The sequence below is a fragment of the Waltera sp. genome (genome assembly GCF_046969025.1).
Lineage (GTDB): Bacteria > Bacillota > Clostridia > Lachnospirales > Lachnospiraceae > Acetatifactor > Acetatifactor acetigignens.
The window spans coordinates 1-57,671 of record NZ_JBKVQF010000014.1 but is presented as its reverse complement, the minus strand read 5'-3'; the positions used below and the strand labels follow the sequence as shown (position 1 = coordinate 57,671).

Annotated in this window: 48 protein-coding genes and 2 tRNA genes (1 of these 50 running past the window's edge); 43 read left to right on the top strand and 7 right to left on the bottom strand. The window is 47.0% G+C overall.

Annotation, left to right across the window (positions count from 1 at the left end):
• The 7 genes from ACLTOH_RS09275 to ACLTOH_RS09245 form a co-directional block, all read left to right on the top strand.
• Positions 1-101 carry the end of a GHKL domain-containing protein gene (locus ACLTOH_RS09275; protein WP_227062628.1) on the top strand. Its footprint begins 1,168 nt before the window's first position, so the window shows 101 of its 1,269 coding nt (coding positions 1,169-1,269); its start codon lies off the left edge, out of view; the stop codon is at positions 99-101.
• 134 nt (positions 102-235) lie between these two features.
• Positions 236-3,049, top strand: a complete 2,814-nt coding sequence (locus ACLTOH_RS09270) for a glycoside hydrolase family 3 C-terminal domain-containing protein (protein WP_412223991.1) — start codon at positions 236-238, stop codon at positions 3,047-3,049.
• Positions 3,050-3,335: 286 nt separating this feature from the next.
• Positions 3,336-4,694: an SLC13 family permease gene (locus ACLTOH_RS09265; RefSeq protein WP_412223989.1), complete on the top strand. Its 1,359-nt coding sequence runs from the start codon at positions 3,336-3,338 to the stop codon at positions 4,692-4,694.
• Between the two features lie 67 nt (positions 4,695-4,761).
• Positions 4,762-5,361, top strand: coding sequence for an AAA family ATPase (locus ACLTOH_RS09260; RefSeq protein WP_227733167.1), 600 nt, complete (start codon positions 4,762-4,764; stop codon positions 5,359-5,361).
• Between the two features lie 234 nt (positions 5,362-5,595).
• Entirely contained in the window at positions 5,596-7,149 is a 1,554-nt protein-coding gene (locus ACLTOH_RS09255) for an LCP family protein (RefSeq protein WP_412223987.1), read from the top strand.
• 15 nt (positions 7,150-7,164) lie between these two features.
• Positions 7,165-8,526 (top strand): CapA family protein, encoded by a 1,362-nt coding sequence (locus ACLTOH_RS09250; protein ID WP_412223986.1) that lies wholly within the window; start codon positions 7,165-7,167, stop codon positions 8,524-8,526.
• 38 nt (positions 8,527-8,564) lie between these two features.
• Positions 8,565-9,452: an AraC family transcriptional regulator gene (locus ACLTOH_RS09245; protein ID WP_022313554.1), complete on the top strand. Its 888-nt coding sequence runs from the start codon at positions 8,565-8,567 to the stop codon at positions 9,450-9,452.
• 59 nt (positions 9,453-9,511) lie between these two features.
• On the opposite strand, the gene ACLTOH_RS09240 is transcribed toward ACLTOH_RS09245, so the two are convergent.
• From ACLTOH_RS09240 to ACLTOH_RS09230, 3 genes are all read right to left on the bottom strand, one after another.
• Positions 9,512-11,608, bottom strand: a complete 2,097-nt coding sequence (locus ACLTOH_RS09240) for a methyl-accepting chemotaxis protein (protein ID WP_022313555.1) — start codon at positions 11,606-11,608, stop codon at positions 9,512-9,514.
• Positions 11,605-12,525: an alpha/beta hydrolase gene (locus ACLTOH_RS09235; RefSeq protein WP_412223985.1), complete on the bottom strand. Its 921-nt coding sequence runs from the start codon at positions 12,523-12,525 to the stop codon at positions 11,605-11,607. The genes ACLTOH_RS09240 and ACLTOH_RS09235 overlap by 4 nt, the downstream gene beginning before the upstream one ends.
• Positions 12,526-12,778: 253 nt before the next feature.
• Positions 12,779-13,360, bottom strand: a complete 582-nt coding sequence (locus ACLTOH_RS09230; protein ID WP_227064009.1) for a tyrosine-type recombinase/integrase — start codon at positions 13,358-13,360, stop codon at positions 12,779-12,781.
• A gap of 115 nt (positions 13,361-13,475) precedes the next feature.
• On the opposite strand from ACLTOH_RS09230, the gene ACLTOH_RS09225 reads away from it, so the two are divergent.
• On the top strand, positions 13,476-13,745 hold the full coding sequence (locus ACLTOH_RS09225) for a carbon storage regulator (protein WP_022313558.1): 270 nt from the start codon (positions 13,476-13,478) through the stop codon (positions 13,743-13,745).
• A gap of 180 nt (positions 13,746-13,925) precedes the next feature.
• Positions 13,926-15,356: a flagellin gene (locus tag ACLTOH_RS09220; protein WP_412223984.1), complete on the top strand. Its 1,431-nt coding sequence runs from the start codon at positions 13,926-13,928 to the stop codon at positions 15,354-15,356.
• Positions 15,357-15,595: 239 nt separating this feature from the next.
• On the opposite strand, the gene ACLTOH_RS09215 is transcribed toward ACLTOH_RS09220, so the two are convergent.
• Entirely contained in the window at positions 15,596-16,639 is a 1,044-nt protein-coding gene (locus ACLTOH_RS09215) for a hypothetical protein (RefSeq protein ID WP_227064011.1), read from the bottom strand.
• Positions 16,640-16,944: 305 nt separating this feature from the next.
• Here ACLTOH_RS09215 and ACLTOH_RS09210 point away from each other — a divergent pair, with 305 nt between their 5' ends.
• The 26 genes from ACLTOH_RS09210 to ACLTOH_RS09085 all read left to right on the top strand — a co-directional run bounded on the left by ACLTOH_RS09210 (position 16,945) and on the right by ACLTOH_RS09085 (position 42,761).
• Entirely contained in the window at positions 16,945-18,618 is a 1,674-nt protein-coding gene (locus ACLTOH_RS09210; protein ID WP_412223982.1) for a M3 family oligoendopeptidase, read from the top strand.
• A 76-nt stretch (positions 18,619-18,694) separates the two neighbouring features.
• Positions 18,695-20,335: a peptidylprolyl isomerase gene (locus tag ACLTOH_RS09205; RefSeq protein ID WP_337763437.1), complete on the top strand. Its 1,641-nt coding sequence runs from the start codon at positions 18,695-18,697 to the stop codon at positions 20,333-20,335.
• 182 nt (positions 20,336-20,517) lie between these two features.
• Positions 20,518-21,339, top strand: a complete 822-nt coding sequence (locus tag ACLTOH_RS09200; RefSeq protein WP_412223980.1) for a Cof-type HAD-IIB family hydrolase — start codon at positions 20,518-20,520, stop codon at positions 21,337-21,339.
• Positions 21,340-21,435: 96 nt separating this feature from the next.
• The gene (locus ACLTOH_RS09195) at positions 21,436-22,782 is read left to right on the top strand and encodes a CCA tRNA nucleotidyltransferase (protein WP_412223999.1); all 1,347 of its coding nucleotides are present in this window, start codon (positions 21,436-21,438) and stop codon (positions 22,780-22,782) included.
• 79 nt (positions 22,783-22,861) lie between these two features.
• On the top strand, positions 22,862-23,863 hold the full coding sequence (locus tag ACLTOH_RS09190; RefSeq protein ID WP_337544590.1) for a CotS family spore coat protein: 1,002 nt from the start codon (positions 22,862-22,864) through the stop codon (positions 23,861-23,863).
• Positions 23,864-23,873: 10 nt separating this feature from the next.
• Complete coding sequence (locus tag ACLTOH_RS09185) at positions 23,874-25,319, top strand: PEGA domain-containing protein (RefSeq protein ID WP_337544592.1); 1,446 nt, start codon at positions 23,874-23,876, stop codon at positions 25,317-25,319.
• 75 nt (positions 25,320-25,394) lie between these two features.
• Positions 25,395-25,745, top strand: a complete 351-nt coding sequence (locus ACLTOH_RS09180; RefSeq protein ID WP_255713168.1) for an HU family DNA-binding protein — start codon at positions 25,395-25,397, stop codon at positions 25,743-25,745.
• 86 nt (positions 25,746-25,831) lie between these two features.
• Entirely contained in the window at positions 25,832-26,071 is a 240-nt protein-coding gene (locus ACLTOH_RS09175) for an RNA-binding S4 domain-containing protein (protein WP_022313248.1), read from the top strand.
• Positions 26,072-26,167: 96 nt separating this feature from the next.
• On the top strand, positions 26,168-26,455 hold the full coding sequence (gene yabP / locus ACLTOH_RS09170; protein WP_117465441.1) for a sporulation protein YabP: 288 nt from the start codon (positions 26,168-26,170) through the stop codon (positions 26,453-26,455).
• A complete protein-coding gene (gene yabQ, locus ACLTOH_RS09165; RefSeq protein WP_118503033.1) occupies positions 26,455-26,997 on the top strand; it encodes a spore cortex biosynthesis protein YabQ in 543 nt (180 codons plus the stop codon). The genes yabP and yabQ overlap by 1 nt, the downstream gene beginning before the upstream one ends.
• Positions 26,909-27,166, top strand: coding sequence for a septum formation initiator family protein (locus ACLTOH_RS09160; RefSeq protein WP_227064017.1), 258 nt, complete (start codon positions 26,909-26,911; stop codon positions 27,164-27,166). Before yabQ ends, ACLTOH_RS09160 begins: the two co-directional genes overlap by 89 nt.
• Before the next feature lie 131 nt (positions 27,167-27,297).
• A complete protein-coding gene (locus ACLTOH_RS09155) occupies positions 27,298-28,491 on the top strand; it encodes a SpoIIE family protein phosphatase (protein WP_119624219.1) in 1,194 nt (397 codons plus the stop codon).
• Positions 28,492-28,533: 42 nt separating this feature from the next.
• Positions 28,534-30,027: a tRNA lysidine(34) synthetase TilS gene (gene tilS, locus ACLTOH_RS09150; protein ID WP_412223977.1), complete on the top strand. Its 1,494-nt coding sequence runs from the start codon at positions 28,534-28,536 to the stop codon at positions 30,025-30,027.
• Between the two features lie 20 nt (positions 30,028-30,047).
• The gene (hpt, locus tag ACLTOH_RS09145; protein WP_022313253.1) at positions 30,048-30,572 is read left to right on the top strand and encodes a hypoxanthine phosphoribosyltransferase; all 525 of its coding nucleotides are present in this window, start codon (positions 30,048-30,050) and stop codon (positions 30,570-30,572) included.
• 30 nt (positions 30,573-30,602) lie between these two features.
• Positions 30,603-32,408: an ATP-dependent zinc metalloprotease FtsH gene (gene ftsH / locus ACLTOH_RS09140; protein WP_337769852.1), complete on the top strand. Its 1,806-nt coding sequence runs from the start codon at positions 30,603-30,605 to the stop codon at positions 32,406-32,408.
• Between the two features lie 430 nt (positions 32,409-32,838).
• Positions 32,839-34,941: a glycoside hydrolase family 13 protein gene (locus ACLTOH_RS09135; protein WP_262594825.1), complete on the top strand. Its 2,103-nt coding sequence runs from the start codon at positions 32,839-32,841 to the stop codon at positions 34,939-34,941.
• 187 nt (positions 34,942-35,128) lie between these two features.
• Complete coding sequence (locus tag ACLTOH_RS09130) at positions 35,129-37,018, top strand: glycosyltransferase family 39 protein (protein WP_182430251.1); 1,890 nt, start codon at positions 35,129-35,131, stop codon at positions 37,016-37,018.
• Between the two features lie 209 nt (positions 37,019-37,227).
• A tRNA-Tyr gene (locus ACLTOH_RS09125) sits at positions 37,228-37,309 on the top strand.
• Between the two features lie 32 nt (positions 37,310-37,341).
• Positions 37,342-37,425 (top strand) — tRNA-Leu (locus ACLTOH_RS09120).
• Between the two features lie 130 nt (positions 37,426-37,555).
• Complete coding sequence (locus ACLTOH_RS09115; protein WP_262594823.1) at positions 37,556-37,885, top strand: nucleotidyltransferase family protein; 330 nt, start codon at positions 37,556-37,558, stop codon at positions 37,883-37,885.
• Positions 37,870-38,466, top strand: coding sequence for a hypothetical protein (locus ACLTOH_RS09110; protein ID WP_262594821.1), 597 nt, complete (start codon positions 37,870-37,872; stop codon positions 38,464-38,466). Before ACLTOH_RS09115 ends, ACLTOH_RS09110 begins: the two co-directional genes overlap by 16 nt.
• 129 nt (positions 38,467-38,595) lie before the next feature.
• Entirely contained in the window at positions 38,596-39,216 is a 621-nt protein-coding gene (locus tag ACLTOH_RS09105) for a metallophosphoesterase (RefSeq protein ID WP_337413227.1), read from the top strand.
• Between the two features lie 141 nt (positions 39,217-39,357).
• On the top strand, positions 39,358-39,660 hold the full coding sequence (locus tag ACLTOH_RS09100) for a hypothetical protein (protein ID WP_022312548.1): 303 nt from the start codon (positions 39,358-39,360) through the stop codon (positions 39,658-39,660).
• Positions 39,661-39,752: 92 nt separating this feature from the next.
• On the top strand, positions 39,753-40,613 hold the full coding sequence (locus tag ACLTOH_RS09095; protein ID WP_118537141.1) for a hypothetical protein: 861 nt from the start codon (positions 39,753-39,755) through the stop codon (positions 40,611-40,613).
• Positions 40,614-41,163: 550 nt separating this feature from the next.
• Positions 41,164-42,066 carry a LysR family transcriptional regulator gene (locus ACLTOH_RS09090; RefSeq protein ID WP_118537142.1) on the top strand — a complete coding sequence of 301 codons (903 nt, stop codon included), beginning with the start codon at positions 41,164-41,166 and terminating at the stop codon, positions 42,064-42,066.
• 98 nt (positions 42,067-42,164) lie between these two features.
• On the top strand, positions 42,165-42,761 hold the full coding sequence (locus ACLTOH_RS09085; protein WP_118537143.1) for a TIGR00730 family Rossman fold protein: 597 nt from the start codon (positions 42,165-42,167) through the stop codon (positions 42,759-42,761).
• On the opposite strand, the gene ACLTOH_RS09080 is transcribed toward ACLTOH_RS09085, so the two are convergent.
• On the bottom strand, positions 42,753-43,529 hold the full coding sequence (locus ACLTOH_RS09080) for a sulfite exporter TauE/SafE family protein (protein WP_227064026.1): 777 nt from the start codon (positions 43,527-43,529) through the stop codon (positions 42,753-42,755). The two genes, ACLTOH_RS09085 and ACLTOH_RS09080, sit on opposite strands and share 9 nt — an antisense overlap.
• Positions 43,530-43,964, bottom strand: a complete 435-nt coding sequence (locus ACLTOH_RS09075) for a MarR family winged helix-turn-helix transcriptional regulator (protein ID WP_227064027.1) — start codon at positions 43,962-43,964, stop codon at positions 43,530-43,532. It abuts the gene before it with no gap.
• Positions 43,965-44,337: 373 nt separating this feature from the next.
• Between ACLTOH_RS09075 and ACLTOH_RS09070 the strand changes: the two genes are divergently transcribed.
• Positions 44,338-46,032, top strand: a complete 1,695-nt coding sequence (locus ACLTOH_RS09070) for an EAL domain-containing protein (RefSeq protein ID WP_227064028.1) — start codon at positions 44,338-44,340, stop codon at positions 46,030-46,032.
• 4 nt (positions 46,033-46,036) lie between these two features.
• Here the strand turns inward: ACLTOH_RS09070 and ACLTOH_RS09065 are convergent, their stop codons facing one another.
• On the bottom strand, positions 46,037-48,238 hold the full coding sequence (locus ACLTOH_RS09065) for a helix-turn-helix domain-containing protein (RefSeq protein ID WP_412223973.1): 2,202 nt from the start codon (positions 48,236-48,238) through the stop codon (positions 46,037-46,039).
• 302 nt (positions 48,239-48,540) lie between these two features.
• Here ACLTOH_RS09065 and ACLTOH_RS09060 point away from each other — a divergent pair, with 302 nt between their 5' ends.
• From ACLTOH_RS09060 to ACLTOH_RS09030, 7 genes are all read left to right on the top strand, one after another.
• On the top strand, positions 48,541-50,091 hold the full coding sequence (locus tag ACLTOH_RS09060; RefSeq protein ID WP_412223971.1) for an extracellular solute-binding protein: 1,551 nt from the start codon (positions 48,541-48,543) through the stop codon (positions 50,089-50,091).
• A 27-nt stretch (positions 50,092-50,118) separates the two neighbouring features.
• Positions 50,119-51,456 (top strand): serine hydrolase domain-containing protein, encoded by a 1,338-nt coding sequence (locus tag ACLTOH_RS09055; protein WP_412223969.1) that lies wholly within the window; start codon positions 50,119-50,121, stop codon positions 51,454-51,456.
• A gap of 56 nt (positions 51,457-51,512) precedes the next feature.
• A complete protein-coding gene (locus tag ACLTOH_RS09050) occupies positions 51,513-52,442 on the top strand; it encodes an ABC transporter permease (RefSeq protein ID WP_243037058.1) in 930 nt (309 codons plus the stop codon).
• The gene (locus ACLTOH_RS09045) at positions 52,439-53,278 is read left to right on the top strand and encodes a carbohydrate ABC transporter permease (protein WP_118669162.1); all 840 of its coding nucleotides are present in this window, start codon (positions 52,439-52,441) and stop codon (positions 53,276-53,278) included. Before ACLTOH_RS09050 ends, ACLTOH_RS09045 begins: the two co-directional genes overlap by 4 nt.
• A 176-nt stretch (positions 53,279-53,454) precedes the next feature.
• Positions 53,455-54,591 (top strand): DUF3048 domain-containing protein, encoded by a 1,137-nt coding sequence (locus tag ACLTOH_RS09040; protein ID WP_412223966.1) that lies wholly within the window; start codon positions 53,455-53,457, stop codon positions 54,589-54,591.
• A gap of 284 nt (positions 54,592-54,875) precedes the next feature.
• A complete protein-coding gene (locus ACLTOH_RS09035) occupies positions 54,876-56,258 on the top strand; it encodes an MATE family efflux transporter (RefSeq protein WP_337413242.1) in 1,383 nt (460 codons plus the stop codon).
• 8 nt (positions 56,259-56,266) lie between these two features.
• Positions 56,267-57,466 (top strand): DUF3810 domain-containing protein, encoded by a 1,200-nt coding sequence (locus tag ACLTOH_RS09030; protein ID WP_412223964.1) that lies wholly within the window; start codon positions 56,267-56,269, stop codon positions 57,464-57,466.
• The last annotated feature ends 205 nt before the right edge of the window (positions 57,467-57,671 follow it).

Genomic DNA, 57,671 nt, shown 5'->3' with positions numbered 1-57,671 from the left:
GACTGGGGGCCAGAAGCATCGTATATTATGTAGAAAAGCTGAACGGACAATACCAGTTCTTTATGGAGAACGGGGATTTTGTGGTCATGATCATCTTGTAAAATCAATAAAATGTTTTTAAGGCTCTTTCTGTCAGAGAAAGAGCTTTTCTTGTGGATGTATTGGGAAATTAATGCTATTATTAGGATAAAAGATACAGAAATATAGATATAACAGGAAGGGAGCAAACAGATATATGAAATATACATTGGATTATGAGAAATATGCGGAACTGGCAAGACGTGTGGCGGCGGAGGGAAGCGTACTGCTTCGAAATGAAGACGGTGTGCTGCCTCTGCAAAAAGGGCAGAGGGTGTCGATCTTCGGCAGAACCCAGTTCGAGCATTATAAGAGCGGTACGGGTTCCGGAGGTATGGTCAATGCTCCATATGTGACCAATATTACAGACAGTCTCAAGGAAGACGGCACCGTACAGGTGAATGAGGTACTGGAGGCACAGTACCGGGAATGGCTGAAGGATCATCCTTTTGATATAGGAGAGGGATGGGCTATGGAGCCCTGGAACCAGGAAGAAATGCCCGTCAGCGAAGAACTGGCGAGACAGGCGGCGGAACAGTCGGATCTGGCGCTTGTGGTTCTCGGCCGAACCGCAGGAGAAGACAAGGATAATAGTGCTGCGGAAGGCAGTTATCTGCTGACAGCTGCGGAGGAAGAAATTCTTCGTAATGTCTGCAATGCATTTGCCAGGACGATCGTTGTGCTGAATGTGGGTAATATCATGGATATGAAGTGGGTCGACCGGTATCAGCCACAGGCTGTGCTCTATGTATGGCAGGGCGGCCAGGAGGGCGGCAGAGCTACAGTAGATGTCCTGACAGGAAAAGTGAATCCCGGTGGTAAGCTCAGCGATACTATTGCGGAAGATATTGAGGATTATCCTTCCACGGAGAATTTCGGGGATCCGGTGGAGAATTTTTATACCGAGGACATCTATGTAGGTTATCGCTATTTTGAGACCTTTGCCAGAGACAAGGTAAAATATCCCTTTGGCTTTGGACTGTCCTATACCCGGTTCCAGACAGAAAGCATGGGACTGGCAGTGCAGGGTACCGAGGCAACTGTCATTGAGAAAGTGACAAATGTTGGCGGTATGTCCGGCAGAGAGACCATACAGGTCTATGTGGAGGCTCCTCAGGGAAAGCTGGGAAAGCCGCTGCGTCAGCTGGCAGCTTATGCCAAGACGGAAGAACTGAAGCCCGGAGCAAGTGAAGAACTGATCCTGAAAGCAGAACTGACGGAGCTTGCGTCCTATGATGACAGTGGTGTCACTGGACATAAATCCTGCTATGTATTGGAAGCAGGAGACTATATCTTCTATGTCGGTACCGATGTGCGGAGTGCAAGAGAAGTCGGAAGAGTGACATTAGCGGAGCTGCAGGTCGTACAAACCGTTACGGAAGCACTGGCTCCGGTGCAGGCATTTAAACGCTTACGACCGTTCTTCTTCGGAGAAAACAAGCATGCCATCGCCAACTGGGAGGATGTGCCCTTACGGACCATAGATCTGGCGGAACGTATTTTGCGGGAAAGACCCACCCAGAGCGAATATATGGGAGATCAGGGATGGAAGCTGGCAGATGTCTATGACAAAAAGATTACGTTGGAACAGTTCCTGACACAGCTGTCAGACGAAGATCTGATCTGCATGACCCGCGGAGAAGGCATGTGTTCTCCGAAAGTTACCCCCGGAACGGCAGCAGCTTTCGGCGGTGTGACGGATGGACTGCAGCAATTCGGTATTCCGGTGGCCTGCTGTTCTGATGGTCCTTCCGGCATCCGTATGGACTGCGGTACCATGGCCTATGCACTGCCGAACGGTACGTTGCTGGCATGTACCTTTGATCCGGAGTTGGTGGAAGAACTGTATGAGATGGAGGGCATGGAGCTTCGCAAGAACAAGATCGACAGTCTTTTGGGTCCCGGTATTAATATTCACAGGAATCCGTTGAACGGACGTAATTTTGAGTATTTTTCCGAAGATCCGTACCTCACCGGCACCATGGCGGCAGCACAGCTGAAAGGTATGGGAAAATACGGAGTTACCGGTACCATCAAGCATTTTGCATGTAATAATCAGGAATTCAAACGGCATGATGCCAATGCTATTGTATCCGAGAGGGCGTTGCGGGAGATTTATCTGAAAGGATTTGAGATCGCCGTAAAACAGGGCGGAGCCTACAGCATCATGTCCACCTATGGCCCGGTGAACGGACTGTGGACCGCAGGCAGCTATGATCTTCTGACAACCATTCTCCGTAAGGAATGGGGCTATCAGGGTATTGTCATGACCGACTGGTGGGCAAAGATCAATGAGGAAGGCGAATCCGGTTCCAAGAGTCAGACGGTACCTATGGTCCGGGCGCAGAATGATATTTACATGGTGACCGCAGACGCAGCATCCAATTCTAATAAGGACAACACTGCGGAAGGACTGGCAGACGGCAGGCTGACCAGAGCGCAGCTTATGCGGAATGCTGCAAACATCTGCTGCTTCCTGTTACGTTCCGTTGCCATGGAGAGGCTGCTTGGCAGAGAGGAAGAGGAGTGTACGGAGCTTCACAGTCCGGTAAGCACCGAAGGAGCCGGAGACAGCGGACAGGTGCTGGCCCGGCTGGAACTGCCGGAGCCGAAGACCGGCGAAGAGATTGAACTTCCGCTGGAGAAGCTGTCCACGAAGAAAGGTACCGGTGCGGTATACCAGCTGCGTTTCCCGAAGATCGGACGGTACGAACTGGTATTCCGGATGAGTTCCACGCTGGGTCCGCTGGCACAGTTACCGATTTCCGTATTCTTGAACAACACGTTGCAGCAAACTGTGACGATTAACGGCACGGAGGGCAAAGTGGTGGAACAGTCCGTCACGCTGGCAATCCGGCAAGACGGTGAGAAGTACATGAAATTGTATTTCGGAGAAAGCGGTATTGATATGCACCGGATGTTCTTGCGGTATGTGGGAAAGAACGATATCGAAAGCTTCCGGAATGAATAAATAACAGGATATGAAAAGGCTCTTGAAAGTGAGTACGCATGATACAAACTTTCGGGAGTCTTTTGTATTTTCAGCTGAGAAAACTTTAACGGAATATTTATGCATAGAAGCCAAAAGAAGAATTGACTTATGCCGATATTTCGGATAGAATCAAATCTTAAGCGTTCTAAATCGTGAGGTGCGAAATCCACTTAATTTCTCATAAAAAGGGGAAAATAAAAGGTGAAAGCAAGATTAAAAAACGCTTAACGAGATAAAATGATAAATTTACAAGGAGGCAGGGAAAGTGGTAGCACAAATACTTGCAGTAATCATATTTCTGGCGATGTTTGTACTGATCGTCCTGGAAGTATGGGAGAGACACATTATCACATTAGGCTGCGGCCTGCTGACACTGGTACTGGTATTCGGACTGGGAATGCACAGTATGAGCGCAGTGTTGGAGACTTTGAACTTAGGCAGCTTTTTCACAAGTCATTTCTGGTACACGGCGGGACAGTCCGCAGAGGCTTCCAGTGGTATCAACTGGGAGACCATCGTGTTCGTAGCAGGAATGATGATCATGGTAGAGGGAATGGCCCGGGTGGGATTCTTCCGCTGGCTGTGCATGCGCCTTGCCAAGATGGTCAAGTATAAGGTTGTACCGCTGTTTGTCACCTTTATGGTATTATCCGGTATTCTGGCAATGTTCATTGACAGTATTACCGTAATCCTGTTCCTGGCAGCCGTTACCATTGAATTGTCACAACTGTTGAAATTCAATCCGGTGCCTATGATTCTGGCAGAAGTGTTCTGTGCGAATCTGGGAGGATCCGCTACCATGTGCGGAGATCCCCCCAATATCATCATTGGTACTTCCCTGGGATATTCCTTCACGGATTTCCTGACCAATACCGGTGTGATCGCAGGCGTTTCCCTGGTTGTGGTCGTACTGTATTTCTATCTGGTATTCCACAAGGAACTGCGTGCCAGTGAGGCAGCTGCAGCAGGCAGCAACCAGACCTACCCGGATCCTTCCGAAGCCATTATCGATAAAAAAGGATTTATTATCAGCACTATTATTTTCCTGTGTGCGGTAGTTCTGCTGGTGACCCACGCACAAACCGGTCTGACCGTATCCTGTATTGGTGTATTCATTTCTATCGTGACTTTAATTGCAGCAGGCAAGGACGCACTGAAACTGATCAAACAGATCGATTACAAGACCCTGTTGTTCTTCATCGGACTGTTCATGGTAGTGGGTGGCCTGGAGCAGACCGGCATCCTGAAAGTTATGGCGAATTTCATCGGAGACATCAGCAACGGCAATCTGATGCTGATGATCGCTATTATCCTGTGGATCTCTGCGATTGCCAGTGCCTTCGTGGATAATATTCCTTTTGCCGCTACCATGATCCCTATTATCAGCAGTCTGTCCGCTGCCCAGGGTGTGGACCTGTCCATTCTGGCATGGGCACTGGCTATGGGAACCGATATTGGAGGAAGCGCAACTCCCATCGGAGCTTCTGCCAACGTAGTAGGTATCGCCACCGCAGCGAAAGCCGGTCATATGATTAAGTGGGGAAAATATTGCAAAGTTATGGCACCTGCGACTATAATAGTAGTAGGGATCTCTATGCTGATGATCTATGCAAGATATCTGTAAGATGTATTTGCAGAATACGAGTTTAAAAAATTTTGGAAATACATCTAGCCATAAGGAGGGCAGATCAATGAGTGAACAACTGATTATCTCCGTCAGCCGTGAATACGGCAGCGGCGGACATGAGATCGCACAGAAGCTGGCAGAGTATTACAAACTGCCGATGTACGATCACAACCTGTTAGATGAGGTGGCTGCAAGCATGAATGTAAGCAGCAAGGAGCTGGCTGAGTTCGACGAAAAGAGACGTAATAAATTCCTGTACCGCAGTGTAATGGGAATGAACAGTTCTCCGGCAGACAATGTGGCCAGAATGCAGTTCGATTACATTAAGAAAAAAGCAGAGGCAGGAGAATCCTTCGTGATCGTAGGACGTTGTTCCGAAATCGTGCTGAAGGACAATCCGCACCTGATCTCTATCTTCGTATTGGGAGACAGAGAGGCCAAGATCGAACGTGTTATGCGGATCTATGAGTTGGATGCCCGTCATGCGGAAGAGCGCATGATCGAGAAGGACCGTCGCAGAAAGTCTTACCACAATAGTCATTGTAAGGTAAAATGGGGCGATTCCCGTAATTACGATCTGTCTATCAACAGCAGCAAGCTGGGCGTAGAAGAGACGGTGGAATCTCTGAAAAATTACATAGACGCAAGAGTTGCTCATAAATAGAGCAGACATAAGTCAACAAAAATACAGAGACCATCTGAGGAAAGCATACGAAAGAAAATCGTGTAGCTGCCGCAGATGGTCTTTCTTGTTGTCGTTTCTTAAGAAATACCGGATAACATTTAAACAAATTTTAAGGATTTCTGTCGTGACGAATACAGCAGATTATGGTATTATCCTAGAAGATGAATAGGAATAAAAGCGTGCAAAATCAGGTACGTGGAAGTGAGGTACAGGATGAGCGATAAGGAAAGAGACTCCATTCAGGAGATGGAAGATATACAAAAGGGTCTGGAAGCCTTTTTACAACAGGAGATGCAGGAAATGCAGGCATCCGGGGCGGGAGCCCGCCGCAGTACGGGGCGCCTGGTGGCGAATGCGGGGACACACTCTGCGGAGCGTGAGGCAGCCCGCCCGGCTCCGCAGATGTATGATATGAGGGAAGATGACGAGGAAGAGGAGGAACTGGATGTGATCGGATCCGACAGAAGAGCAGGATCCCGTGAGGACTATGCAGAGGACTGGGATGATCCCACATACCGCAGGAGACAGGCAGCCCGCAGAGAGACGGCACGTAAGACTTCAGAGAGTCGTAACGGTGGCGGCCGTAGCAGTAACGCTGATCACCGCAGACAGGAGACCTCAGGCAGAACCCGCCGCAGCAGACGGGATGACTATGTAGAGGACTATGAGGACGATTATAACGATAGAAAACGCTCCGGAAGAAGATCCGGGAAGCGTGAGGAGATAGACACGAAAGCGGATAAAAGGAACAGAAAAGGAAATAAAAAGGTCGCTAAGGGCGGCAGGAAGAAGAAAAAGTCAGGACTTAAGCGTTTCCTGATCGCAGCGGCGCTGATCCTTGTATTCCTGGCAGCAGGATTGTATGTGCTGGTAGGAAAGGTCTACGGAGAGATGAACTATGAGAAGATCGAGTCGGTAGCGTCCTCTCCCATGAAGGAAGAAGGCGTGACCAATATTCTGCTGATCGGTAACGATTCCCGTGAAAACGGTGAAGACGGCAGATCAGATGCCATGATCCTGCTGTCCATCAGCAACAAGACGAAGAAGATCTACATGACATCCCTGCTCCGTGATATGTATGTGGACATTCCGGGACATAAGGGGAATCGTCTGAATGCGGCATATTCCTATGGCGGCGCAGAACTGCTGATGGAGACTATTGAGCAGAATTTCGATATTCATATCAGCCGCTATGTACTGGTGAACTTTGAAGCATTTGCCAATCTGGTGGATGCAGTGGGCGGTGTGGATCTTGAGCTGACCAGCAAGGAAGTGGAATATGTCAATGGTTATCTGGTGGAATACAACATTCTGCTGGGAAGACCGGAAGGTACCGATTATTTTGAAGATACTTCCGGCGGTATGGTACACCTGAACGGACCGCAGGCACTGGCGTATTGCAGAAACCGTTATATCGGTACGGATTTCGGCAGAACCGAGAGGCAGAGAAAGGTATTGGCAGAGGTGATCCACAAGCTTCCGCAGGGAATGCTGACCAATCCCCAGGAGCTGATCGATGGTCTGATGCCGAATCTGACCACGAATCTGACCCAGACAGAATGCTATCGGCTGAGCCTTATGGCACCTAAGGCCGTGACTTACGATATTATCCAGAACAGCATTCCACTGGAGGGCACCTATAAGGATGCGACCATCCGTAAGATGGCAGTGCTGGAAGTGGATTTCGAAGCCAACAAGAAATTCCTGCAGGAGAATCTGTACGGAGACGGAGACATTATTTCCACATCGGAGGCTTCTGCGGAATGATATTATAATTGACGTATGAGAGTCAATGTGCTTGCAGGATTGACGAACGGCGAATGGGATCATGATAGTTGCGAAGCAACGGTAAGCACCAAAGATGCGGATCATGCTACGATAATGAGGGAGCAGCTTATGGGGTATCGAAAACAAAGGTTTGCAGCACTGTTCTGTGCAGCGGCAGTCATAATGCTTGGCGGATGTGGTGATGATCTGACCCAGCAGGTCTACATTCCGGGAAGGGAAGATCTGGCGCAGCCCATCGGCGGTTACAATGCAACTACGCAGGCTGGGCAGACGGCAGAAGATTCTGCTACGGGGGCACAGACAGGGACGGCTTCCGGTGGAGAGAACGCAACAACATCGGGATCTTGCGATGACTCCGATGGTTTGACGGGTGAACGTTATACGATCACCATCTCCGCAGCAGGGGATGTAACGTTGGGAAATCATCAGGAACAAGACTACAGTGCCTCCTTCCGTCAGGCCTATGATCAGGCGGAGGACGAAGGTTATTTCTTTGAAAATGTGAGAGACATCTTTGCGGCGGACGATATGACCATCGTGAATCTGGAAGGGCCTCTGACTACATCGGAACAGATGCGGGAGGGACAGACCTACTGCATCAAAGGGGATCCAGCCTATGCTCATCTGCTGACGCTGGGGAGCATTGAGGCCGTCAGCTTCGCCAACAATCACCGCCTGGATTATGGCGAACAGGGAAGCCGGGATACTGTGGTGGCATTAGAGCAGGAAGGGATCATTTATGCTTATGATAAAAATGTGGGTATCTATGAGATCCCGGACAGTGCGGCAGCCCACGGCGGAGAGCGGAACCTGAAAATAGGAATAATCTCTGTCAATGAGGTAGAGTGGGGCGCACAGGCGGAAAAGCTGATCCAGAACAATATCGAGACCCTGCGGGAACAGAATGTGGACCTGATCCTGGCCTGTTGTCACTGGGGGATCGAGAAAGATACTTATCCGGAGAATTACCAACAGGTACTTGGCAGAAAATGCATTGACTGGGGTGTGGATCTGGTCATTGGTCATCATCCCCACGTCCTTCAGGGAATCGAAGAATATAAGGGCAGATATATCATCTATAGCCTGGCGAATTTCTGCTTCGGAGCGAACCGGAACCCGGCAGATAAGGATACCATGATCTTCCAGCAGACCTTTACATTCGAAAACGGACAGAAGGTGGAGGACCGGAATGCCAGGATCATTCCCTGCATGGTGAGTTCTGTGTCCACCCGGAATGATTTTAAGCCTACTCCGGCAGCAGGTGAGGATAAGAAGAGAATTTTGCAGCGTATGAATGAATACAGCCGGGATTTCGGTGTCGAATTTGATGAAAACGGCGGGATTCTCGTGAATTAGATGAGAGAGCGGCAACGCAGAAGGGAAACGGTCCGATCATGGAAAAAGCATTTAAACTGGATTTTGTCAATGATAAAACAGGAAGTCTGTATGTGAACTGCTGCGGATGCTCCCAGACGGCACCGCTGCACAGCTTCGGACCGGCCTCCAAGCCACATTACCTGATCCACTATGTCCTGAGTGGTAAGGGACATTTCCGGTTTCACGACAAGGAATACCGGCTGGAGGCGGGCTACGGTTTTTTGATCCAGCCCAATGAACTGGCTTTTTATCAGGCGGATGCGAAGGATCCCTGGAGTTATCTGTGGGTGGGATTTGCCGGAAGCCGGGCAGAAGAATATTTACACAGCATGGGACTATCAGACAGACATCCTATTTTTTCATGTGATAAATCAGAGGAACTGTATTCCATTGTCCGGGATATGATGGAGCATAATACCTTTGGCATTGCGGATGATCTGCGGCGGAACGGACTGCTGGGAGTATTTCTGTCGGTGATCGCCGACAGTGCCGGTGTGGTGGCAAGAGAGGAAGAGGATAAGGGGAACCAGTATGTGAAAAAAGCGGTTTCCTTTATCCAGAGCAACTACTGTAACCCCATCAAGGTCACGGATGTGGCGGACTATGTGTGTATCAACCGCAGCTATTTATATACGCTGTTCCAGAACTATCTGGGGATGTCTCCCCAGCAGTTCCTTACTACCTTCCGTATTACCAAGGCGAGAGAGCTTCTGGACTCCACGAATTATCCTATCGAGAGTATTGCATTGTCCTGCGGATACAGCGATGCCCTGGTATTTACCAAGGCCTTTCACGCTATGAAGGGAATGTCCCCTTCGAAGTACCGCAAGGAAAGCCACAAGGAGAGCACAAAAGAACAGCTCCAGGAGGTCGAGGGCCTGATCGCCCGGCTCCTGAAGCCATAGATGAAACTATAAAACCAAACAAGAAAGGGTGTCGCACAGCGGCACCCTTTTGTATTTGACTATTTCTTACTTTCCAGATTTTTCTCTACATACTCCAGAATATAGAAATTATCCTCCGGCATCTGGCAGCCTACGATGAACAGACCGTTATCATCGGAGCAGCGGATGATACGTCCTTCCAGCACATTGTGATCCGGGAGAGCGAAATCATGGATAGTGACAGTGATCGAGGCATTCTTGCTCTGGGTGAAGATATTGTCTGTCGCCAGGAAAGCAAAGCCGTTGGCACTGATATTATCCATGGTGGCCGCATATTCCGTATCAGAATTTTTGAACTTGATGGTGCAGGCATTGTTCAGATCCATACGGGGGTATTTACGGCGGTTATTGATCCTGGGTCTGGTATTAATGATGATTTTGAAGGCATGAGCACCCTTTTCAGGAGCGGGAGAGATGACTGCCTTGTCCCAACAATACAGGATGTTGCCTGCGGTGATCTGTAAGGTACAGGAAGCGGTATCTGTGAGTGCTAGCTCCTTCTGACAGGATACCAGCAGACCCTCCGGAATCTGTTCGATCAGTTCTCCAAGGTATTCCGTATCTCCCTGGCCGGCTACTTTCAGATCGATCTTCATACCTGGCTGAATATCTTCGATACCCATGAAGCCGCCGATACCCAGATCACACATCATGTTCTCCATGACATCCTCGATGGTGTTGATATTGGAAGCGGTTTCTTCGTATTTACTGAGCATACGCTCACTGGTCTGGCTGGAGTGTGCAATACAGCCGGTGATAGTCTCCACGATGTTGGATACCTGTTCCATATTGGATACCAGCTGGGTATTGGAGCTTTCGACTTCTTTAATTGCGTTATCAACTACCTGAATATGTCTGCCGAGCTGTGCGGAATCAGATGCGATCTGATTTACATTTTCACCGGTATGTGTTACCTTTTCCAGGGTAACCTGAATCAGCTTCAAGGTCTCTTCAATGGAAGCGGTCATCTTAGCGGAAGTAGCATCCAGACGGGACAGAGCTTCTCTGATCTGTCCGGAGGAAGCGTGGGTTTCAGTACTTAAGGTACGGATCTGATCAGCTACCACTGCGAAGCCCTTGCCTGCTTCACCGGCTCTGGCAGCTTCAATGGAAGCGTTTAAGGCCAGCAGGTTCGTCTGATTTGTAATTTTTTCGATGGTACCGGTCTCCTGCTTCACCATGCCAAATTCCTGCTGGAAATTCTGCAGGACATTTTCCAGCTCCGTAGAAAGCTCTGACATCGTGGTGGCAGTGCTTACCAAACTTTGCAGATCTTTTGCACTGACACTGGAATGGGATTCGGTTTTCCCGACCAGAGATACCATTTCGCTGATGAGTGCCACAACATTTTCCACCTGGGCACGGATGTCGGAAGTCATCTGTGTGGAAGAGGTCGTCCGATCCTGCAGCATATGGTTATTATCCGTCAATTCATTCATACCCAGCATGACCATATCGGAACCGTGCTTGTTCTCAGAAGCCAGTTCTCTGACAACGGTAATGCCGTCCAGAATGGTATTGCTGGATGTCTTGACCTGTTCTACGGTGGTCACCACTCTGTGAAGGTCGGCTTTGATACTGTCGGTCATGGCACCGTCGGACTCGTTCAGATGGCGGATGGACATGACATAGCAGATGTAACACAGGATGATACAGGACAGCTGCAGCTGGTAATTCTTCATATCGGAAGCACTGTTAAAGCCCAGCATGTAGCGGTAGACGGCAGCGCCCACAATGATCAGAGAGTTGACGATACCGCAGTTGATCATGAATTTCCGGTTCTTATACAGGACCAGTAAGCTTGTCACCGGAAGGATGTAAGTGAATGCGATGGGTGACGCTGTGGTACAGATTACAAAGGTATAGAAGATGCCGTAACCGATGACCAGATCGTAGCGGTAGAGCTCCGTTGCCCAGCCCTTTACACGTAACAGCACTTCGCCGAAGATCAGAGGCAGCCAGCACAATGCCAGGAAAATAAGGTAAGAAGTGGTGGGATATAATCCCCCGGACGCATCGGAGCCATAGTTGGCACTCAGTAAAACAGCAAAAACGATCCAGATCTTGCGGGCTTTCCGATTAGCTTTTTCTTTGAAAACATTTTCGTCGTATGTCATGATACACATCCTCCTTTACATTCTTCCCCGGTATGTTCAAAAAAGTGAATCAAATGGTGGATCACTTCCCTGCTTTCCGGAAGCTCTGGGTAAAAAGCGCTGAACGCATGGGTCAGGCGGGGATCCTTCGGGTAGTTGATCAGTTTATGGGGCATCTGATGTCTGCGCAGAGCCTTTTCAAAATTCAGAGTATAGCTCTGAAGATTATCGTTGTCACTGGTGATCAGGAGACTGGGTGGCAGGCTGGTCACGATGTCCGGGTGCTCCGGAGATACATAGGGGGCAAAAGCACTTTTTTTATAATGCCGGCCGTAGAGATATCTGGGGAGGAAAAGTCCGATCTGATCCAGGCGGTTCGTATAGAACATACCGCTGACCAGACCAAGTGCCCGGACTGGCAGGTCAGAAGGGGTTACTCCGGCAGCCTGTGCCAGTGCAGTGCTTCGCTGCATGGCGATTCCATAAGTCAGCAGACAGGCACCGCCGCTGTCGCCGCAGGCATATATGTGGGAAATGTCACCGCCGTATTCCGTCAGATGATCCCGGATAAAATCCAGTGCCAGATGCAGGTCTGCCAGTTGGTCATAGAAGAGACAGTCCGGTATCAGCCGGTACTCAATGCTGAATACCAGATACCCCGCCTCACAAAGGGAGGCACAAAAGGGACGGTTGAACTCCTTGTTCCCTATGAGGAGGCCTCCGCCATGTACGTTGACGATGACCGGGAGAATCTCTCCGTCCCGTCCCCTGGGACGGTAGACATCCAGACGACGTGCCGGAACATGCTTCTCGTCATAGAAAATATCCGATTGTAGGAAAACATCTTCCGGAAGAGGATATTCTTTACCCCTGGAAGCGCAGCTTTGTTCGAATGCCGCCCGCTGCTTATAGAACATTTCACATATAAAGCTTTTCATGTGTACTCCTGATTCTGACTGTATATGTTTCAAAAAAGGAAAGTATTTGTCGAAAAATAGCGATATGCAGTCTTTAAAAGAATACCACAGAAATGAAAGGATTAAAATAGAAAAATGCAACATTCTATTATGGAATGTTGCATTTTGTCTTGCACTACATATTTCGGCTGACCATGTGAAAACTTTAGTCTTTTTTATAAAAATCGCTAATACGTTATTTCTATATCATTATAGCAATTATAAAGGCCGCATGTCATAGCTGTATGTCACGAAATACAGCATCTTTGTCATCCTGTTCAATCCCCAGATAATGTTTTGTGATCTGAAAAGAAGAATGATTGTAAATCTCCATCAGCAATGCGGGCGGAGTTCCCATTTTCCATGCATGGTAGCCGAAGGTCTTCCGCAGGGAATGGCACCGGATCACGTCTTCGATCCCTACGGCTTCAGCAGCCTTACGGACAATGCGGTAGGCCTGGTATCGGGAGAGCGGGGAATCAGCTTTTCTGGGACTGGGAAAGAGGTAGTCTGTGTCGGCTATGGAAGGCTGTGTTTTCCGGTAGGACAGTAATGTTTCCTGAAGTTCTCTGTTGATCAGGATTCTGGTTTCTTTTTCCGTTTTTTTCTCCGTGATCAGGAGATGGGTGTAAAAGCGGCTGTGTTCTGTGCAATAGACATCTCCCCAGGTGAGATGAAGGATGTCGTTGATGCGGAGAGCGGTGTTCAGACCGATCAGGATGAGAGTGTAATTCCTGGAGTTGGGCTGCTTGGTAAGGAAGTACTCCTTGAAATCGTGTAGAAGCTGTTTGCTGCGGATAGGTTGTGTCGTGCTCATAATGGCCTCCTTGATAGAATAAATGAATTAGGGAAATGCAACATTCCATAATAGAATGTTGCATCAGTGAGAAACAGCAGGCAAGGAAGGCTGAACAGAGCAAGGAGGTTATTATATGCTGCGTCTGACCGTTAGTCCGGAAGAATACCTGATGATCAATGACAATATCAAGATCGTGTTCCTGGGAGGAACTAAGAATCATCTTCGTATCATGATCGATGCACCGAGAGAGGTGAACATCGTGCGAAGCACGGTGCTGGAGAACCAGATCACAGATCCGGAGGAGAGAGCGAAGCTTCCCAAATATTATGCGGAAGAAGAGCACCCGGAGAAGTACCGCAAGAAGTCAAATGTGATCATCACAAAGGGAAATGCGGACAAATAATTTCATATGGTAATAACCGGAGGAAGAGCGGCTCTGTCAGGGCCCGACAGGGAAGCTCCTACTCCGGTTACTATAAAAACTAACAACAAGTATCTGGGAGAAAAGGATTTCTCAATAACAATACAGATACGCACACTGCCGCAAAAGGAATTGGGCAGTAATACAAGGAGGTAAATTATTATGGTAGTACAACACAATCTTACAGCTATGAACTCTAACAGAATGTTAGGTCTGACCACCGCTTCTCAGGCAAAATCCACCGAGAAACTGTCTTCCGGTTATAAGATCAACCGTGCAGCTGATGATGCAGCAGGCCTGTCCATCAGTGAGAAGATGAGAAAGCAGATCAGAGGTCTGACACAGGCTTCCCTGAATGCACAGGATGGTATCAGTGCAGTACAGACCGCTGAAGGTGCCCTGACCGAAGTACATGATATGCTGCAGAGAATGAATGAGCTGGCAGTTAAGGCTTCTAACGGAACTAACAGTGAAGATGACAGAAGCTATATCCAGAATGAAATTGATCAGTTAGTAACAGAAATTGATCGTGTGTCCACTACGACTAAGTTTAATGAAACTTATCTGTTACAGGGTAATGCAAGAGGTACTGTATCTGCTACTCCAGCGGATCAGACGGTTGATAGTAAATTAGCTGACGTGAAATTAAATGCTGCAGCAGGTTCTGAATTGGTAGCAGGAGATGTTGTTCTTGGTAAAGTAACAGCAGAAGTAGAGAATAATCAGGGTGGAGCTCTTATCGGCAATTTAAGTGGAAGTGTGCTGAATGCATTAAATGATGCTAAAGCTGGTAAAATTACCATTACCCAGCAGCAAGATGCTGGTAAGAATGTGGATCAGTATCAAGTTAAAGGTGGCGCAGACGGAACTACTGTTGTGGCCACTTTAACACAGGCACAGCTTAAAAAAATGGGTGTCAATATTACGGATGGAGGAGCTGGAGCTGCAGGTGAGATGGTGATTCAATTGAAATGGAATCAGACAGAGCAGAAGGATTTACAGGCAGGATTATCCATAGATGCAGCAGCCGATAAAGTTGCAGCTGATAAATTAAAGGCTTCGGGATTAAAAGTAGGAGACGAGGTAAAAGTCACAATTAAGGCTGAGCAGGATGCTACAACAGGGAATACTGTTACAAAATTGAAAGCTTATGATAATGCATATGTACCTGATGCATTAAATGTAAGTTTACATGTAGGAGCTGATTCATCTAACGATAATAAGATTGAGATGAGCATTGAATCCATGAGTTCAAAGAGCCTTGGACTGGTCGATGAAGATGGTAAGCTGCTGGTTGATGGAAAAGATAGTACCAATGCTGATAAGGCTATAGATACAATCGCTCAGGCTATCCAGAAGGTATCTACTCAGCGTTCCGCACTGGGTGCCGTTCAGAACCGTCTGGAGCACACCGTTAACAACCTCGACAACGTTGTAGAGAATACCACCAGCGCAGAGAGCCAGATCCGTGATACCGATATGGCTACTGAGATGGTTAAGTACTCCAACAACAACATCCTGTCTCAGGCAGGACAGGCTATGCTGGCTCAGGCGAACCAGTCCAACCAGGGCGTACTGTCTCTGTTACAGTAAGCTTAAGCTGAGATCAGGTTGTTTCCAAAGAGGAACGAACCATATCTGTAAGAGTTATGTAAGAACCAAAGGGCAGTCCATGACGGGCTGCCCTTTTTGGGTTCTTATAAGACCTTTTGATCATCCAAAGATTTCCTTTCCAATTCCTTCGAAAAATTATCATAGTAATCCATGGCTGCCTGTGTAGAAATAGAAAGCTCAGCATCATACTCAAAAAAGTTCATACCAATGTGCTCCTTTTACATAATTTTTTGTGCTTTTGAGAATTCATTTTCAAATTCCTTTGAAAATTTTTCGTAATAGTCAATGGCAGATTGTGTAGGGATTGATAGTAGAGTCTCTAACTTGTGGATTGCATCCTCTTTTGACAAGTTAAAGTCCTTACATGACCGAACAATTTCTTTTGCTCTGCCTTCCTCTACGCCATCCTTGTAAATAACTCTCTTTTCCGCCTCAGCATCATACTCAAAAAACACCATATCAATAACCTCCTTCTTATTCTCAAGCAAAAATTCTTTCAAAATATCCCTCCTGATACATACGTCCACGGCCTGAACGATGGCCTGCCGGTTTGGATACACCTTTGCCTGCTCACGGACTTCTGCGACAAACTGGGCGTACTCCTTTAAAATCTGGCAGGCATCCATCAGCTCAGAGTTGAACCCGAGATTGATATTGATTACCTGTACCTGTAATTCAAGCTGAGGAGTCTCTTCCTTATTCCGGTAGGCGCTGGACAGCTTCAGGGTGCTGTATTCCGGGAGAGGATCCGTCCCGTTATAAAACACTACGAAATGCGGAGTATCCAGCATCTGTAACTTGTTGGAATAAAGCAGGTCATCTGAGTTCATCTTTGAATATTCACTTGCCAGATACAGCAAAAAGCGATACGGCATATTGGGATTCAGGGTGGACTGGTGCTCAAAAAACCATAGATCAAAATCCACCACAAATGACAGGTCGTTCTGCAAGCTTAGGTAAACCGCATTTTCCAAAGTTGTAATATGCAGTAGCTCCGGATCTTCATAATGCGAGTGATTCAGCGCATTGTACAGCGAGAGCAGCTTCTCCTTGTCATGAAATATTTTCCGGAACACCAGATCCTTATAATTCCGCTTTCCGGAAGCCGGTATTGCCACAGCCACATTCCCCGGCGCAGCAGCTATCGCATTCCCATACGAAATTTCTTCCGCAACAAAATTTTTCCAGAATCTCGACACAGTATTCATCAAATACTCCTCCGAGAAATAGTTGCTGGTTATATTATTTTGTTTTAACTCCATAAATCTCCTTTCTGTTGCAAAATAAATGTAAAAATAAAACAAATATTTTCCATATAAAATAAATAATAAGGGAAACTTTGACCACTGACGGGTCTATAAGAATTTTTGAAAGAAGAAAAATTACTTCTAATACCACCATACCATAGGGATTCCTTATTGGCAAGTCTGAAAAATGTTACAAAAAGGCTACAAAAAATCCAGAAAAATGTTACAGAACGCTTCTAAAGTTTTACTTTCCCGGCATTTTGGGGTAAGATAAGCAGTATAGATTCCTAAGGACACAGAAAGAGAGGGTTACTATAATTATGAAATTTCAGGACATGCCTTACGAAAGAATAGATTTTGCCAAAGTGCAGGAAGAGATGGGAGAACTGATCCGGGAGCTGGATGCGGCGAAGAGCGGGGAGGAGCAGTTCGAGGTGCATCAGAAGTACTATGCGCTGACGGACCGTGTCATGACGCTGATGACCATTGCGAATATCCGCTTCGACATCGATACTTCCGATAAATTCTACGAGGAAGAGCATAAATACTACGATGAGCAGGGACCGGTATTCAGCAATCTGGTGCTGGCTTATCAGAAGAAATTATATGAATCCCCCTACAGAGCTTATCTGGAGGAGAAGATCGGTCCGGTAGCGTTCAAGAATATGGAGCTGGCACAGAAGTCCATGAGCGAGGCGTTGATCCCGCTGATGCAGGAGGAGAATTCCCTGACTATGGAGTATGATAAGCTCATCGCCGGTGCGAAGATCGACTTCGACGGCAGGGAACTGAATCTGTCCCTGTTACGGCCCTATCTGGTGAATTCCGACCGCAATGTCCGCAGACAGGCATGGGAGAAGATGAGCGCGTTTTTCCTGGAAAATGAGGAACAGCTGGATACCATCTACGATAAACTGGTGAAAAACCGTACCGCGCAGGCCAGAACCATGGGATATGAAAATTATCTGGAACTGGGCTATTACCGCATGAACCGCAACTGCTACGGCAAGGACGAGGTAGAAGCTTTCCGCAGGCAGATCAAGGAGTATTTCGTACCCTTTGCAGAGAAGCTGCATGACCGCAGAAGACAACGTCTGGGTCTGGAGAAGCTCAGCTATATTGACGAGCAGGTATATTTCAAGGATGGCAACCCGGCGCCCACCGGCACCCCGGAAGAGATCATGGCAGCAGGCCAGAAGATGTACCGGGAACTGTCCCCGGAGACTGCGGAATTCTTTGATTTCATGATGGAGAACCAACTGTTTGACGTATTGGGCCGCAAGACCAAGAAAGCTGGCGGTTACATGACTTATCTGCCTCTGTACCATGCACCGTTTATCTTCGCTAACTTTAACGGTACCAGCGGTGATGTGGACGTCATCACGCATGAGTGTGGTCATGCGTTTCAGGGGTATCTCGCTGCACAGGATCCTATCAGAGAGCATGCGGATATCGGCATGGAGACTGCAGAGATCCATTCCATGTCCATGGAATTTTTCACGGAAAAGTGGATGAACCTGTTCTTCGGCAACAGAGCGCAGGATTACGTGGAAATGCATCTGGAGGATGCGGCTGCGTTTATTCCTTACGGCTGTATGGTGGATGAGTTCCAGCATATCGTCTATGAGCACCCGGAGCTGACCCCGGCCGAGAGAAAGCAGGCATGGAGCCGTCTGGAGCGGGAGTACAAGCCCCACCTGGATTACGAGGGAGATCCTTTCTTCGGACAGGGAGGCTTCTGGCAGAAGCAGCTGCACATTTACGACTACCCTCTGTATTATATCGATTATTGTCTGGCACAGACCTGCGCACTACAGTACAAGGTGAAGATGGATGCCGATTTTACAGAGGCGTGGAAGAGCTATCTGAAGCTGTGCAGGCTGTCCGCCAGTGATTTTTACACTAATATGATCAAAGAAGTCGGACTGGACAGTCCTTTTGAGCCCGGATGTGTGAAAAATATCGTGGAAAAACTTGAAAAATATGTGAAATAGCTTTCTTTTTCCGCAGAAATACGGTAAAATAAGGAGTCATTGGGACTTAAGACACCAGGAAGGAGACATGTAAGCAATGTCTAAGAATGAAAAAGTTACAGAAAATAAAGAACAAACAGAACAGAAGGTCATGACCAAATATGACCGTAAGGTACAGAAGCGTAAAGAGGAGAAGGAAAAGGAGAAAAAGGAAGAGCGCATCAGCACGGCCATCGGCATCGTAGTGCTTGTGGCTCTGGTATGTCTGGTAGCATCTTTCCCCATCCGTACCTATCTGGCAACTCATGAGACCTATGTGGTGGTCAATGGAGAAGCTGTAAACAAGGTAGAGTTCGATTACCAATACAACCTGACCAAGAACAATTATATCACCCAGTACGGCAGCTATCTGACATACTTCGGACTGGATACCAGCAAGGATCTGTCCACCCAGATGTATTCCGATACTCTGACCTGGCAGGACTATTTTGAGCAGAATGCTGTAGAGAGCCTGAAGCAGAATAAGGCGCTGATGGCAGAAGCCAAAGCAGCCGGCTTCACCTACGATACCACGGATGAGTACAACACTTTCAAGGAGACCATCAAAACCTCCGCTGCATCCGCAGGCATCTCCGAGAAGGAATATGTACGTTCCATCTACGGAAGCTATGCAACCATGGGCCGTATCGAAGAATATGTGAAGAACGACATGGTAATGAACGCTTATTATCAGAAGCTGCAGGAGGATAATGCTCCCAGTGATGATGAGATTCAGAGCTATTATGAGGAAAATAAGGCAACCTACGATTCCGTAGACTATCGCCTGACGACCATTGAGGCAGAATTGCCTACAGAACCTACCGAACTGGCAGATCCCGTAGAGGAGACTGCTGCAACCACCGATACCACTGCAACAGACGGAACGGCAGCTACAGATGCAACAGCTTCCGACAGCACCGATACCGCTTACCAGCCTTCCGATGCTGAGATCGCCAAGGCAATGGAAGATGCGAAGGTACTGGCAGATGATGCGGAGAAGACCGTGGCAAAAGACGGCGAAGCACACGAGAATGAGAAGAAGTCTTCCGTGAACTACCTGATCTCCGACTGGCTGTTTGATGATGCCAGAAAGGCAGGAGATACCACCGTCATTACTAACGACAACAGCCATTGCTACTATGCCGTGGCATTTGAGAAGAGATATCTGGATGAGACTCCTTCCGCAGATGTACGTGTGATCATTCCCACCGAGGATAAGACCGGTGAAGAGATCCTGGAGGAGTGGAAGAGCGGTGCAGCTACCGAGGACAGCTTCGCAGAATTGTGCAAGAAGTATACACAGGATACTTCTGCAGTAGAAAACGGCGGTCTGTTCGAGCAGGTGACCAAGACCGGTATGACAGAGGAGCTGAGCAACTGGATCTTCGACAACAGCCGTCAGGCAGGAGATACCGTAGCCATCACTGTCAGTGACACCACCTATGTACTTTACTACATCGGACAGGATCAGCCCGAGTGGAAGATCAACATCAAGAATACGCTGGTATCCGATACAATGAGTCAGCATATGCAGGATATTACCGCAGATGTAACAGTAGAGGATCCCAAAGGTAAACTGAATTACCTGAAGGTGCAGGCAGAGGAATCCGCAGCCGCTGAGACCGCGGCCGCAGAGACCCAGGAGATCACCGAGGAGCAGACTGCTGCTACCGAAGAGACCGCAACACAGGCACAGTAAAGCTTGCTCAGGAACAGAACATAGACAACAGACAAGTACCTGTTTCACTGCACAAGCAGAAGAGACAGGTACTGTTAGGTTATGAGCAAAAATAGTCGCAAAAGGGCGGGAAACATGATAATGTGACTCTGCCAGTTACGTGAGCTGAACAGAGAATAACTTTGAGAAAGGTATGAATAAACATGCAGGAAAAAGTTCTGGTACTGGATATTGACGGAACATTGACCAATTCAAAAAAAGAGATCACGGAAGCTACCAAACAGGGAATCTGGAATATTTTACAGCATGGTCACAAGGTGATCCTGGCTTCGGGTCGTCCCACCCCCGGTATGCGGAAATGCGAAGAGGAGCTGGAACTGAAAAAATACGGCGGATACCTACTGTCATTTAACGGAGCCCGTATCGTGGAGTGTAAGACAGGAGAAGTGGTCTATCAGAGAACACTGCCCCTGTCCATTGTGCCCGGATTGTACGAATTCGCCAAAGCGAATGGCTGCGGACTGATCACTTATCAGGGTCCTGGCGTCATCTCTGCGTTCGAGCCGGATGACTATGTGCAGCTGGAAGCCAGAATCAACGGAATTCCTATAAAGGTCGTTGACAATTTCGTCGAATATGTGAATTTCGATATTAATAAGTGCCTGATGACGGCACCGGAAGAGATCGCCCCTGCTCTGGAAAAACAGCTGCAGGAAAAATACAGCGATGTGGCAAGCATCTACCGTTCCGAACCCTATTTCATCGAGATCATGCCGAAAGATGTGAACAAAGCCACCTCTTTGGATCATATGCTGGAAGGCATGGGACTGACCAGAGAGAATGCGATCTGCTGCGGGGACGGTTACAACGACATCTCCATGATCGAATATGCGGGAACCGGCGTAGCAATGGGGAATGCCCAGCCGGCGGTCAAGGATGCGGCGGACTATATCACCGGCACCAACGATGAAGACGGACTGGTGGAAGTCATCGATAAGTTCATCATGAACCCGGAGCAGGCATAGCCTTTCTTAGAAACAAACAATAGACACAAAGCAGTAACAAGCGAAAACTCACAGAGCAATGAGCGTATGTGATTTTTGCAAAAGAGGATATATATGATTCAGATACAAATACCTGAAAAAGCGAAATATATCATAGAAACCATACAGAATGCCGGATTTGAAGCCTATGTGGTAGGCGGCTGCGTGCGGGATTCCATTCTGGGCAGATGCCCGGAGGACTGGGATATCACCACCTCGGCGAGACCGGAGCAGGTGAAAACGCTGTTCCGTCGCACCATCGACACCGGAATCCAGCATGGCACCGTAACCGTCATGCTGGACAAGGAAGGCTTTGAGGTTACGACCTACCGTGTAGATGGAAAATACGAAGACAGCCGACATCCCAAAGAAGTGACGTTTACTCCGAACCTGGAGGAGGACCTGAAACGCCGGGATTTTACCATCAATGCCATGGCTTATAATGAAACGGAAGGCCTGATCGACATTTTCGGCGGATTAAAAGACATCGAGGCGAAGCTGATCCGATGCGTAGGCAACCCGGAGGAACGTTTTGGAGAAGATGCGCTGCGGATCATGCGGGCAATTCGTTTTTCAGCCCAGCTGGGCTACGAGATCCACGAAGATACTGAGGCGGCAATCCGGAAGCTGGCACCGACCCTGCAGAAGATCAGTGCGGAGCGGATTCAGGTGGAACTGACTAAACTGTTGGTGTCCCCTCATCCCGACACCCTCAGAGAAGCTTATGACATGGGTGTCACCAAGGTGATCCTACCGGAATTCGATGCCATGATGGAGACACCGCAGAAGCATAAGCACCATAAATACAACGTAGGGGAGCATACATTACATGCACTTATGGAGATCGGGCCGGACAAGAATCTGCGTTATGCCATGCTGCTCCATGACATCGGCAAGCCGGCCACACTTACTGTGGATGAAGACGGAATCACTCATTTCTACGGACATCCGGCGGTGGGAGAAGAGATGGCGCGGAAGATTCTGCGGAGACTGCGATTTGATAATGATACCGTTGCGGTGGTCACCCGTCTGGTGAGATACCATGATTATGGCAATGATGTGATACCGGATCTGCGGATTGTCCGCCGGGCGGTGAATAAGATCGGGGAAGATATTTTCCCACTGTTGTTCCCGGTGAAACGGGCAGATATTCTGGCACAGAGCGATTACCTGAGAACAGAAAAACTGGAGAATCTCGAACTCTGGAAGAAACTGTATCAGGAAATGCTGGAAAAGAAGCAGTGCGTCTCCCTGAAAACACTGGCGGTCACCGGCAGGGATCTAATCGACACCGGTATGAAACCGGGCAGAGAGCTGGGAGAGATGCTGCAACAGCTGCTGGAACTGGTATTGGAACATCCCGAGCAGAATACCAGAGAACAGCTGCTGGAAAAGGTAAAGGAACTGTCGGCAGACAAAGATTGAGCATACTTTACAGGCTTTCCTCATAAGATAGCGTAGGAACCGGAAAACGGTTAAGGACGTATCTTAGGAGGGATTGTAAGTGAATGACAGAGCAGTGGCACTGCTGGAGCAGTATGAGATAGAAGTATTGCGTACCCGAAAAGGAAGGGGAGCGATTCTGTGCGATACACAGCAGGGCTGCCTGATCTTCAAGGAATATACAGGACGCGAGGAACAGCTGCGTCTGCAGGAGCAGGTCCTGAAGCACCTGGAGGAACGGGGAACCGTTCCTGCGGAGCGATTGCTTGCCACAAAGGAAGGTGCGTTATCGGTGACAGACCGGGACGGTGTCAGATATATTCTGAAGACCTGGTGGGAAGGCCGAGAATGTAATATCCGTGACAGGGAAGAATGTATGGAAGCCATGCGGCTTCTGGCGAGACTGCACGGTGATCTGGAATTTACACCTGTATTTCCGGAGACGGAGGAGACTTCGGCACCGGTCATAGAGAGATATCTCCCCAGCCGGGACTATGAGAAGCATAACCGGGAGCTCAAGAGAGCCCGCAGGTTCTTGAAACAGCGCAGCCAGAAGACCTGGTTCGAGATCCGGTTGTCTGCAGTGATTGATCCTTTTTTAGAGGAAGCAAGACAACTGTGTGAAGAATGGAAAGAGATCGAGCTGGCTGCCTCCGACAGCGGAGATAAAGCACCGCTGTGTTTCTGCCACGGAGATTACCAATATCATAATATTCTGCGGCAGGACCGTGGATTTTTCCTGGTGAATTTCGAAAAATGTCAGGCAGACGGGCCGGTGAGAGACCTGTATCTGCTGTTGCGAAAGCTTTTGGAAAAAAGTGAATGGGATGCCGAATGGGGCAGAGTGCTTCTGGCGGCTTACGAAAGTGTACGGCCGTTAAAGCCCTATGAGAGACAGGATCTGTTCTACCGCCTGTCCTATCCTGAAAAATTGTGGAAGATCGTAAACTTTTATTATAATTCCGGCAAGGCCTGGATCCCGGAGAAGAATCAGGAGAAACTGGACCGCCTGTTGGAACAGGAAGCGGCCAGAAAGAAATTCCTGAAACTGCTGCAAAGATAAAAGCCGGGCAATGAACGGCAGACAACGGAAGAGACGTTGCGGCAGGATCGCAGCGTCAGGAGACAAAGGAGAAGCAAAAACGTTGAAAAGATTCGAAGACAAAAAGTATTCGAAAACGAAACAGACAGTGGTAATCCTTTTGCTTGTGACAGCAATGTCATTTGCTGGATGCGGGCAGACAGCATCCTCCGGGACGGCGGCAACACCTGCGCCAACGGCACAGGCAGAGCGGATAGATACCGGCTTTGTTGTCACCAATCCGGACAGCTATGATTCCGCAGATACGGCGGTACTGGTGGATATCAATAATGTTGACAACACTGTCACACTGTTAAATCTGGATTTAGGCAAACGTTACACGCTGTCCATGGACGGAACAACGCGGTTCGCAGATAAATATGGAAAGGCAATTTCCCTGAGTCAGCTGCAGGAGGGGGACATCGTGGATGTGACTTTTTTGAAAAGTCAGAAGCATCTGACCTCCATGCAGCTGGCGCAGACAGCATGGCAGTATGAAGATGTGGAGCACTACGAGATGAATACCGTACGGAATGAGGTGGCCATCGGGGAAGAGGTGTTCCAGCTGTCTAAGGATACCCAGTATTTTTCCCAGGGACACAGCATTGAAAAAATGGATCTGAATCCGGCGGATATCCTGACATTTCACGGCATTGACAGCACAGTGCTCAGCGTAACGGTGGAAAAAGGCCATGGATACCTCAGACTGGTCAATGATGAGAACTTTGTGGGCGGCTGGCTGGAAATCGGCCAGACACAGATCGTACGGATCACAGAGGACATGCTGGTGACTGTGCCGGAGGGAAGCTATCAGGTAGATATCAGCTATAATGGAGGTGGCGGCACGAAAAATGTCGTGATCAACCGCAACGAGGAAACAACACTGGATATCGGTGATCTGGAAGTGGCAGAGGCACAGTACGGTATGGTGCTGTTTTCCCTGAATCCTTCCGATGCAGAATTGTATATCGATGGAAGTCAGGTGGATGCTTCCCAGCCGGTCACGCTGGAATACGGTATTCATCAGATCATAGCGAAGGCGGACGGCTATAAGTCGCTTACACAGTATCTCAGGGTGGGGCAGGAATCCGCGGGAGTGGATGTCCAGCTGGATAAGGCGGACTCCGACAGTGAAGACAGTACGGAAAGCAGCAGTTCTTCCAGCTCTTCCGCAACGGAATCTACCTCCACCGCAGATACGACTACGACCTATTACCGCGTGCATATTGATGCTCCGGAAAATGTGGAGGTATATCTGGACGGCAACTATGTGGGAATTTCCCCCTGCAGTTTTAAGAAGACCCCAGGAAGTCATGTGATCACCCTGCGAAAATCCGGTTATGAAACCAGAAGTTATACGGTACAGGTGGATGAAGAAGAAAAGGATGTATCCTACTCATTTGTAGACCTGACGGCCAGCTCTTCATCGACAGAATGATCCTTTCCGGGAGGGGAAGAAATGCCGTAAATATGCGGAAAAACCTTGACAAAAGGGATAAAAACAGATATATATATGTATAGACGTTTCAAAAGAACTATTTTCGAGCGTAAAATTAATAACGAAAACTCATTACAGGAGGAGTTCAATATGAACAAAACAGAATTAGTTGCAGCTATGGCTGATCAGGCAGGTCTTTCCAAGAAGGACGCAGAGAAGGCATTAAAGGCATTCACCGATGTTGTTGCTGAAGAGTTAAAGAAGGATGGTAAGGTTCAGTTAGTTGGCTTCGGTACTTTCGAAGTATCCAGCAGAGCAGCTAGAGAGGGTAGAAATCCTCAGAGCGGCGCACCTATGAAGATCGCTGCTTCCAAGGCTCCTAAGTTCAAGGCTGGTAAGGCATTAAAGGATATGTTGAACGCATAATAGAAGCTGAATTTTCAGAGACTCGATAGGACAACCTTTCGGGTCTCTTTTGTTTTTCAGAAACGGATGATCGTGAGGTTAAAAGCATGAGATTAGACAAATATTTGAAGGTATCCCGACTGATCAAGCGCCGTACTGTGGCTAATGAGGCCTGCGACAGCGGCAGAGTGCTGATCAATGATAAGCCGGCAAAGGCATCCGCCAATGTCAAAGAGGGAGATATCATTTCCATCTCTTTCGGCAACAAGGAAGTAAAAGTCGAGGTCCTGGATGTACAGGAGACCGTGAAAAAAGAAGAAGCCAAAGAACTTTTCCGTTATATATAATATCAGGTTCTCTATGTATAAATTTCCACATTTTCCCATACAATACATTGTAAGTCCGGTTCCGGAAGGAGCGGAGGATGGGAGGCTATGGAGAGAATGGAAGATTTAAACGCGACAGGACGTATGCATAAAGTGACCATGACCAACAGACGGACATGTACCGTGAATGGGGTAAATGACGTCCTTTCCTTTGATCTGCGGGAGATCCTGCTGGAGACGGAACAGGGGATGCTGATGATCCGTGGCAACGAGCTCCATGTGAACCGCCTGACATTAGACAAGGGGGAAGTGGATATTGACGGCCGGATCGACAGCCTTGTATATTCGGATACCGCAGCATCCGGAGAAAAACAGGAATCCTTCCTGGGCAGGCTGTTCCGCTGATGGATGAAAATGTTTTTCTGCTGCATTCCTTTCTGCTGGGTGTGGGGATCACTTTTCTGTATGATATTCTGCGGATCCTGCGAAGAGTGTTTGCTCACAGTACCAGCATGGTATCTCTGGAAGATCTGGCATTCTGGATCTACTGTGCGGGAAAGGTCTTTCTGCTGATGTTTCATGAAAGTAACGGGAACCTGCGATGGTTTGCCGTGCTGGGGGCATTGGCGGGAATGTACCTGTATCACAGGACAATCAGTCCCTTTTTTGTAAAGTATGTGGCACTGGGCCTGAATACTCTTCTGCACCCAATCCGGAAAGCCTTGCGGATAACGGGAAATTGGCTGAAAAAGCAGTTGACTATACTTAGGAAAATGCTTAAAATATTCATTAAAAGGAGATGCGCGTATGGCAAGAAGAAAAGCAGCCTACCGCAAGAGACACCAGAACCGGTTCAGTATGTTCCTGGTGACCCTGGTCGTGTTGATGATCATGGTGGTCGTTGCGGCGCGGAGCGTGGAATTACAACAGAAGATTGCGGGCTATGATACCCAGATCGCAAGTCTTGGCGCGCAGATCGAAGCAGAGCAGACCAGAGCGGAACAGATCGAGGAATTCGGTAAGTACACTCAGACGAAAGCTTATGTGGAAGAGGTGGCGAAGGATAAGCTGGGACTGGTATACGAAGGTGAGATCCTTTTTCAGGAAGACAATTAAGCAGGGAAACTGTTTCTCAACAGTGAACCTGCTTTTTTTGTCGCAAAAAATGAAGTCTCTCCCTCCCTCGATTTGACAAAAGGAAGAGGAAAACTGCCCTATAATCGTGAAAACAGAAAGGGGAGGATGCCATGATCATAGGGAAAAAGGAGCAGGAACGGCTGGAGAGAGAACAGTGTGCACAGATCTCACTGCTGTGCAGACAGAAACTGATGGGATATGCGGAGAGTTTTGAGGAACTGGGGAAGAGCTTTCGGCAGGAGATACAGATTACAGGAGAGGACAGGCAGAATATTCTGGAAAAATGTATGCTGTGGCAGAGCAGACAGATCATGGGAGACCATCTGCAGGAAGTGGCCCGGATCATGGAACGGGTAGCAGGAGAGGAACTGGGGTATTGTCCGCTGGAAGAGAAAAAGAGGAAAAGCCTGGTACAGGCGCTCAAGAGTGAAGGGATCATCGCCAGAGACCTCTGCTATGTGGAGAAGGACGGCAGCAGCTCCGGGACAGAAGCAGGGATCAGTATGACACTGTCCACCGAAAAAAGGCACTATAAGGCGGCACAGGTGGCGGACATGCTGACGGTATTATTGGGAAAAAAGCTGCAGGTCTCTTCAGGAAGCCCTTATCTCGTGGAGCAGGAGCCGCATTGTTTTCTGTTCACAGAGGAACCGAAATACATAGCACTGACGGGGGTGAGCCGGGCGGTAAAAGAAGGGGAGAAAGTCTCGGGGGATCAGTATGCCACCATGGAATCGGAAAAAGGGAAGCTGATCCTGCTGTTGTCTGATGGGACAGGCTCCGGGGAGGATGCCAGCCGGGGCAGCGGCAGAGTCATGGATCTCATGGAAAAAATGCTGGAGGCGGGCTTCGGGACCGAGGCATCTGTGAATCTCCTGAATTCTGCGTTGTATGCGCAAAATGAAGAGGACGATCATCCTACGATAGACCTTTGCAGCCTGGATCTGTATACCGGCGAATGTGAGATCTGCAAGGTGGGCGGTGTTGCCACGTTCTGGAAGACCTCCGGAAGGGTTCTCTGTGTCGGCGGCGAAAGCCTGCCGTTAGGTATTTTTCAAAAAGTGCAGATAGAACGACAGATGTGTCAGATCCGGCCGGGAGATCTGCTGGTCATGATGACGGACGGGGTTCTGGATATGATGGAAGACGGGGAAGAGCGCATGGCACAGGTGCTGGAAGGGTTGCAGGAACAGAACCCGCAGGAGATCGCAGAGAAAATATTGTCCTATGCCATCTGTGCCTCAGAAGGACGGATTCGGGACGATATGACGGTATTTGTGCTCTGCCTGTGGGAAAACACGTGATGCCGCCTTGATTTTTCCCCATAATTAGGATAGAGTAAAAACATGAATACATGGATGGATACGCGAGAAAAAGTATTTGCATATATCAGAGAGCATCACATGCTGCAGGCCGGCGACCGTGTGGTAGCCGGTGTTTCTGGAGGGGCAGACTCGGTTTGCCTCTTATTTTTGTTGCTGGAATGGCAGAAGGAAGTACCTACAGACATTGCCGTAGTGCATGTGGATCACGGCATTCGTGCGGAGGCCGGAGAAGATGCCCGGTATGTGGAGCAGCTCTGCGAGGAGAGAAGAATCCCTTTTTTCCTGACCAGGGCAGAGGTAAGGAACAGAGCCCGCATGGAGAAAATCTCTGAGGAAGAAGCCGGGCGCAGAACGAGATATGAGGCATTTGAAAAGGCGGCAAAGGAGTGGGGAGCCACGAAGATCGCAGTGGCCCACAACAGCAATGACCGCAGCGAGACCCAGCTGTTCCATTTGTTCCGGGGCAGTGGAATCCGGGGACTGGCCAGCATTTTGCCTGTGAGAGATCGGATTATACGACCGCTCCTATGTCTGGAACGGTGGGAGATCGAGAAGTTTTTACAACAGCGAGGAATTGTCTATTGCAAGGATGCCACCAATGAGGAGGATGACTACACCAGAAATCGTATTCGGCATCATATTTTGCCTTATGCGGAGCAGAATATTGTAAAGGGCTGTGTAGCACATATGAATCAGACGGCGGAGCTGCTGGCGGAGACGGAGGACTATCTGGAACTGCAGACAAAAGAAGCAGCTGGCCGATGTATCCGGGCAACGGACGGTGACGGAGAGTCCGCAGAGACGGGGGACAGCCGGAACGCGGTGATCTGTATTGCTGTGGAGTCTTTTCTGTCGTTGCATCCTGTGATCCGTAAGCGCCTCTTGTATGAACAAGTGAAGCAATTGTCTCCCGGGCAGAAAGACATCACTTACCAGCATATTCAGGAGCTGCTGACCTTGTTTACCAGGGAAGGCAACCGGCAGATCTGTCTTCCGTTCGGCATCCGGGGTAGACGGCAATATGAGGAAGTCCTGCTGACAGTAGAGAGGACAGACAGGGAGTTTTTGGAGAAGACGGAAGTGGCTGAGAAATATCAACCAACTCTGCAGCTTTCTCCCGGACAGACAGGGACAGTGGAATGTGAAGTGGGAACGGTGGAATACTGTGTGTGTGACCTGGCCGCTGCCCATGAAAAAAACCAAGAAGTTCCCACAAATCAGTATACGAAATGGTTTGATTATGATAAAATAAAAAAATGTCCGGTGATACGGACAAGAAAGCCGGGTGACTATCTGACCATTGTTGACGGCAGAGGCGGGATGATCCATAAATCGCTGAAAAGTTATCTGGTCGATCAAAAGATCCCACAGGCGGAACGCGACAGACTGCCGATCCTGGCAGAGGGAGAGCATGTACTGTGGGTCGTGGGATACCGTATCAGCGAATATTATAAAGTAACGGAGAATACAAAACGTATTTTAAAGGTACAATTAATAAGAAAGGAGTTCGCTTAAAAGCGAAAAGACAAAAGAAAATGGCAGAGCATATCAGAGTACTGTTGACAGAAGAGGAAGTAGATAAGAGAATCCAGGAGATCGGTGAGCAGATCAGCAAGGATTATGCGGGTAAGCAGGTACACCTTGTATGTGTACTGAAGGGTGGCAGCTTTTTCATGTGTGAACTGGCAAAGCGTATCACTGTTCCCGTATCTCTGGACTTTATGTCCGTATCCAGCTATGGTAGCGATACCAAGTCCAGCGGTGTAGTCAAGATCGTGAAGGATCTGGACGAATCTCTGAAAGATAAGGAAGTTATTGTAGTAGAGGATATCGTGGACAGCGGAAGAACCCTGAGCTATCTGCTGGAGATGCTGAAGGACAGAGGTCCGGCTTCTTTACGTCTGTGCACCCTGTTGGACAAACCCGAGAGAAGAGTGATCGATGTCCATGTGGATTATACCGGATTTAATATTCCCGATGAGTTTGTAGTGGGCTATGGTCTGGATTATGATCAGAGATATCGTAATCTGCCTTACATCGGTGTGGTAGAATTCGATTAAGCGATACAAAGATGTAGGAGGCCCGTGAAGTTGAAACAAAACGGCAAAACAATCAATTCATATTTTATATTTATCATACTTCTGCTTCTGGTGATCTTCGGCCTCAACCTGTTGAACAACCGTACAGATGAATACACCAAGGCGGAGTTCATTGCGGATCTGGATGCCGGCAATGTATCGGAAGTCGTGGTGCAGCCCAACGGAGAAGCACCTACCGGATATCTGGAGATCCAGATGAAGAACGGTGCATCTCATAAGCTGTACGCAACGGACATTACAGAACTGGAGACCCTGGTACGTGAGTATGGGTTTGATCCGGTGGTCAATGACATTGAAAGGGAGAACTGGTTCCTGACCTATATGCTGCCGATGCTGGTCGTGCTGGCGGTGGGAATTTTCCTGTTCATGATGATGAATGCCCAACAAGCAGGCGGCGGTAACGGCAAGATGATGAACTTCGGCAAAAGCCGCGCCAAGATGACACTGGGTGACAAGAGTGTCACATTCGCTCAGGTAGCCGGTCTGAAAGAGGAAAAGGAAGAACTGGAGGAGATCGTTGATTTCCTGAAGGAGCCGGGAAAATACACCGGTGTCGGAGCCAGAATCCCCAAGGGTGTCCTGTTGGAGGGCCCTCCCGGAACCGGTAAGACCCTGTTGGCCAAGGCAGTGGCCGGAGAAGCCGGAGTACCGTTCTTCAGCATTTCCGGATCCGATTTCGTGGAAATGTTCGTTGGTGTGGGCGCTTCCCGTGTGCGTGACCTGTTTGAAGAAGCAAAGCATAATGCACCTTGTATCGTATTTATCGATGAGATCGATGCCGTGGCAAGACGGCGTGGTACCGGTATGGGCGGAGGACACGATGAGAGAGAGCAGACCCTGAACCAGTTACTGGTAGAAATGGACGGTTTCGGCGTCAATGAGGGCATTATCGTTATGGCGGCCACCAACCGTGTGGATATTCTGGATCCTGCAATCCTGCGTCCCGGTCGTTTCGACCGTAAGGTAGCGGTGGGAACCCCGGATATCGGTGGCAGAGAAGAGATTTTGAAAGTACATGCGAAGAACAAACCTCTGGGGGATGATGTGAATCTGCAGCAGATCGCTCAGACTACTGCAGGCTTCACCGGAGCGGATCTGGAGAACCTGCTGAACGAAGCAGCCATTATCGCGGCGAAGGAGAACCGCTCCTTTATCGCACAGAAGGATATCAAGAGAGCCTTTATCAAAGTGGGAATCGGTGCGGAGAAGAAGAGCCGTATCATTTCCGACAAGGAGAAGAAGATCACTGCATACCACGAAGCAGGCCATGCGATCCTGTTCCATGTACTTCCGGATGTGGGACCGGTCTATACCGTATCCATTATCCCGACCGGAGTGGGAGCCGCCGGTTACACCATGCCTCTGCCGGAAAAGGATGAGATGTTCGCCACCAAGAGCCGTATGCTCCAGGATATCATGGTATCTTTGGGCGGACGTATCGCAGAGGAGATCATCTTCGGAGATATTACCACCGGAGCATCCAGTGATATTAAGAAAGCCACCAAGACAGCCCGCCGTATGGTAACCCGTTACGGAATGTCTGATAATATCGGTGTCATCTGCTATGACGATGACGATGATGAAGTCTTCATCGGTAAGGATCTGGCACATGCCAAGGCGCACAGTGAGGAGATTTCCGGTGAGATCGATAAGGAAGTCAAGCACATCATAGATGACTGCTATACCAAAGCCAAGGATATTATCTTACAGCATGAGGATGTGCTGCATAGCTGTGCACAGCTGCTGTTGGAGAAGGAGAAGATCACCAGAGAAGAATTCGAGGGTCTTTTCGTATAGGAAAAGGTTTTCGCGGGAGTTTCGTGGAATTGGTAGTATTGTACAAACCGATTTTGTGAAAAATATACAAAAATGAATATTCACTTTTGTGATATTTGTGAATTTTGAGAATAGTCAAAAATAGGAGTGCATGCTATTATAATACTCGTAACCCCCCCAATACATTATATAGTTTTTTGCTATACCCCATAAGAAAGAAATACCTTCTCTAAAAAGGGCAGTCCTCCCAAGACTGTCCTTTTTACTGTCTAAAAATCGCTGAATAAAGAGGCGGGCAGTTGTCAGATGTAAGGAAAAAGGGTATAATAAATAGAGCTTTTGAGCTTGGGACATGTCATACTGCCGGAGCGCACAAGACAACAAAGCACTTTGGCAGAAGCAGTGTCATAATATAGATAGTAAGACATTAGTCTCAGAAAGGATAGATACTATGGATCTGGAGCGATTACGTCGAACAGAATATAATCAGCAGTATATTGCTGCCATGAGACCCGTATTTAACAGAAGAGCTCTTTTTACGGATACAAGTGCGGAGTATGTGATCCCGGAAGAGCCGGAACCATATTCCGAGGTGACGATCCGTTTCCGTACCGCAAGGAACAACGTGGACAGGATATTCCTCGTAAGCGGTGGACAGAAGCATCTCATGGTACGAGTGGAGAGCAATAATGATTTTGATTACTATGCTTATGTGATGCGTCTGGATGATCAGAAGGTATCCTACTACTTTGAGGTACAGACCGGCAGGATCACAGGTATCTTCGATATGAGAGGATTGGTGCAGGAGGTCAACGAGTATTATGATTTTATCATCATTCCCGGCTTCCATACTCCCGACTGGGCAAAAGGTGCGGTAATGTACCAGATCTATACCGATCGTTTCTGCAATGGCGATCCTTCCAATGATGTGCTGACCAATGAATATTGCTATATCGGGGAGCCGGTACACCGCGTAGAGGACTGGGGACGTTATCCCGCACAGATGGATGTCCGTGAGTTCTACGGCGGAGACCTGCAGGGTGTGCTGGACAAGATGGACTACCTGCAGGATCTGGGAGTTGAGGTGATTTATTTTAATCCTCTGTTTGTCTCCCCTTCCAACCACAAATACGATATTCAGGATTATGATTATATTGATCCCCATATTGGAAAGATTGTCAGTGATGAAGGGGATCTGCTTCCCGACGGACAGCGGGAGAACCGTTTTGCTTCCCGTTACATCGACCGTGTGACTAACAAGGCGAATCTGGAAGCCAGCAACGAGCTGTTTGCTCAGGTGGTGGCAGAGGCACACCGCAGAGACATGAGAGTCATTCTGGATGGCGTGTTCAATCACTGTGGTTCCTTTAATAAATGGATGGACAGAGAGCGCATCTATGAGAATGCGGAAGGATATGACAAGGGTGCCTATGTCAGTGCTGACAGCCCTTATCGGAATTACTTTGATTTCCACAATCAGGCAGCATGGCCCTATAACAATTCCTATGACGGATGGTGGGGACATGACACACTGCCGAAGCTGAACTACGAGGGATCCCAGGAACTGATGGACTATGTCCTTCATGTAGCGAAAAAATGGGTATCTCCGCCCTACAATGTGGATGGCTGGAGACTGGATGTGGCGGCAGACTTAGGCCACAGCCAGGAGTTCAATCATCATTTCTGGCAGGAATTCCGGAAAGCGGTAAAAGAGGCCAATCCGGAGGCTATTATTCTGGCAGAGCACTACGGCAATACCAGAGACTGGCTGCAGGGCAACGAATGGGATACTGTCATGAACTACGATGCGTTCATGGAGCCCGTGACCTGGTTCCTCACCGGTATGGAGAAGCACAGCGATGACTACAGAGAGGATCTGCTCGGCAATGCAGAGAGCTTCTGGGGAGCCATGCGGCATCATACCTCCAGTTTCTCCATGCCCAGCTGGCAGGTGGCTATGAATGAACTGTCCAACCATGATCATTCCCGTTTTCTGACGAGAACGAATCATAAGGTGGGACGTACCAATACACTGGGACCGCAGGCTGCGGAACAGGGTATCAATAAGGCAGTCTTCCGGGAAGGCGTTGTGATCCAGATGACATGGACGGGTGCTCCTACAATCTATTACGGAGATGAGGCCGGTGTCTGTGGTTTCACAGATCCTGACAACCGCAGAACGTATCCCTGGGGACATGAGGATCAGGTGCTGCTGGCATTTCATAAGGACATTATCCGTCTGCGCCGGGAGAACGAGGAGCTGCGGATCGGCTCCTTGAAAATGTTGGAAAATGACTACAACTTTATTTCTTACGGACGTTTTAACCGCAAGGGACAGTGTGCGATCCTGATCAACAATAATTATCATCCCATCACCAAAGAGATTCATGTGTGGGAGATCGGAACCCCTAAGACAGGTAAGATGAAAGTGATCCTGCAGTCCAGGGATGACGGGTATTGCATGGAAGGTGCGGAGTATGAGATCAGGGCAGGCAAGGTTCTGATCGAGATGCCACAGACCTCGGCAACGATACTGAAATATGTAGAAGAATAAATATATGTAACTATTCAGAACACCATTCGCAAAACCGCCTCTGCGAGGCTTCCTTTTTGCTCATGGTGGTTACTTCGCCCTATAAATAGTATCAAATGCTCTTACGAATGCAAGGATTCGACGCTCATTTGATACTATTTACATGGCTCTGAATAGTTACAAATACAAAAGACAGAGAGGATATTCGATGTTCACCATCATTATTACCCTGCTGTTGCCGCTGGTATCCATTGGGATCTGGCGGCAATCTATTTTAAAAAATAACAAAAAAAGCGGACAGTCTGTCACGATCGGGAAGGGAGAATATGTCCTTCGTTATCTCACCTGCCTGCTCTGTATGTTGGTCATTCCCTGGATCCTGTTGTCGCTGACCGGCAATGACGGCAATACGATCTTGAGAAAGCTGTTGGAATCCAGAGAATATGCAGTGAAAGTTCTATGTCTGGAGATCAGCATGATGCTGGTCTATGCCATTGCGGAATTGTTCGTGGAAGAAGCGAAAGCCGGAAAGCATGAGAAGATCCGGAGCGTCCTGAGTAAGATTACCGATAGCAAGGCGTGGAGCGTATTTCGCAAATACATAGGACCGGTGGCAGTACTGGCATTGACAGTGCTGGTGGTGTGTCTGAATTTCAGCATGATGTCCGACCGCGTACTGTGGGGGGATGAGGCGTTTTCTGCGAATACGGCCCACAAGGATGTGGATGGCATTTTGCAGGTATTGTATTACTGGGACAATCATCCGCCACTGTATTATTACTGGCTGAAATTATTCGGGACCCTGTTCGGATATAAGGTACCGGTATTCCACCTGGCCTCTCTGGTGCCCTTCGTGATCGGGATCGTACTGGCACTGACCGTTGTGCGGAAACATTTCGGAATGCTTGCGGCAACATTTTTTGTGATGATCTCCGGTCTGGGACAGGCGTGTCTGGAGTACAATCTGGAAGTCCGCATGTATGCGCTGGCTTTCCTGTGTGTAATGGGTTGCTTCTATTGTTCCTACAGAGTCATTGCTGACGGCAGCAGGAAGACCTGGGCAGGCATGGTGCTGTGGGCACTGGCAGCAGCGTATTCTCACTATTATGCACTGGTGGCTGTAGGCATTATGATGTTTTTCACCGGAGTGGCCGTATGGATCAAATACCGTGGGAAAACATGGATAAAGGGTGTTCTGGCCATCGTAGCATTTTTCATAGGTTATGCACCCTGGCTATATTTCTTCTATGCCGGCTTGAAAAATGTCAGCAGAGGCTGGTGGATGACAGAGATCCTGGGACTGGACCAGAGTCTGGAGATCGTTATGGGCGGCAGAGGGATGAATGGTATCGTATTCCCGCTGGTGATTCTGTTTCTGGTGGTGACCCTGGCAGTGGATTCTTCTGTATTCTCTGTGGAAAAAGACGGAGTACATATGCAGAAGCCTTCTGTGAGAAACTGGTCTGACAAGACATATGCCATGGCAGTGGGAGCCTGCACAATCCTTGGAACTTTGGCATTTGCTTATTTGTTAAGTGTTGTTATGGCACCGATGCTGGCACAGAGATATCTGTATCCGTTAAGCGCGGTGGCAATCGTCATGCTGGCGGTGGGCAGCAGCCGTGTGCTGGAACTGGCTGCAGAGCTGGAGAAGAAGTCCTGGAAGGGCCTGGAGGCTGTAAGCAGAATTGTGCTGGCGGTATTGCTGGTAGTATTATTCGGCCTGGGAATTCAGAACTATCGGGAATGCTATGACAGCTATGAACAGCAGAAGGTGGAGACCGAAAAGACACTGGATCTGATCGGTACCCCCGATGAGGATGTAAATATGGTCACGAATGGTGTAAAACATCTGGGTTGGACCGTGCTGTATTATTACTATCCGGATAATGAAATCGTGAACGGAGATTACAACCAGGCGGATTCCGACAGGTTCTGGTATTTTACACCGACCGAACTTGGCGCAGATGCCATCGCCGGATTGCAGCAGGATGGATATCAGGTAACCGATTACGGACTGATGCAACTGTCGCAGTATCCTTTCTATTTATATTATATTGAAGCAGTTCAGCCTGCGTCATTCGCAAAGTTGCGTTAGCACGCTTTTTCGTCACTTCGTGACTACTTTTGCTCATAGATTGGCGCTCTGCTCATAGGATGACAGAATTGACGCTTTGTGTGCGAGCACCCAATCGTCGCTTCTGTCATCCTATGGCTGAACTTTTACACTAAAATAATAAAAACATCTTGCAATTTGTGTGAACATATGCTACAATTTCACATTGTTAAGGCACTCTTGCCTGACATGGATGGATTCCCGAGTGGCCAAAGGGGACAGACTGTAAATCTGCTGCAATTTGCTTCGGTGGTTCGAATCCACCTCCATCCATTCGCACATTTATATAAATGTGTGATGCGTCCGCTGGTGTGGCGGAATAGGCAGACGCAAGGGACTTAAAATCCCTCGGGGGCAACTCCGTGCCGGTTCAAGTCCGGCCACCAGCATACTTAATTAGTGAGAGGAACACGGTAGAAATGCCGTGTTTCTCTTATTTTTTATTGTGAATGATAAAAAGAAGGAATATAATTGTATACAAATAACAGTAATATATTCTCAAGACGAAGGGGTGACAGTATGCTGACAAATACAATGAAAGAGGATTTGCCCCAAGGGGTAGTAGATCTTTTTTCGGATAGTATTTTGGCAATCATATTGTACGGATCTGTCGCCAGAAATGATAATACGGATGAGAGTGATATTGATATTGTAATTATCATAAAAAATGAAATGGATGATGCAACAAAGGAACAGTTCATTCATTGGTCAGCGGAATTAGATCTTCGATATGACAGAGTATTTTCTATCATTGATATTCAGGAAGAAAACATGGAGAAATGGCGAAATGTTTTGCCGTTTTATCAGAATATACAGAAGGAGGGGATAATTCTTTGGAAAGCAGAATAACAATTCCTTTTACACTTCATGGAATAGAAGAAAATCTCACCGTAGAATACACGCAAGGTACAGATCCCAGGGAAATTGGCTATGATGCCCTTCAGGGATTTCCGATAGACAAAATATGTTGCATAGGTTATCCGGTAATGCATGGTTACTTTGAACACATGAATGCGACCGGTTATCGGAGATCCTGTGGATTTATTCAATTCGTGGAAAGAATTGAAAATTATGGGGAAAACAGAGAGCTTTCCATAGATGTCAGTGATGAAAATCTGGGAAAAGGGAATCCATATTTTGCGTATGGTTATCCGGCAGAAATATTTGATGCTCCCTGTTGTAATTTGGCTGGGTGTAGACACTTGAAATGGACAGCTTATACCTATCTAGTAGATCTGCCCTCTCGAATGAATGGCAATAAACTGAAATTCCTGGGCGGATACTCATGGGGATATGAAGAGGATGAGAACGGTCCACAGAGATTACTACCGCTAGAGATATTGACGGAAAATGACTGGGAAAAGCATGCAACGGAAAAAGGAATATTAACGATATTCCCAATAAAAGGAGGCTGTACTGCTAAGTTATGAAGAATAGATATAAACAAAAACTGATATTCGTTATTGCAATTTTATGTTTGAGCTTAGTAAGCTGTAAAAGTAAAACAGAGCCAATTAATAATATTGCATCATGGACGCCAGATGATGGTTGGACAATAAATGAAATTGATATTAGGGATCTGTGGCGAATGTGGAATGGGAGACAACAGTATGAATTATTATATCAGTGATCTGCATCTATTTCATGAAGCATCCATAGGATTCGATGGACGCCCGTTCCGGAATCTGGAGGAAATGCACGCAGAGATCGTAAGAAAATGGAACAGCAAAGTAACTAACGGAGATACCGTATACATTCTGGGTGATATGAGCATGCGCGGTAAGAACGAGGATCTGATCGCTCTGGTGGCAATCCTGAAGGGAAAAAAGGTCCTGATCCGGGGCAATCATGATGATGTGTCCGATCTTAGATACCGGCAGTTGTTCCAGGAAGTCTGCGATTATAGGGAGATCCGGGATTCTGTAGGCGGTAAGAGTTATGAACTGGTGCTGTGCCATTACCCTATTTTCAGCTGGAAGCATATGAGCCGCGGCACGATTCTACTCTACGGGCATACCCACAACAGCCCGGAAGATATGTATTTTCAGAAATGTCTGGAAGGAATGAAAGACAACGAATGCCGACATACCGGTGACAGTCACGTACAGGCATATAATGTGGGCTGTATGAAGCCGTGGATGGACTATGAACCGAGAAGTCTGCAGGAAATTATAAAATAAAAAGCTTTGAAAGAAAAATCGAGCAGGGGAACCGGCTCGATTTTTTGCAACCCTAGATTTGATGAAAGATCTGAAAAAAATATGTGCTATGATGGCAGTGCAACATGAATCACAGACCATTAGGAAAGGATGAAGAAACAGATGCAGTTACGTGAAATGATAGACAAGTATCCGCAACAGTATATCGCGGTGGCCTATACGAAAAAAGGTATCGACAACCTGATCGAGACAGCAACGGTTTTAAAAGTGTACCCGACCTTGCTGGATGCCTATGATAATCTGTCGGAGATCAAAGCATACAAAAAGAGATACTCCGATTTTGACATTGTATACGGAGACTATGAAGACTATGTATCCACAAGGCGCAAAGTTGTGATGACAAAGACGGATGAAAGACTTACCCAGGAGGAAATCGACAAATTGCTGGCAATGATAGATCACTAAAGGAATACCGATGATCTGCAGGCGGAGATTGCCACAGAAAAATCTGCAATATGCATTTTTATGCGCGATTATGTCAGAGGCGAAAAGGGAAAATGACAATATTTGATTATCTGAAAAAGAATTGTGAAGTGGCGATATATACGGATGAATACGGGAATACCTATATGGAGACGAAGGAATGGGAGTATGAAAAAATTATTTCCGGAGCCATAGAAATCAGCAATAAAGCAGACGATGCTATTGTCTGGCTGATACCGAAAGAAGTTTATGAAAAGCATTCGGAAATTGAGATCGCTATTGCCGGGGATGAGTCAGTCAATCCCGTTCGAAATGTCCGCAGGCCCTATTACCGGATGAGAGGAGTACCCGTAACGGCAGAGCAGGCATTTGATATTATCCGAAGGACGGACAGATTTTTAAATTTTTACGTGAGTGCTGTTCGCAGCCATGAAGATTATATCGGATGTGTGAATTTTGAGAACTGTCTCATTCAGAAGAATCATTATCCCACGGGATATGGCTGGATCCGTGCGGATGGAACGATTGGGGCGAATGCGACTACGCAAAAATACCCCACGGTCAGGGAATTTATCGAAGAATGGTATAAACTGCTCTATGCATTTCCTTATCTGAATCTGATCATTGCGGTTACGGGGTGGAACGAAGGACCCTGGGGTGACGAAACGGTATCGGAGGAGGAATTCTGCAAAGAGGTTGCCGTGGGGATATATGTCCATGACAGGAAAATAGAGATCCTGAATCCGCCAAATACCATAGCAAAGTATAAGGGATATAATAAACGCTACGGAACACCGCCTGAGAAATTCGAGCGGGAGTATTACGAGAAGCATAAGTACGAGAGGTATAAGACCGAACAGGCGAATCCGGCGTATTTGAGAAAGTGCATCGAAGCCTATGGGCTGGATGCGGATAAAATCTTGAAAAGGGGATAAGAAAAATGAATAATCCATTTATTGATGTATTTTGTCCACATTGTGGAGAATTTGTGAACCCAATCTATGAAGGGGACTGCCCTAATTGCGGAGAATATATAGGATCTGACGACAATGAGGAATGGGATGACGGGAGTGATGGAGACGGATATTATTTTCATACCTGAACAAAAAAACAGCAGATCCCGCCAGATCTGCTGCTTTTTCTGTGTATATGAGCGTGAAAAACACACTTCTATCAGAATTTTTCAGCGAAGCTCTTGTAATACTCGTCAAAAAACTCGTTAACCTTTTCCATGATCTTCTTCATAATATTCACCCTTAACCTTTCCAAGACAAATGAACTGTTGACTTTGTTGTTACGCTTAAGGGGTCAGGCCTGACTTCCTTTTGATGATTATAATTTACCATATTGCGCTTATAATGTGAAATACATATAATAGAAGTATAATAATACCTAAAAGGTATAATAAAAGAAAATACAACATGTTACAAAATAGAAAGATTAAGCTGGTTTTTGGAAAAAGCATGGAAGGAGGATGCTGGAAAGATGGAATTGCGGCATATCCGGTATTTCAAGGCAGTGGCGGAGGAGAAAAGCTTCACGAAAGCCGCGGAGCAGCTGGCGATCGCGCAGCCGCCCCTGAGCCGTCAGATCCAGGATCTGGAGGCGGAGCTGGGGACGACATTGTTCCTTCGCACACCCCATAAAGTGTCCCTGACAGAAGAGGGAGAGCTGTTCCTGCAGTATGCGAATCAGATCCTGGACCTGGTGAACCGGTCGGAGGAGGATGTCAGAGAACGCAAGGAAGGACTGCAGGGGACATTATACATTGCGTCGGTAGAGGGCTGCGGACCCAGACTTTTCGCGGAGTGGATCGCTGGATTTCAGCAGAGACATCCTCATGTACAGTACAATCTGTGGAACGGCAACACAGATGATGTGAATAACCGCGTAACGAAGGGATTGTGTGAGATTGCCATGATCACGGCCCCTTATAACACAGAGGAATTCCACGTGCTGCCGGTGTATGAAGAACCCTGGGTGGCAGTGATCCCCAAGGGACATGCATTGTATTCCTGGGAAAATGATCCGGTGAAGCCCTCGGAGTTGTTGCCCTATGATCTGTTGATTCCCTCCAGAGAATCCAGAAAAGGTGAAATCGATAAATGGTTCGATGGCACAGGGCATGCTCCGGTGATCCGGGGAAGGATCGCACATATGATGAATGCCTACGAACTGAGCCTCCACGGCGTCGGCATCTCGATCTATCCGGCATCGATTTCCTCCCTGATCCGAGACAAGGACGTCTGCGTGCGGCCGGTGGAGCATCCGAATGCCCATGCGGATTATGCTTTGATCTGGAATAAAAATCATACCCTGTCCCATGTGGCGGAAGAATTTATTGCTTATGTAAAAGAAGAATCCGGACAGCAGGTGTACTATGCCTGAATTAACGCAACCGATACGTCATTCACATTTGTGCCGGTAGCTCCTGCCTTGTCAAAAGAAAGGAAAGCCCTTATACTTGGAAGCAGGAGGAAAATACGATGAACATTACAGTATATCTGGGAGCAAATGAAGGAAATGATCCTTCTCTTAGAAAAGCGGTGCGTGAGCTGGGAACCTGGATCGGTGAAAGCGGTAACCGCCTGGTGTACGGTGGATCCAAATCCGGTCTTATGGGAGAGATCGCGGAGAGCGTATTACAGGCAGGCGGCGAGGTGACCGGCGTGGAACCGCAGTTTTTCATTGATATGGAATACCAGTATGATGCCATTACGGAGCTGATCGTCACAAAGGACATGACAGAACGCAAGACGAAAATGATCGAACTGGGAGATGTATTTATTGCTTTTCCCGGCGGAACCGGAACACTGGAAGAGATCGCTGAAGTGATGTCCAAAGTGTCATTAAAGCACCTGGAGGCACCTTGCATTCTCTATAACCTTAACGGCTATTATGACAGCCTGAAAGCACTGTTATCACATATGACGGAGATGGGATTGTCCTCCCCGGAGAGACAGGAAGGCATTTATTTTGCCAGGGATCTGTCGGAAATCCGCAAGATCATAGAAAATCAGCGGAGCAATGCAACGATCACTCCGCCGGAAAATACACACGGTATAGGAAATCAGCTAGGCTAACAGGTGAAAACACATAACTGCAATGCCCAGCACCACCAGGATCACACCGGTGACACGGTTCAGGGTCCTGGGTGTGGCCTTGTTGGCGAACAGTGCGGCAATCCGGGCCCAGATCAGGGTAAAGATGACGCACAGGCTCCATACGGTCCAGTCGGGCATGCCCCCAATGGCAAAATGGGAAACTGCACCGGTCAGAGCGGTAAAAGCCATAATAAAGACGCTGGTTCCCACAGCAGTTTTCAGCTCATAGCCCAGAACAGAAGTCAGGATCAACAGCATCATCATGCCGCCGCCGGCACCGACGAAACCGCAGATAAAGCCGATCAGCATACCGCATACCAGAGACTGAATGGCTCTTTTTTTCGCGGAGACGCCCTGCATGGCTTCTTTGGTGGTCATTACGGGCCGGACGATGAATTTGATACCTAACAGGAAAGTCATGAACACGGAGAAATTCCCCATGGTAGCGGAAGGCACCAGGCTGGATACGTAGCTGCCTACGACGGTGAATACCAGCACACTTCCCATCATGATCAGGCCGTTTTTGACATCAATATTTTTATTTTTCGCATAGGTATAAGCGGATACGGCACTGGCCAGAACGTCCGAGGACAGCGCAATGCCGACGGCCAGATACGGATCCATGCCGAGGAAAGTGATCAGCATGGGACTGATGACGGCAGCAGCGCTCATTCCGGCAAATCCGGTGCCCAGGCCGGCTCCCATGCCGGCGAAAAAAGTGACAAGAATCGTGATTAAAATCTGCATTTATTTATCTCCTTTCAGGATATTGTCCATATTTCTCTCCATGACATGAAGCATGTGGAAAAAGATCTCTTTGCTTGTCTCATCGGTGCCATCTAGCAGAGTATCTTTGAAAATGCTCTGTATCATGCGGCCTTTTTCGATGACATCATGTGCTTTCTCCGTGCAGAACAGCAGAGTCTTCCGACGGTCATCCGGAGCCTCTCTGCGTTCCAGGTACCCCTCGCACACCAGCTTGTCCACATTGACGGACACCAGATTCGCCTTGATCCGGCGGATCTCCACGACATCACTGGCAGTGTGGTATTCCGGATTGTTGCCGAAGAACATGAGAATATCAAAAGCTGTCTGTGGCAGCTTTAACTGTTGGCACAGAGGCTTGCACATGGCGTTGTAAGCCAGATTGAATTTTTGTACGAATTCGATATCAGTATTCATTCGAAGTCTCCTTTTACAAAAATGAATATTTCAAATTTGAAATAATTGCTATATTGCATAGTATTACAGATAGTTTTCGAAGTCAATCATAAGATATTTTATTTCATAAAAAATTTATATTAATTATCCTATCGTAAATATCATTTCGATATGTTACAATTTATTTGACCCGCCCCGATATGCGAATAGAGGGTAGGGTGCTATGTGCCAGTGGCACATGTTTAGCACGGACCGAAGCGGAGCGGAGAAGTGAGAGTGCGTAGCACGGAGCAATCCGTAGGCATCAAAGTTGGGGGCTTTTGACCCTGACATCATTTACATTAGGGTGCATACAGAGACTGTGGGCATACAGAAGAAAGTGCCGGGAGGAGACATGAGTATCAATAAATATGACGAGCAGAAATTCTGGGAGGAAGTGGATATCCTGTTCCCGGATATTGTAAAAGCCATTACTTCCCTGGCGAAAAAATCCTACATATCCATAACCAATCTGCGGAACGGCGTGACATGGTGGTCCGAGAAGGCGATGGAATATTTTGGTATGCAGGAGAATTATACTATCCGAGGACAAGAAAAATCAAAGAGATCGATTCATCCGGATGATCTGGAGGATTTCCGGAGGGGATTCCGTGAGAGAGTTGCCGGGGAAAACATGGACGAGCCCTGGGAATACCGGGTGCGTGACGGAAGCACCTACAACCGGATCAGCGCCAGGGCAAAAATGCTGAATGATAAGGATGGAAAGCCTTTTGTGATCGTAATACGATATAACAACTACGGTATTTCCGACGAGGTGGATGCGACCACCGGATTGCATACGGAACCGGCGCTGGACCGGGAGATCAGGGAATTCCTGGAGGAAAGCGGACAGGGGACTCTGCTGAAGATCGGACTGGATCAGTTCAGTCATATCAATGTTATGTACGGTGCAGCTTTTTCGGATAAGATTCTGAATTGTGCGGCACAGGAGCTGTTGCGCCTGTTAAAGGGAAAAGGATATGTATACCGGCTTTCCGGTGCGAAGTTTGTGATCAGTTTTAAAAAGGTATCCAAAGCGGAACTGCAGCAGATATACGATGAGATCGTAGAAACTTTTGAGAATACAGAGGTAGAAGGCAAAAAGATCCCTCTGAAGGTATCTGCCGGCGCAATATTTATGGAACCTTATATGAAGGAGACGAACGCGGTCCGCAGCCGTCTGACTTATGCGTTGAACCATTCCCGGCTTGAGCATCATGGAGAGCTGGTGATTTTTAATGATGAGGTCTGTGGCAGTGACGAGAACCAGTTTGAGCTGATCGGTGTGATCCATCAGTGTGCTACGCATAACTTTGAAGGCTTCCGGATGTTCTATCAGCCGATTGCCGATACGAAGACCGGCAAGATCCGGGGAATGGAAGCGCTGCTCCGATGGGAACTGGAGCCTTACGGGATGGTGTCCCCCGGTGTGTTCATGGAGTGGCTGGAACAGGATCCTTGTATTTTTGATCTGGGGAACTGGATTCTGCGGACAGCACTTACGGATGTACAGAAGCTGCGCAAGGAGACAGAAGGCTTTTTCGTCAATGTCAATGTGGCGGCGGCACAGCTGGAGCGCAGAGAGTTCCGCAGTGCTGTCATGAATATTTTAAAAGAGACCGGTGCGAAGCCGGAGGAGCTTTGCCTCGAATTGACAGAACGATGCAGAGATCTGGATATTCATTTCCTGCGCGGAGAGGTAGAATTTTTCCATTCCCAGGGGATCAAGATCGCACTGGATGATTTCGGAACAGGCAACAGTTCCTTAAGTCTGGCGCTGGAGCTTCCTTTTGACGAACTGAAGGTAGATATGAGTTTCATCCGTGATATTAAGCAAAAACCTCAGAATCAGGCCATGGTGCAGTCTATCGTGGATTATGCCAGGAGGACAAACACCGAAACCTGTATTGAGGGTATTGAGGATAAGGAAGTCAGCGACTATATCGAGAAATTTGGATCTACCTGGCAGCAGGGATATTACTATTCCAAACCGGTACCCATCGAACAGTTTGAGGAAGTGCTGCGCGAGAAAGCAACCGAAAAAGAATAAGTAGTTATTCTCGAAGGGCATTGGGTGCTACACCGTATTTTTTCTTAAATGCACGGCGGAAGCTGGTCAGATTGTTGTAACCGACCGCCACGTATAAATCTGTTATTTTAATATTCGTTGTTTCCAGCAGATGTTTTGCCTGCGTCATGCGGACCTGTTCCAGATACGTAGAGAAGTTTACCCCTACTGTTTTTTTGAAAAGGAAGGAAAAGTAACTCTCGGAGATGTGGAACAGGTCCGATATTCTGCTTAAACATAAGGATGGATCCCCATAATTCTCATCAATATAAGCCTGAATGCGCACAATCAGCTGGTTGTCGTTTTCCGGTTGCTTGTTTTTTTCACATAATTCCAGAGCAATCTGCTCGTAATTTTTCAGGGTAGAATCTTCGGACAGACAGGCTAAGCTTGAGTCATCATAGGAAATGTCGTTATCCCTGATTACTTTCAATAACGTAATTTCTATATTTTCTAAAAGCCATTTCACTTGTCTGGAATTAAGTTTTCGTTTCTTAAAATTTTCGTCCTTTATAAAATTAAAAATTGTTTTTGTCTGTTTGAAGTTACCGGATTTTACAAAATTATATAGCTGATCCGCAACCTCATTAGGATAAAAGAAGGAATCCTGAAATTCCAAAATCTCACGATACAGACACAGGTACACTGGGCTGGAGATACGTTTTACAGCCTCTTTGGATTGGCGATACGATTTCCAGACGGAGGAGATGGTGTCGGTTGTACAGCCTAATCCACCATAAATCCAGATATTGTATTCTTGCAATAGTGTAGTATGAACATGTGAAAATAAATCTTCGACCTTGTCCAGTTCTTCCCTGTCATATAATAAAATAGTATAAACACTATTTCGGGAACCCTGCATGATATAGGAATGTATAAAATAACTGGAAAGGATATCGGAAATAACATCCGCATAATCAGGGGAGAGGATGTTGATCATTCCCTGAGGGTCATTATTTAGCTCCAAAGTATCCAGGTAGACATTACAGTATAAGATAGCAAAGGAATTGGCATTAGCGGAAATGGAAAGATAATTTTGGGCATACGCAGCTTCTTCCTCACTCAGAATCGTACCATGAATCAATTGATCAAAATAATAATTGCGGAGGGTGATCTTTTGGGACTCATTTAACCGCATGAGCTCTTCGTGGTTGAAATTCACTTCCCGCAGGCGATATTCCATTGCTTCATAGGGTTTATAATTGGCCTTGGACAACAGAACAATAATCAAAAAGCTTCCTACGACACCGAGAAAGATAACGAATAGAGACAGTAACTGCAGTCCGTTTCCCGGTGCTTTCAGGTAGGACGTGGGAACAATCAGATAATAGTTCAGATTCGGTGTCTGTGCGGAGGTATAGAGTACTGTGACGGGAGCACCATGAAATACTGTGCTGGAATATCCCCGTTCGGAATAATCCAACGAGGAAAGCAGAGAAACATCTATTTTTTTTAACAGCGCTTCATTGTTACTGAAAGTAAGCATAGTGTCACTGCTGCTATCCTGGATGATGAGACAGCCATTCTTCATCAGATCGACAGAATCCACCATTTGCTGCATATAATCAGCATTCAGCTCAAAAATGATGTCAGCATTGATATTTTTGAAGGTATAATTCTGCAGAGAGACAGCATAACAATAGTTTTTTCTGTGTGGTGTATATTCGGTCGCAAAATGGTCAAGAGAAAGAAAATGGTTATAATTGTCTGAGGATTCCAGAGTCTCCTTCCATTCCTCATATTTTGAGGGATCCAGCATTTGATTGTTTTTATAAAAGGAATAGAGATTCTCAAAATCATTATAGCTGATTATGTAGTCTGTATGACGCAGATGGATATAATAGGTCTGAATTGGCTGGAGTGAATAGTCAGAATACATATCTACCAGAGCCTGTTTGGTAATATAGGCATTATAATAAAACGCCCGTTCCCCCTGATCGGCTTCCGCCAGGCGGGAAAGGCTGGAATTATTTGCCATTCGCTTGGAAATCAGATAAATATTCGCATAGCAGTTGCTGTATTGCTCGGATACATTTTTAAGAGAAAGCATATTTTCATTCAATAGTTCCTGCTTTGCATTATGCGAAAGAATAAAATGGAAAACAATTCCCAGAATGAGCACAATGACCAAGAGCAGACTGTAGGATGTTATCAATTTTATGAAGTATTTATTTTTTCTGGAATTCATAACAAAAACCCTCCTGAGAGATATTATTATAGTATCATAATAGGTGAAAAAGGCAATGAAATGGAATGTAATAAAATAAAATGTGTATCATTGACATAAAAAATGAGCCCCTAATAACATAAAATATATACACTAAAACTTGAAATATGTGACTTTAAATTGTGCATAATGACAGATATAATGAAGGCACATTGATACTTCCGGCGCCGAAGTGACAATAATGAACAAATTGAACAGCAAAAAACAAAACTAAGAAACAAGAAACAACAGAGAAAATAACAGAATATGGACGGAGGTTATTTATGGTAAAGAAAAAGTTATTATCAGCTACACTGGTTGCGGTTACCGTATGTTCCATGATATTTACAGGGTGTGGTAGCTCTGCGGAAAATACGGGAAATGATACAGGAAAGACAGATACCGGCGCACAGGCAGGAAATACTGCGGATGATGTAGAGAAACCGGAAAAGATTACAATTATGGTAGACGGAACATTTACGCAGCTGGCAGATGGTCAGGAAGAATGGGTCAATAAATGGGAAGAACTGACAGGAATTGAACTGGAAGTTATTCAGCCGGATCACAATGCTTACTATGATGTGCTGGGACAGACATTTGCCAGCGGACCGGAGAACTGGCCGGATGTAGTAATCCTTGGATCTTCCTATTATTCCGGATATGCAGGAGAAGGAGCTCTCTGGGATATGACGGATGCCTGGAACAATTCGGAGCTGAAGAAGAATCCCAAAACGGATGTGAGTGTCGTAGAAGGGAATATGCTGGATGGACACCTGTATGGACTGGCACTGAGCGGCGGTGGTGGTTGCATGACTTTCGTTAGAAAACAGTGGCTGGATAATTGTGGACTGGATATTCCTACAACGTATGAAGAGTACCTGGAAATGCTGGATGCCTTCAGTAACGGTGATCCGGATGGAGACGGCATTAATGGCAATACCATTGGTGTGTCCGCAGCGGGATTTGTAGGTAATGAAGCTCCTTATACCAATTATCTGCCGGAATTCTATCAGGACGCATATCCTTCCTTCTATCAGGGAGAAGATGGCGTATGGAGAGATGGATTTACCGAGGATTCCATGAAAGAAGCGATCAAGAGATTACAGAATGCTTACAACAAGGGTTATATCGACAAGGAATCTCTGACGAATGCGACCAGTAATTGCCGTACCAAATTTATGGAAGGTGAGTTCGGAGCATTTACTTACTGGGCAGGCGGATGGGCTGATACGATGTCGGAGGGACTGATTGCAAATGGACTGGACGGCGAACTGGTATTTATGCCGCCTATCGCAGAGCTTGGAAAATACTGGCAGAGATGTGCACCGGTGTATGCGATTACTTCTTCGTGTAAGAATCCGGAAGGCGTATTTAAATATTTCCTGGAAAGCATTTTTGATGATGGAGATATGGAAACCTTGTGGAGCTATGGAGTAGAAGGCGTTCATTGGTCCAGACAGGCAGAAACAGTATGTGGTAATACATATCAGGATGGAGAATTCCATATGCTGGAGATGCGTTCTCAGCCCGGAGTACAGTATGGGGGCGGTATTATAGGAAATGACAATATCTGCCCGTTGACAGAAAAACTGATGCCCGTAAAGAAATATACAGAGGAATCTATGGAAATCTTCAATGCCAATAACAAGACGGCACCTCTGCCGGTAACAACAGATATGATGAGCCAGTATAACGGCGATCTGACCAGTTTGAAGAACTCTATTATTGCGGACTGTGTAGTACAGGGTGTTTCTGTGGAAGAGGGATACAAACGATTTGAACAGGAAGGCGGAGCAGAATGGTCTCAGGCAATCGTAGATTCCCTGAATAAATAATCTGGTAACAGTATAGGAGGTTGCATTATGATAGATAAAATGAGAGAGCTGACAGACGGGCAGATGCAGGAGTTTGTAAAAGTGTTGGAAAAAAGACGGGTTCCGCTGCATAGTGTTCTGATAGCGCAGCATGGGAAGCTTATATTTGAAAAATATTATGCACCCTATTGCCGTAATAAACTTCAGAGAATGTTTTCTGTGACTAAGAGCTTTACTTCTCTGGCAATCGGATTGCTGGAGCAGGAGGGGAAGATTTCTCTGCAGGATCATATCTGCGATTATTTCCCGGAATATCTTCCCGGAGTAGTACATCCCTGGCTGGCAGAGATGACGATTGAAAATATGTTGAAAATGCAGACCTGCCACAATATGACGACTTATAACAAGACCAGCACAACGGAGAACTGGGTGAGGAGCTTTTTCCAGACAGAACCCACCCACAGACCCGGAACGCTCTTTATGTATGATACATCATCCTCCCATGTACTCTGTGCACTGGTAGAAAAACTGACTGGTAAGAAGATGCTGGATTATATGAAGGATAAGCTGCTGCGCCAGATTGGCTTCAGCGAGGAGTCTTATATCTTAGAGGATCCCTTTGGAACCTCTATGGGAGGGAGTGGCCTGATGGCTACTCCCGAGGATCTGCTACGTACCGGCTGTATGATGTTAAAGCAGGAAAAAGGTTCCTATGTAGCGAGAGCGACAGAGCCGAGAACAGCAACACAGTTGGATGGAGCTGATGGCTGGTATGGATATATGATTCCAATTCCGATGGAGGGAACTTTTGGAATGATGGGGATGGGCGGACAGATGATGCTGGCATTTCCGGAAATGGATCTCGTCGTTGTAACGACAGCAGATACGCAGGGGATGGTCGGAGTCGAGCAGCTGATGCAAAATGCTGTGACAGAAGTTCTACTGAAGGATTGTTTTCCGGAAAACGATGTGGAGAAAACAACGTTGCCTGTGCTGCGTACAGTGTTTGAAGGAAAACCTTGTGCAGATTATGGGAAAAAATATCCCCTGCTCCGAAACAAGTATGGATTTACATGGTGTGGCGTGACTTTTTCCGAGGAGGATCAAAAAGGAGTGCTCTCGTATGAAATGGAGGGAAGAGAATGTCAGATTCCTTTTGGAATCGGACATCTGGAAGAGGGAGAGTTCCCCATATATAAGGAGAAATGTGCTTCTTCCGGAGCCTGGATAGATCAACATACGCTGTTTATCCTTTGCTGGCTGATCGGAGAAAGTGTTGCGTCCATCCGCTTCCGCCTCTATTTCTCGGAAGATGGACTGACCATACATATGAATAAAACAGAAGAGACAAAGTACAACGAATATATGGGATTTTTGAATAGCTGAGATAGAGCAGCCGGAACGGAGGGTAAACGTTGAATGTGAAAGAAAAAGGAAAAACTTTGCCTAAGAGGACGCCTGGAGGAACCCTGTTCAAGCACGCCCGTGCATATCGGGGAGTCTATCTGATGGCGACACCGGTATTGGTGTCAGCTTTGATATTTTATTATCTTCCTATGTTTGGTATCCGTTATGCCTTTTTTACATATAAAGGAATCAATGATCCGATTTTCATAGGAATAAAGCACTTTGTAAAAATGTTCAGTATGCCGGGGTTTTGGAAGGCGTTCAGCAATACGTTGGTGCTGAGTATTACAAAGCTGATTCTGAATACCGGTGCTGCGGTGATCATTTCCGTATTGTTAAATGAATTAGTTTTTTTAAAATTGAAAAAGGTATTTCAGACGATTGTATACATTCCGCATTTCATGTCCTGGGTAGTGGCAGCATCCATATTTTCCATGATCCTGTCTCCGACATCCGCAGGATTGGTCAATGATGTTCTGATGAAATTACACTTGATCACGGATAATATCTATTTCCTCGGAGACCAGAAATGGTGGAGATTTTCGTATTACATAATCAATGTCTGGAAAGATACCGGCTGGGGAACGATTATTTTCATGGCAACGCTGGCAGGAATCAGCCCGGAATTGTATGAAGCAGCGTCGATGGATGGGGCAAACCGTTTCCAGAAGATGATTTATATTACCCTGCCTGCGTTGAACAATACGATCGTAACGGTACTTGTATTGAATCTGGCGAAGGTTATGAATCTGTTTGAGTCAGTTTTTGTATTACAGAATGATGCAGTGATCAAAGTATCAGATGTATTGCAGACTTATATTTATACGCAGACATTTAACTCCGGTGCAATACCGGACTATGGATATACCACAGCGGTCGGTATGTTTTCCTCTATTATAAGCTGTATTCTGGTGCTGGTATGTAACAGGGTAAGCCATAAGACGAGGGGAAGAGGTATTGTATGATGAAAAAGAAAGTGAAAATTTTTGATATCGTATTGATCGTGATATTTACAGTATTTTCGCTGGTGATGATCATCCCGGTATATAAAGTACTGGTGGACTCTTTTGATCTGAAGACGGCTTATGGCATGAAACTGTTTCCGGAGCAGTTCGGGTTCGCAGGGTATAAAACAATTTTTACCAATCCGACGATGTTCAGACCGTTTCTAATCTCCTGTTATACTACTGTTATGGGTACGGTCATGGGACTGCTGATCTCTGTGCTGGGAGCGTATGTATTGATCCAGTGGAAGATGCCGGGGCGGGCATTTATTGCCAATGTACTGCTGTTTACAATGATATTTAATGGAGGTATGATCCCGACTTATCTGGTTATGAAGGATTTCCATCTGACAAATAATCTGTGGGGGGTAATTCTGCTGCCTGCCATAAATGTCTACAATCTGGTGTTGATGAAGAATTTCTTTGAAGGAATTCCTGTGAGCCTGATGGAATCGGCAGAGATTGATGGCTGTTCACATTTCCGGATCTTGTACAAGATTGTATTACCGCTGTCGAAAGCAGCACTTGCATCTATCGGACTTATGTATGCGGTAGGATATTGGAACGATTACACCAATTATAAGCTGTATATCACGAATTCAAATCTGTATAACTTCCAGATGAAGCTGCGTGCATTGATCATGGGAAGTGATCTGCCGTCAGCGATAGAAGGAGCTACAGAAAATACAGTAAAAAATGCATCAGTTATCGTAGCAATCCTGCCGTTTATGATCATTTATCCATTCTGCCAGAAATATTTTGTACAGGGTGTAAATATCGGAGCAGTAAAGGAATAATAAAGAAAACAAAAATGACACCAGCATATAATTGCCAGGTGTCATTTTTTATGAAAGAAAATCTCAAGAAAATCTTAAGAATTTTCGGTGGACAAACATAGGACTTTAGGGATACAATGTATTCTAGAGTGTCGGTCGAGAGACCGGATAGAACAAACAGATGAAAGGAAGCATTCATGAAAAAGAAAGTACTTGCAGCAATTTTAATTGCAGTAGGCGTTCTGACCGGCTGTGGAAACAGTGAGCCTATTTCTTCTCCGATCCAGACCGTAGAAGCAGAGCCTATTGCTACCGATACCAAAGAGGTAGAGCAGCCTTCCGCAACTGAGTCTCCCGCAGATGAAGTTGCACCGGAGCACTCTTATCGCAGCGAACTTACCAACGAGTGGATCGATGAGGATCTGAAGGATCAGCGTCCCATCGCGGTAATGGTAGATAACGAGAGAACCGCACTGCCTCATTTTGGCACCGCAGATGCAGATGTTGTATATGAGATCATGAACAGTACTCTGAACGACAGAATTACCCGTTTTATGGTAGTTGTAAAGGACTGGGAGAAGATCGAGCAGCTGGGTAGTATTCGTAGTGCGCGTCCTACCAACTTTATGTTGGCAGCAGAGTGGAACGCAGTTCTCTGTCATGATGGCGGCCCTTACTTCATCAATGACTGGGCAGCCAAAGATTATTCCGCTAACTTCAGCGGTGGATTCGCCCGTTTCAGCAATGGTAAGGCAACCGAGTTTACCGAGTATATTACTTATGATACCTATACCAACAGCCAGAAGGGCAAGACCTATGACGGTCTGAAGCAGCGTTTTGCAAATTCCAAGTATACCACTACTTACAATGATTACTATCAGGGACCTCACTTCAAATTTGCAGACGGAGAAGTTACCTTTGATGATAGAAGTGATGCTATCAGCGCTACTACCATTGAGCTTCCTTTCAAGCACAACGGTTCTACTCTGAAGTACAACGAAGAGACCGGAACCTATGATTTCTATGAGTATGGTTCTGCACACAAGGATGCTGACAGCAATGCACAGCTCACTTTCGAGAACGTTATTCTGCAGGATACCACTTTTGCAGAACTGGGTGAAGGCTACCTGATCTACAATGCCATCGACTCCGGACGCTCCGGTTACTACATTACTCAGGGTAAGGCTATCGAAGTTACCTGGACCAAGTCTTCCGAGAATGCTATCACACATTACTATGATGCGAAGACCGGTGAGGAGATCCAGATCAATACCGGTAAGACCTATATCTCTCTGATCCCCAGTGATGGTTGGAGCAGCCTTGTAATCAAATAAGTCTGATCCTGACCGCAGAATTAAGAATAAGATCCCTTCCGCAGGCAGATGCCGTGGGAGGGATTTTTTGCGTATACGATGAGCCAAGTACTGATTTGTGCCTGCACAAGAATCTGCATTGCCGTCTGGCGATGCGCCTTTCCATGATGTAAATAAAAAAGATAATAAAAAAGTGTTTTAATACATATAACCCTAAAAATGCCGTGGAAACCACTGAAAAATTAACGTATAATACAATTTAGATTAAGAAAGATATATCTAAGAACAACTTAGGAGTGATGGCAATGAAAACGGCTAAAAAATATAATCCGGATCTGATATTGCACGGAAATCTGATCAGAGCGATCCTGTCTCTGGCAATTCCCGTAGTGATTAACAGCTTCCTGCAGACGATGTATAACCTGACGGATACTTACTGGCTGGGAAAAATTGGAACAGAGCAGCTGGCGGCGATCAATCTGGTGACACCGATGCAGAATATCATTACGAATTTCGGCAGCGGTATCACCGTGGCCGGTGCAGTTCTCATTGCGCAGTATATCGGTGCCGGGGAAAAAGAGGATGCCAGATCCATGGCAAATCAGATATTTGCCTGTGCCATGGGATTTGCCGTGGTCTGTGCCACACTGTGTTTTCTGGGAACACCCGCTATCATCAACTGGCTGGGAGCTGACGGAGGAACTGCATATTATGCAAGAGTTTATCTGCGGGTGGTCATCTGGGATATGCCCTTTTTATATATGGTCAACATTTTTTCCGCAGTACATCAGGCACAGGGAGATACGGTGCGCCCCATGTTCCTTAATCTGGGAGGTATTACGCTGAATCTGTTCCTGGATCCGTTTTTCATGATCATCCTGGATCTGGGAACTGCCGGTGCAGCACTGGCTACGCTATTGGCGAAAGCGATTCCGGCCATGGTGGCTTTCGGACTTCTGTGCAGACAGGAAAATGATATCTGCCTGAACCGTGCGTACATGCGATTACAGAAGGAAAAACTGGGAATGATCCTTAAGATCGGTCTGCCTACCGCTATCGGCGGAAGTACCATGCAGCTGGGATTTCTGCTGATGAGTAAAAACGTGTTTGTCTACGGGACGGAAGCCATGGCGGCTTATGGCATCGGCAACAAAGTGAATGGACTGATCACGCTGCCCTCCAATGCCATCGGCTCGGCAACGGCCACCATCGTGGGGCAGAACATGGGAGCGAAGCAGCCGGACCGTGCAGAGAAGGGGTATCGTTTTTCCATGTGGATATCGGTTGTATTTTTGTTCATAGGTGGTATGATTTTATCAAGAGATATGATCTCCACGGCTATTGTCAGGATCTTCTCTAAGGATGCGGAAGTCGTGGGCATGGCAGCGGACTTTTTAAGTGTTATGGCATTCTGGTGCTTTACCAATGGCGTATACAATACGACCTCCGGTTTGTTCCAGGGAACCGGCCATACGGAGGTGACCATGGCCATCGATGTGACCAGATTGTGGGTATTCCGTTTCCTGACACTGTGGTTCTGCGAGAGCGTCCTGCATATGGGCGTGCGCAGTGTCTGGTATTCCGTGGTGATCAGTAATGGCATTTCTGCGTTGATCCTGTATGTTTTGTACCGCTGTGGCATCTGGAAGAAGACCAGGATCAAGGTTGGAAAAGAGGAAGCCACTTAAGGAGTACTATGGAGAATAAGAAATCCCATAAGAAAAGTTTTCGAATTTATTTAAGCATCGTTGCAGTTCTTTTACTGCTTCAGGTCGTTGCCTGGAGCAGCAGAAGCCTCAGCGATGCTTATATTGATTATATTTTCCCAATCTGGGTCAATACCTACGGAAGGATTACAGGGTTGTTTCCCTTTTCCGTGGGCGAATGGATGATTGTGGCAGGGATTCTGGTGGTGCTGGCTGCGGTGGTGCTGGGATGCAGTTTGCTGATTCCGGCGTGCAGACATTCGGAAAAGTACTGCCGGGGAGTGAAGGGATATTTTGTTTTTTTTGCATGGACGTTGCTTGCCGTATTTGCCATTATGACGCTGAATTGTACCATGATCTATCATGGGTCTACATTTTCGGAGAAATATTTCGGTGAAGAGGAAGCGCAGGAGCAGACAACACAGGAACGAACGGAGGAACTGCTTCGGATCTACAATGATATCGTCCGGCACTGTAATGAGCTCAGTGAGGTCATGGAACGGGATGACAGTGGTGCCGTGGTGTACTCGGGTGGTGTGGACAGCCGGGGTAATGCGGTGGATATGGAGGATAAAGCCATCGATGTGATGCAAAGCCTGGGGAAAAGGTATGATCAGCTGGATGGTTATTATCCCCGGCCGAAGGCTATGTTTTTCTCGGATTTCATGTGTCAGATGTATATGTGTGGCTATTATTTCCCGTTTTCCATGGAGGCAAATTACAATGATGTCATGTACATCATGGAAAAACCGGCAACCATGTGTCATGAGCTGGCTCACATCCGGGGGTATATCTATGAGGATGAGGCGAATTTTATTGCATTTCTGGCCTGCGTAGAGTCGGATGACAGTACTTTTCAATATGCGGGTTACTTAAGTGTGCTGAATTATGTGGCAAACGATCTGTATAAGACGAGACTGGCGGGTCCGGACAGCTATGCGGCGGCCAGAGAGGCGGTACATCCGTTACAGGTATTACAGCAGGTGCAGGAGGACAATATCTTTGTCACAGAAGAGCAATGGGAGAGAATCAACGGAAAAGCTGTGGTGAATACGGAGACGGTGGACAGTGTTTCAGATACCCTGACCAATGCTTCACTGAAATTGAATGGTGTTTCGGATGGCATGATCAGCTACAACCGGGTGGTGGAGCTTTTACTGCAATGGTACGGGGAAAAAGAGGAGTTTTAACCGTATCATTTGTAGGAGATAGAGGAATAATTGCAAAAATTTAAAATTTTTTTGATAAGGTACTTGACATTTGGACGAAATTTGTGTAGACTACGATTGTTATGACGCAGAGCAGTCATGAAACAAGATTGCAAGTAGGATTAAGTCGCGGGCCCAGATAGCTCAGTTGGTAGAGCAGAGGACTGAAAATCCTCGTGTCACTGGT

Coding starts and splice junctions, on each gene's coding strand:
- ACLTOH_RS09270 (WP_412223991.1), top strand. CDS start 236: ATGAAATATACATTGGATTATGAGAAATATGCGGAACTGGCAAGACGT.
- ACLTOH_RS09260 (WP_227733167.1), top strand. CDS start 4,762: ATGAGTGAACAACTGATTATCTCCGTCAGCCGTGAATACGGCAGCGGC.
- ACLTOH_RS09255 (WP_412223987.1), top strand. CDS start 5,596: ATGAGCGATAAGGAAAGAGACTCCATTCAGGAGATGGAAGATATACAA.
- ACLTOH_RS09250 (WP_412223986.1), top strand. CDS start 7,165: ATGAGAGTCAATGTGCTTGCAGGATTGACGAACGGCGAATGGGATCAT.
- ACLTOH_RS09245 (WP_022313554.1), top strand. CDS start 8,565: ATGGAAAAAGCATTTAAACTGGATTTTGTCAATGATAAAACAGGAAGT.
- ACLTOH_RS09240 (WP_022313555.1), bottom strand. CDS start 11,608: ATGACATACGACGAAAATGTTTTCAAAGAAAAAGCTAATCGGAAAGCC.
- ACLTOH_RS09235 (WP_412223985.1), bottom strand. CDS start 12,525: ATGAAAAGCTTTATATGTGAAATGTTCTATAAGCAGCGGGCGGCATTC.
- ACLTOH_RS09230 (WP_227064009.1), bottom strand. CDS start 13,360: ATGAGCACGACACAACCTATCCGCAGCAAACAGCTTCTACACGATTTC.
- ACLTOH_RS09225 (WP_022313558.1), top strand. CDS start 13,476: ATGCTGCGTCTGACCGTTAGTCCGGAAGAATACCTGATGATCAATGAC.
- ACLTOH_RS09220 (WP_412223984.1), top strand. CDS start 13,926: ATGGTAGTACAACACAATCTTACAGCTATGAACTCTAACAGAATGTTA.
- ACLTOH_RS09215 (WP_227064011.1), bottom strand. CDS start 16,639: ATGGAGTTAAAACAAAATAATATAACCAGCAACTATTTCTCGGAGGAG.
- ACLTOH_RS09210 (WP_412223982.1), top strand. CDS start 16,945: ATGAAATTTCAGGACATGCCTTACGAAAGAATAGATTTTGCCAAAGTG.
- ACLTOH_RS09205 (WP_337763437.1), top strand. CDS start 18,695: ATGTCTAAGAATGAAAAAGTTACAGAAAATAAAGAACAAACAGAACAG.
- ACLTOH_RS09200 (WP_412223980.1), top strand. CDS start 20,518: ATGCAGGAAAAAGTTCTGGTACTGGATATTGACGGAACATTGACCAAT.
- ACLTOH_RS09185 (WP_337544592.1), top strand. CDS start 23,874: ATGAACGGCAGACAACGGAAGAGACGTTGCGGCAGGATCGCAGCGTCA.
- ACLTOH_RS09180 (WP_255713168.1), top strand. CDS start 25,395: ATGTATAGACGTTTCAAAAGAACTATTTTCGAGCGTAAAATTAATAAC.
- ACLTOH_RS09175 (WP_022313248.1), top strand. CDS start 25,832: ATGAGATTAGACAAATATTTGAAGGTATCCCGACTGATCAAGCGCCGT.
- yabP (WP_117465441.1), top strand. CDS start 26,168: ATGGAAGATTTAAACGCGACAGGACGTATGCATAAAGTGACCATGACC.
- yabQ (WP_118503033.1), top strand. CDS start 26,455: ATGGATGAAAATGTTTTTCTGCTGCATTCCTTTCTGCTGGGTGTGGGG.
- ACLTOH_RS09160 (WP_227064017.1), top strand. CDS start 26,909: ATGTTCCTGGTGACCCTGGTCGTGTTGATGATCATGGTGGTCGTTGCG.
- ACLTOH_RS09155 (WP_119624219.1), top strand. CDS start 27,298: ATGATCATAGGGAAAAAGGAGCAGGAACGGCTGGAGAGAGAACAGTGT.
- tilS (WP_412223977.1), top strand. CDS start 28,534: ATGAATACATGGATGGATACGCGAGAAAAAGTATTTGCATATATCAGA.
- hpt (WP_022313253.1), top strand. CDS start 30,048: ATGGCAGAGCATATCAGAGTACTGTTGACAGAAGAGGAAGTAGATAAG.
- ACLTOH_RS09135 (WP_262594825.1), top strand. CDS start 32,839: ATGGATCTGGAGCGATTACGTCGAACAGAATATAATCAGCAGTATATT.
- ACLTOH_RS09130 (WP_182430251.1), top strand. CDS start 35,129: ATGTTCACCATCATTATTACCCTGCTGTTGCCGCTGGTATCCATTGGG.
- ACLTOH_RS09115 (WP_262594823.1), top strand. CDS start 37,556: ATGCTGACAAATACAATGAAAGAGGATTTGCCCCAAGGGGTAGTAGAT.
- ACLTOH_RS09105 (WP_337413227.1), top strand. CDS start 38,596: ATGAAATTGATATTAGGGATCTGTGGCGAATGTGGAATGGGAGACAAC.
- ACLTOH_RS09100 (WP_022312548.1), top strand. CDS start 39,358: ATGCAGTTACGTGAAATGATAGACAAGTATCCGCAACAGTATATCGCG.
- ACLTOH_RS09095 (WP_118537141.1), top strand. CDS start 39,753: ATGACAATATTTGATTATCTGAAAAAGAATTGTGAAGTGGCGATATAT.
- ACLTOH_RS09090 (WP_118537142.1), top strand. CDS start 41,164: ATGGAATTGCGGCATATCCGGTATTTCAAGGCAGTGGCGGAGGAGAAA.
- ACLTOH_RS09085 (WP_118537143.1), top strand. CDS start 42,165: ATGAACATTACAGTATATCTGGGAGCAAATGAAGGAAATGATCCTTCT.
- ACLTOH_RS09080 (WP_227064026.1), bottom strand. CDS start 43,529: ATGCAGATTTTAATCACGATTCTTGTCACTTTTTTCGCCGGCATGGGA.
- ACLTOH_RS09075 (WP_227064027.1), bottom strand. CDS start 43,964: ATGAATACTGATATCGAATTCGTACAAAAATTCAATCTGGCTTACAAC.
- ACLTOH_RS09070 (WP_227064028.1), top strand. CDS start 44,338: ATGAGTATCAATAAATATGACGAGCAGAAATTCTGGGAGGAAGTGGAT.
- ACLTOH_RS09065 (WP_412223973.1), bottom strand. CDS start 48,238: ATGAATTCCAGAAAAAATAAATACTTCATAAAATTGATAACATCCTAC.
- ACLTOH_RS09060 (WP_412223971.1), top strand. CDS start 48,541: ATGGTAAAGAAAAAGTTATTATCAGCTACACTGGTTGCGGTTACCGTA.
- ACLTOH_RS09055 (WP_412223969.1), top strand. CDS start 50,119: ATGATAGATAAAATGAGAGAGCTGACAGACGGGCAGATGCAGGAGTTT.
- ACLTOH_RS09045 (WP_118669162.1), top strand. CDS start 52,439: ATGATGAAAAAGAAAGTGAAAATTTTTGATATCGTATTGATCGTGATA.
- ACLTOH_RS09040 (WP_412223966.1), top strand. CDS start 53,455: ATGAAAAAGAAAGTACTTGCAGCAATTTTAATTGCAGTAGGCGTTCTG.
- ACLTOH_RS09035 (WP_337413242.1), top strand. CDS start 54,876: ATGAAAACGGCTAAAAAATATAATCCGGATCTGATATTGCACGGAAAT.
- ACLTOH_RS09030 (WP_412223964.1), top strand. CDS start 56,267: ATGGAGAATAAGAAATCCCATAAGAAAAGTTTTCGAATTTATTTAAGC.